Annotated in this window: 56 protein-coding genes and 2 other annotated features (1 of these 58 cut by a window edge); of the genes, 28 read left to right on the top strand and 28 right to left on the bottom strand. The window is 56.7% G+C overall.

The window, feature by feature from the left end:
* Both ON16_RS04155 and ON16_RS04150 read right to left on the bottom strand, forming a co-directional pair.
* Positions 1–1,931 carry the 5' portion of a valine--tRNA ligase gene (locus ON16_RS04155; RefSeq protein ID WP_040659627.1) on the bottom strand. 718 nt of this gene lie to the left of the window's left edge, so the window shows 1,931 of its 2,649 coding nt (coding positions 1–1,931); it begins with the start codon at positions 1,929–1,931; the stop codon falls past the left edge of the window.
* A gap of 80 nt (positions 1,932–2,011) precedes the next feature.
* Positions 2,012–2,596 (bottom strand): YcxB family protein, encoded by a 585-nt coding sequence (locus ON16_RS04150; RefSeq protein WP_040659625.1) that lies wholly within the window; start codon positions 2,594–2,596, stop codon positions 2,012–2,014.
* A gap of 37 nt (positions 2,597–2,633) precedes the next feature.
* Positions 2,634–2,859, bottom strand: a binding site (T-box leader).
* Positions 2,860–3,091: 232 nt separating this feature from the next.
* Here ON16_RS04150 and ON16_RS04140 point away from each other — a divergent pair.
* The 6 genes from ON16_RS04140 to spoVAE all read left to right on the top strand — a co-directional run bounded on the left by ON16_RS04140 (position 3,092) and on the right by spoVAE (position 9,000).
* Positions 3,092–3,955 (top strand): chemotaxis protein CheW, encoded by an 864-nt coding sequence (locus ON16_RS04140; protein ID WP_081579580.1) that lies wholly within the window; start codon positions 3,092–3,094, stop codon positions 3,953–3,955.
* 245 nt (positions 3,956–4,200) lie between these two features.
* Complete coding sequence (locus ON16_RS04135) at positions 4,201–5,775, top strand: peptidylprolyl isomerase (protein WP_040659621.1); 1,575 nt, start codon at positions 4,201–4,203, stop codon at positions 5,773–5,775.
* A 125-nt stretch (positions 5,776–5,900) separates the two neighbouring features.
* A complete protein-coding gene (locus ON16_RS04130) occupies positions 5,901–6,635 on the top strand; it encodes a tRNA threonylcarbamoyladenosine dehydratase (RefSeq protein WP_040659619.1) in 735 nt (244 codons plus the stop codon).
* Positions 6,632–7,387 (top strand): DUF554 domain-containing protein, encoded by a 756-nt coding sequence (locus ON16_RS04125; RefSeq protein WP_040659885.1) that lies wholly within the window; start codon positions 6,632–6,634, stop codon positions 7,385–7,387. Before ON16_RS04130 ends, ON16_RS04125 begins: the two co-directional genes overlap by 4 nt.
* A 153-nt stretch (positions 7,388–7,540) precedes the next feature.
* On the top strand, positions 7,541–8,557 hold the full coding sequence (gene spoVAD / locus ON16_RS04120) for a stage V sporulation protein AD (protein WP_040659617.1): 1,017 nt from the start codon (positions 7,541–7,543) through the stop codon (positions 8,555–8,557).
* Between the two features lie 86 nt (positions 8,558–8,643).
* Positions 8,644–9,000 (top strand): stage V sporulation protein AE, encoded by a 357-nt coding sequence (gene spoVAE, locus ON16_RS04115; RefSeq protein WP_040659615.1) that lies wholly within the window; start codon positions 8,644–8,646, stop codon positions 8,998–9,000.
* A gap of 154 nt (positions 9,001–9,154) precedes the next feature.
* Here the strand turns inward: spoVAE and ON16_RS04110 are convergent, their stop codons facing one another.
* The 3 genes from ON16_RS04110 to ON16_RS04100 form a co-directional block, all read right to left on the bottom strand.
* Positions 9,155–9,583, bottom strand: coding sequence for a CD1247 N-terminal domain-containing protein (locus ON16_RS04110; protein ID WP_040659613.1), 429 nt, complete (start codon positions 9,581–9,583; stop codon positions 9,155–9,157).
* A 130-nt stretch (positions 9,584–9,713) separates the two neighbouring features.
* Complete coding sequence (gene efp, locus ON16_RS04105) at positions 9,714–10,283, bottom strand: elongation factor P (protein ID WP_040659611.1); 570 nt, start codon at positions 10,281–10,283, stop codon at positions 9,714–9,716.
* Positions 10,284–10,414: 131 nt separating this feature from the next.
* Positions 10,415–10,948 (bottom strand): YqeG family HAD IIIA-type phosphatase, encoded by a 534-nt coding sequence (locus tag ON16_RS04100; protein WP_040659609.1) that lies wholly within the window; start codon positions 10,946–10,948, stop codon positions 10,415–10,417.
* Between the two features lie 82 nt (positions 10,949–11,030).
* Here ON16_RS04100 and ON16_RS04095 point away from each other — a divergent pair, with 82 nt between their 5' ends.
* Positions 11,031–11,798 carry a hypothetical protein gene (locus tag ON16_RS04095; protein WP_040659607.1) on the top strand — a complete coding sequence of 256 codons (768 nt, stop codon included), beginning with the start codon at positions 11,031–11,033 and terminating at the stop codon, positions 11,796–11,798.
* Positions 11,799–11,903: 105 nt separating this feature from the next.
* Here ON16_RS04095 and rpsU read toward each other — a convergent pair whose 3' ends face one another.
* The 14 genes from rpsU to ON16_RS04025 form a co-directional block, all read right to left on the bottom strand.
* On the bottom strand, positions 11,904–12,089 hold the full coding sequence (gene rpsU / locus ON16_RS04090) for a 30S ribosomal protein S21 (RefSeq protein ID WP_040659605.1): 186 nt from the start codon (positions 12,087–12,089) through the stop codon (positions 11,904–11,906).
* Between the two features lie 159 nt (positions 12,090–12,248).
* Positions 12,249–14,675: a leucine--tRNA ligase gene (gene leuS / locus ON16_RS04085; protein WP_040659603.1), complete on the bottom strand. Its 2,427-nt coding sequence runs from the start codon at positions 14,673–14,675 to the stop codon at positions 12,249–12,251.
* A 70-nt stretch (positions 14,676–14,745) separates the two neighbouring features.
* Positions 14,746–15,026: a binding site (T-box leader), on the bottom strand.
* A gap of 67 nt (positions 15,027–15,093) precedes the next feature.
* A complete protein-coding gene (gene rsfS, locus ON16_RS04080) occupies positions 15,094–15,453 on the bottom strand; it encodes a ribosome silencing factor (protein WP_040659600.1) in 360 nt (119 codons plus the stop codon).
* A 59-nt stretch (positions 15,454–15,512) separates the two neighbouring features.
* The gene (locus ON16_RS04075) at positions 15,513–17,090 is read right to left on the bottom strand and encodes an LCP family protein (protein WP_051131512.1); all 1,578 of its coding nucleotides are present in this window, start codon (positions 17,088–17,090) and stop codon (positions 15,513–15,515) included.
* Between the two features lie 10 nt (positions 17,091–17,100).
* On the bottom strand, positions 17,101–18,294 hold the full coding sequence (yqeK, locus tag ON16_RS04070) for a bis(5'-nucleosyl)-tetraphosphatase (symmetrical) YqeK (protein WP_040659598.1): 1,194 nt from the start codon (positions 18,292–18,294) through the stop codon (positions 17,101–17,103).
* A 25-nt stretch (positions 18,295–18,319) separates the two neighbouring features.
* Entirely contained in the window at positions 18,320–18,643 is a 324-nt protein-coding gene (gene yhbY, locus ON16_RS04065) for a ribosome assembly RNA-binding protein YhbY (protein WP_040659597.1), read from the bottom strand.
* A gap of 158 nt (positions 18,644–18,801) precedes the next feature.
* On the bottom strand, positions 18,802–19,392 hold the full coding sequence (gene rdgB / locus ON16_RS04060; protein ID WP_040659883.1) for an RdgB/HAM1 family non-canonical purine NTP pyrophosphatase: 591 nt from the start codon (positions 19,390–19,392) through the stop codon (positions 18,802–18,804).
* Between the two features lie 147 nt (positions 19,393–19,539).
* A complete protein-coding gene (gene rph / locus ON16_RS04055; RefSeq protein WP_040659595.1) occupies positions 19,540–20,256 on the bottom strand; it encodes a ribonuclease PH in 717 nt (238 codons plus the stop codon).
* Between the two features lie 12 nt (positions 20,257–20,268).
* Positions 20,269–20,526, bottom strand: a complete 258-nt coding sequence (locus ON16_RS04050) for a hypothetical protein (RefSeq protein WP_040659593.1) — start codon at positions 20,524–20,526, stop codon at positions 20,269–20,271.
* 11 nt (positions 20,527–20,537) lie between these two features.
* A complete protein-coding gene (gene ftsY / locus ON16_RS04045; protein ID WP_040659591.1) occupies positions 20,538–21,416 on the bottom strand; it encodes a signal recognition particle-docking protein FtsY in 879 nt (292 codons plus the stop codon).
* A gap of 63 nt (positions 21,417–21,479) precedes the next feature.
* Positions 21,480–21,707, bottom strand: coding sequence for a hypothetical protein (locus tag ON16_RS04040; protein ID WP_040659589.1), 228 nt, complete (start codon positions 21,705–21,707; stop codon positions 21,480–21,482).
* 16 nt (positions 21,708–21,723) lie between these two features.
* A complete protein-coding gene (smc, locus tag ON16_RS04035) occupies positions 21,724–25,299 on the bottom strand; it encodes a chromosome segregation protein SMC (protein ID WP_369384295.1) in 3,576 nt (1,191 codons plus the stop codon).
* A gap of 144 nt (positions 25,300–25,443) precedes the next feature.
* Positions 25,444–25,644 (bottom strand): helix-turn-helix transcriptional regulator, encoded by a 201-nt coding sequence (locus tag ON16_RS04030; RefSeq protein ID WP_040659585.1) that lies wholly within the window; start codon positions 25,642–25,644, stop codon positions 25,444–25,446.
* Complete coding sequence (locus tag ON16_RS04025; RefSeq protein ID WP_040659583.1) at positions 25,641–26,162, bottom strand: hypothetical protein; 522 nt, start codon at positions 26,160–26,162, stop codon at positions 25,641–25,643. Before ON16_RS04025 ends, ON16_RS04030 begins: the two co-directional genes overlap by 4 nt.
* A 207-nt stretch (positions 26,163–26,369) precedes the next feature.
* On the opposite strand from ON16_RS04025, the gene ON16_RS04020 reads away from it, so the two are divergent.
* Positions 26,370–26,954 carry a helix-turn-helix domain-containing protein gene (locus ON16_RS04020; protein WP_040659581.1) on the top strand — a complete coding sequence of 195 codons (585 nt, stop codon included), beginning with the start codon at positions 26,370–26,372 and terminating at the stop codon, positions 26,952–26,954.
* Positions 26,955–27,036: 82 nt separating this feature from the next.
* On the opposite strand, the gene ON16_RS04015 is transcribed toward ON16_RS04020, so the two are convergent.
* Complete coding sequence (locus ON16_RS04015; RefSeq protein ID WP_040659580.1) at positions 27,037–27,789, bottom strand: ClpP family protease; 753 nt, start codon at positions 27,787–27,789, stop codon at positions 27,037–27,039.
* A 219-nt stretch (positions 27,790–28,008) separates the two neighbouring features.
* Here ON16_RS04015 and proB point away from each other — a divergent pair, with 219 nt between their 5' ends.
* The 3 genes from proB (at position 28,009) to proC (ending at position 30,973) form a co-directional block, all read left to right on the top strand.
* Complete coding sequence (proB, locus tag ON16_RS04010; RefSeq protein ID WP_040659578.1) at positions 28,009–28,806, top strand: glutamate 5-kinase; 798 nt, start codon at positions 28,009–28,011, stop codon at positions 28,804–28,806.
* A gap of 13 nt (positions 28,807–28,819) precedes the next feature.
* Positions 28,820–30,070: a glutamate-5-semialdehyde dehydrogenase gene (locus tag ON16_RS04005; RefSeq protein WP_040659575.1), complete on the top strand. Its 1,251-nt coding sequence runs from the start codon at positions 28,820–28,822 to the stop codon at positions 30,068–30,070.
* 90 nt (positions 30,071–30,160) lie between these two features.
* Complete coding sequence (proC, locus tag ON16_RS04000; protein ID WP_040659573.1) at positions 30,161–30,973, top strand: pyrroline-5-carboxylate reductase; 813 nt, start codon at positions 30,161–30,163, stop codon at positions 30,971–30,973.
* 217 nt (positions 30,974–31,190) lie between these two features.
* On the opposite strand, the gene ON16_RS03995 is transcribed toward proC, so the two are convergent.
* The gene (locus ON16_RS03995; protein WP_040659570.1) at positions 31,191–31,424 is read right to left on the bottom strand and encodes a hypothetical protein; all 234 of its coding nucleotides are present in this window, start codon (positions 31,422–31,424) and stop codon (positions 31,191–31,193) included.
* Positions 31,425–31,877: 453 nt separating this feature from the next.
* On the opposite strand from ON16_RS03995, the gene ON16_RS03990 reads away from it, so the two are divergent.
* From ON16_RS03990 to bioA, 5 genes are all read left to right on the top strand, one after another.
* Entirely contained in the window at positions 31,878–32,501 is a 624-nt protein-coding gene (locus ON16_RS03990; protein ID WP_040659568.1) for a GNAT family N-acetyltransferase, read from the top strand.
* 741 nt (positions 32,502–33,242) lie between these two features.
* On the top strand, positions 33,243–33,797 hold the full coding sequence (locus ON16_RS03985; RefSeq protein WP_040659566.1) for a biotin transporter BioY: 555 nt from the start codon (positions 33,243–33,245) through the stop codon (positions 33,795–33,797).
* Positions 33,794–34,765 (top strand): biotin synthase BioB, encoded by a 972-nt coding sequence (bioB, locus tag ON16_RS03980; protein WP_040659564.1) that lies wholly within the window; start codon positions 33,794–33,796, stop codon positions 34,763–34,765. Before ON16_RS03985 ends, bioB begins: the two co-directional genes overlap by 4 nt.
* Positions 34,758–35,441: a dethiobiotin synthase gene (gene bioD / locus ON16_RS03975; protein ID WP_051131511.1), complete on the top strand. Its 684-nt coding sequence runs from the start codon at positions 34,758–34,760 to the stop codon at positions 35,439–35,441. The genes bioB and bioD overlap by 8 nt, the downstream gene beginning before the upstream one ends.
* A 13-nt stretch (positions 35,442–35,454) precedes the next feature.
* On the top strand, positions 35,455–36,657 hold the full coding sequence (gene bioA / locus ON16_RS03970) for an adenosylmethionine--8-amino-7-oxononanoate transaminase (RefSeq protein WP_040659560.1): 1,203 nt from the start codon (positions 35,455–35,457) through the stop codon (positions 36,655–36,657).
* Between the two features lie 79 nt (positions 36,658–36,736).
* Here bioA and ON16_RS03965 read toward each other — a convergent pair whose 3' ends face one another.
* From ON16_RS03965 to ON16_RS03950, 4 genes are all read right to left on the bottom strand, one after another.
* Positions 36,737–37,429, bottom strand: coding sequence for an alpha/beta hydrolase (locus tag ON16_RS03965; protein WP_040659558.1), 693 nt, complete (start codon positions 37,427–37,429; stop codon positions 36,737–36,739).
* A 301-nt stretch (positions 37,430–37,730) separates the two neighbouring features.
* Positions 37,731–38,081 (bottom strand): cupin domain-containing protein, encoded by a 351-nt coding sequence (locus ON16_RS03960; RefSeq protein ID WP_040659557.1) that lies wholly within the window; start codon positions 38,079–38,081, stop codon positions 37,731–37,733.
* 35 nt (positions 38,082–38,116) lie between these two features.
* Positions 38,117–39,679, bottom strand: coding sequence for an autoinducer-2 kinase (gene lsrK / locus ON16_RS03955; protein ID WP_040659556.1), 1,563 nt, complete (start codon positions 39,677–39,679; stop codon positions 38,117–38,119).
* A 12-nt stretch (positions 39,680–39,691) separates the two neighbouring features.
* On the bottom strand, positions 39,692–40,657 hold the full coding sequence (locus ON16_RS03950) for a sugar-binding transcriptional regulator (protein ID WP_243441758.1): 966 nt from the start codon (positions 40,655–40,657) through the stop codon (positions 39,692–39,694).
* Between the two features lie 369 nt (positions 40,658–41,026).
* Between ON16_RS03950 and ON16_RS03945 the strand changes: the two genes are divergently transcribed.
* The 11 genes from ON16_RS03945 (at position 41,027) to ON16_RS16110 (ending at position 53,282) form a co-directional block, all read left to right on the top strand.
* The gene (locus tag ON16_RS03945; RefSeq protein ID WP_040659554.1) at positions 41,027–42,562 is read left to right on the top strand and encodes a sugar ABC transporter ATP-binding protein; all 1,536 of its coding nucleotides are present in this window, start codon (positions 41,027–41,029) and stop codon (positions 42,560–42,562) included.
* Positions 42,559–43,578 (top strand): ABC transporter permease, encoded by a 1,020-nt coding sequence (locus ON16_RS03940; RefSeq protein ID WP_040659552.1) that lies wholly within the window; start codon positions 42,559–42,561, stop codon positions 43,576–43,578. Before ON16_RS03945 ends, ON16_RS03940 begins: the two co-directional genes overlap by 4 nt.
* Complete coding sequence (locus tag ON16_RS03935; RefSeq protein WP_040659550.1) at positions 43,575–44,615, top strand: ABC transporter permease; 1,041 nt, start codon at positions 43,575–43,577, stop codon at positions 44,613–44,615. The genes ON16_RS03940 and ON16_RS03935 overlap by 4 nt, the downstream gene beginning before the upstream one ends.
* A 65-nt stretch (positions 44,616–44,680) precedes the next feature.
* Positions 44,681–45,820: a substrate-binding domain-containing protein gene (locus tag ON16_RS03930; protein ID WP_040659548.1), complete on the top strand. Its 1,140-nt coding sequence runs from the start codon at positions 44,681–44,683 to the stop codon at positions 45,818–45,820.
* A gap of 37 nt (positions 45,821–45,857) precedes the next feature.
* Positions 45,858–46,739, top strand: a complete 882-nt coding sequence (lsrF, locus tag ON16_RS03925; protein WP_040659546.1) for a 3-hydroxy-5-phosphonooxypentane-2,4-dione thiolase — start codon at positions 45,858–45,860, stop codon at positions 46,737–46,739.
* Positions 46,740–46,818: 79 nt separating this feature from the next.
* Positions 46,819–47,745, top strand: a complete 927-nt coding sequence (locus ON16_RS03920) for an AEC family transporter (protein ID WP_243441757.1) — start codon at positions 46,819–46,821, stop codon at positions 47,743–47,745.
* Between the two features lie 165 nt (positions 47,746–47,910).
* On the top strand, positions 47,911–48,033 hold the full coding sequence (locus ON16_RS16235; protein WP_274531944.1) for a hypothetical protein: 123 nt from the start codon (positions 47,911–47,913) through the stop codon (positions 48,031–48,033).
* A 9-nt stretch (positions 48,034–48,042) separates the two neighbouring features.
* Positions 48,043–49,305: a putative DNA modification/repair radical SAM protein gene (locus ON16_RS03915; protein WP_040659545.1), complete on the top strand. Its 1,263-nt coding sequence runs from the start codon at positions 48,043–48,045 to the stop codon at positions 49,303–49,305.
* 6 nt (positions 49,306–49,311) lie between these two features.
* Positions 49,312–50,112, top strand: a complete 801-nt coding sequence (locus tag ON16_RS03910) for a TIGR03915 family putative DNA repair protein (RefSeq protein ID WP_040659543.1) — start codon at positions 49,312–49,314, stop codon at positions 50,110–50,112.
* A 230-nt stretch (positions 50,113–50,342) separates the two neighbouring features.
* Positions 50,343–52,514, top strand: coding sequence for a methyl-accepting chemotaxis protein (locus ON16_RS03905; protein WP_051131510.1), 2,172 nt, complete (start codon positions 50,343–50,345; stop codon positions 52,512–52,514).
* A gap of 387 nt (positions 52,515–52,901) precedes the next feature.
* Complete coding sequence (locus ON16_RS16110) at positions 52,902–53,282, top strand: glycine radical domain-containing protein (RefSeq protein ID WP_081579578.1); 381 nt, start codon at positions 52,902–52,904, stop codon at positions 53,280–53,282.
* Between the two features lie 317 nt (positions 53,283–53,599).
* Here ON16_RS16110 and ON16_RS03895 read toward each other — a convergent pair whose 3' ends face one another.
* Genes ON16_RS03895 through ON16_RS03885 form a run of 3 tightly spaced genes read right to left on the bottom strand, consistent with a single transcriptional unit; the run spans position 53,600 to position 55,070 of the window.
* Positions 53,600–54,310: a sigma-70 family RNA polymerase sigma factor gene (locus tag ON16_RS03895; RefSeq protein WP_040659539.1), complete on the bottom strand. Its 711-nt coding sequence runs from the start codon at positions 54,308–54,310 to the stop codon at positions 53,600–53,602.
* The gene (gene spoIIAB, locus ON16_RS03890) at positions 54,307–54,753 is read right to left on the bottom strand and encodes an anti-sigma F factor (protein ID WP_040659537.1); all 447 of its coding nucleotides are present in this window, start codon (positions 54,751–54,753) and stop codon (positions 54,307–54,309) included. Before spoIIAB ends, ON16_RS03895 begins: the two co-directional genes overlap by 4 nt.
* Positions 54,750–55,070: an STAS domain-containing protein gene (locus ON16_RS03885; protein WP_051131509.1), complete on the bottom strand. Its 321-nt coding sequence runs from the start codon at positions 55,068–55,070 to the stop codon at positions 54,750–54,752. Before ON16_RS03885 ends, spoIIAB begins: the two co-directional genes overlap by 4 nt.
* A 564-nt stretch (positions 55,071–55,634) precedes the next feature.
* Between ON16_RS03885 and ON16_RS03880 the strand changes: the two genes are divergently transcribed.
* Positions 55,635–56,603: a carbohydrate kinase family protein gene (locus tag ON16_RS03880; protein WP_040659535.1), complete on the top strand. Its 969-nt coding sequence runs from the start codon at positions 55,635–55,637 to the stop codon at positions 56,601–56,603.
* The last annotated feature ends 297 nt before the right edge of the window (positions 56,604–56,900 follow it).

Below are 56,900 nucleotides of genomic sequence, written 5' to 3'. Positions count from 1 at the left end.
TAGGTGTCCCAGATGAAATCGTACACCTTGGCGGAAGCCACGCCGATCTCATAGGCGTCCAGATTCTCCGTGACCTCCCGGATCAGGGTGTTCAGCTTGGTGAGCACCCATTTGTCCTCCTGCTCCAGATTTTCTGGCAGACGGCACTGGTCGATGGTCAGGTTCATCTGCACAAAGCGGCTGGCATTCCAAATCTTATTGGCAAAATTGCGCATCGCTTCGCACTTTTCCGTATAGAACCGGGTATCGTTTCCGGGGGAGTTTCCGGTAATAAGGTTGAAGCGCAGCGCGTCCGCGCCGTACTTCTCGGCAATGAACAGCGGGTCGATGCCGTTGCCCAAGGATTTGGACATCTTGCGTCCCTTGTCGTCCCGGACAAGACCGTGGATCAGCACCGTGTGGAACGGAATCTCCTTCATCTGCTCACAGCCGGAGAAAATCATCCGCGCAACCCAGAAGAAGATGATGTCGTACCCGGTGACCATAACAGACGTGGGATACCAATAGTTCAAATCGGCGGTCTTCTCCGGCCAGCCCATGGTGGAGAAGGGCCACAGCGCGCTGGAGAACCACGTATCCAGCACATCCGGGTCCCGGGTCAGGTGGGTGCCGCCGCACTTCTCGCACTTCGTCGGATCGGAGCGGCTCACATTGATGTGTCCGCACTCGTCGCAGTACCACGCAGGAATCTGATGCCCCCACCAGAGCTGGCGGGAAATGCACCAGTCATGGACGTTTTCCATCCAGTTGGTATAAGTTTTTGAGAACCGCTCGGGGACGAATTTCACCTCGCCGTCCTTGACCACGCGCAGCGCCTCTTTTGCCAGCGGCTCCATCTTCACGAACCACTGGGCAGAGATCAAGGGCTCCACGTCGTTGTGGCAGCGGTAGCAGGTGCCCACGTTGTGGCTGTAATCCTCGGTCTTCACCAGATACCCCTGCTCCTCCAAGTCCTTCACGATGGCCTTGCGGCACTCGTAGCGATCCATTCCGTTATAGGGGCCGCCGTTTTCATTGATCCTTCCATCGTCGCCGATGCAGCGGATGACCTCCAGATTGTGGCGCAGGCCCACCTCAAAGTCGTTGGGGTCGTGAGCCGGGGTCATCTTCACCGCGCCGGTACCAAAACCGATCTCGCAGTATTCGTCGCCCACGATGGGAATCTCACGATTCATAATGGGCAGGATGCAGGTCTTGCCGATCAGGTGCTTGAACCGCTCATCCTCTGGGTTCACGGCCACGCCCGTATCGCCCATCATCGTCTCAGGTCGGGTGGTGGCGATCACCAGATCGCCGGACCCATCGGTGAGCGGATAGCGGATATACCACAGGTGGCCCGGCTTATCCTGATACTCCACCTCCGCGTCGGAAAGAGCGGTGGTGCAGTGGGGACACCAGTTGATGATGCGGCTGCCCTTGTAGATCATGTCCTTTTCATAAAGGTCGCAGAAAGTCTCCCGCACGGCCTTAGCGCAGGTGTCGTCCATAGTGAAGCGGGAGCGGTCCCAGTCGCAGGAAACGCCCATCTTCTTCTGCTGCTCCACAATGCGGTCGCCGTACTTTTCCTTCCAAGCCCAGACCCGCTCCAGGAATTTTTCCCGGCCCAGATCGTACCGGGTCTTGCCCTCCTTGACCCGCAGTTCTTCCTCCACCTTGATCTGCGTGGCGATGCCCGCATGATCCACGCCGGGGAGCCACAGGGCGGAATACCCCTGCATCCGCTTAAAGCGGGTCAGGATATCCTGCAAGGTCGAGTCCAGCGCGTGGCCCATGTGAAGCTGGCCGGTAACGTTGGGAGGCGGCATCACAATGGAAAAGGGTTCCTTCTTGGGGTCAGGCTCCGCCTTGAAGCAGCCGCCCTCCATCCAGCTTTCGTAGATGCGGGACTCCACCTGTTGGGGGTCGTACACCTTTGGCAGTTCGTTTTTCATGGTTTGTTCTCCTTTTATCTGAAAATCCTTATACTACAATATTTATCAGCTTCGGCCGGTCTCCCGGCCGGAAACAGCGGTCATCCCTGCTCCAGACTCCGGCGCAGGCGGTCTGTGATCTTACAGACGCGATAACGCTTGCAGTGGCTTTTTAGCCAGCGGCGAAAGTCATCCTCCGTCCCCTCCGTCATGGCCTCTTTCGGCAGCAGGACGGACGTATCGTCAGCGGGCAGCCAGAAAAGTTTCTCGCTCTCCCGCACCTCTCCCATGCGCAGATTACTCCAGCACCGGATTTCTGATCCCCTGCCGTCCAGCATACGGCACACGTCGCCCTCAAACTCAAAACGCATAGGCTTTGCGCGGACGGTATTGGTCAGATTCGCCCGCTGCGCCCGTGCGCTTTGCACACCGGCGCGGAACCGCTTGGTTCCCAGCATTGGCAGCCAGAAAAACGCACTGAGCAGCAGGCCCAAAAGCACGGTAAACAGCGCGGTGTTCCACTCCTGCTTCCAAAGAAAATATCCGGCAAAGCCTAGCGCCAGCACGGCCAGCAACGCACAGGGCCGCACCGCGTTGGTGCGGATGCGGGCGTAGTCCATCAGGGCCGCTTCCTCCGCTGCTTCCAGCACCGCGCCCTGCGTCGTCTCAAATACAAATCGGTCCATCTTCCCTCCAAACAAAAAAATCGCCCCGAGCCTTACGGCTCAGGGCGAACAAAAAGTCCGTGGTACCACCTGCATTCGGGAAATTCCCGCGCTCACGCGGCGCGCACACGCCGCTCCTCTGTAACGGGAGGACCCGTTGACGCTTACTTTCTTTCAGGTCAATGCTCCGGAACGACTTCTCCGCAGACTTCCCTAGGACTCGCACCATCCGTCCTCTCTCTTCGCATCCGTCTGCAGGTACTGCTTTCCATCATTGCAGCTATCATATTGCTGATTAGTATACCCGCGCAGCCCTGTTTTGTCAAGTTCGGCATAAAAAAGTTCAAAAATATTTTTATGTGATTTGTTCTTTCTTGCATCGTCAAAAATTTGTGATACAATATAAAATATAAGCTGCAAATATCCGTGTTTTTTGTGTGCGCGGATTCTGTTTCCAAAAGGAAAGCATGCTGAAATTCACGGTCACCTTATTAGAAATATAGAAAGGATATTTGTATGATGAATAATCAGCCGCTGGAAAACGACATTCAAAGCCCGTCGATTCTGTTCCGTTTGAACGGAGGCCTGTACTGCGCGGACAGCCGTCACATCTCTACCATTATGGAGCTTCCGGAGTATACCACTTTGCCGGATACCCCTCCCTACATCACCGGAATCTTTCCGCTCCGGGGCAACAGCATCACCATGTTCGACCTGCGCGCCGCGCTGAAGCAGCGTTCCTTGTCTGAGGAGTTCGATGAATTCACCGCCATGCTGGATGCCCGAAAGCAGGATCACGTCAACTGGGTCTCCGCTTTGGAACACTCAATTGAAAGCGGCGAGCGCTTCCCATTGGCAACCGATCCGCATCAGTGCAAGCTGGGAAAGTGGTACGATCATTTCAAGACCGACAGCTCCGAGCTGGCCGCCCATCTGACAAAAATGGAAAATCCTCACCGCAGGCTGCATGAAGCAGCCCTCCGTGCCCAGCAATGCAACGAGCACAACAGCTGGGACGGCGTAATCAACTGCAAAAAGGCCATCTTTAATGAAGTCCACGGCGAATACATGCCCAAAGTTCTCGATGTGCTGGAGAGCGCCAAGGAGATTTTCCGCGCCCGGGAGTTTCACGAGATGGTGCTGGTCCTCAGCGGAGAAACCAGCCTCGGCATTGTGGTAGACGAGGTTTTGTCCGTGGAAATGGTGGAAGAGGAAGTTCTGGGTACTCAGCAGCAGTTGATGAGCCGATCCCCTTACATCCAGCGGATTGTAAAAAGCCCCAACTACAACGAACTGATTCTTGAGATCAATGTTCCCGCCATCATGCGCAGCGGCGAAGATGCGGCCGCGCAGAGAAACGCCGCCGCGTCCGCCGTATAAACGGGTGCGTTTTAAACGATACATCTTTACTTGAAAAGGATGCCGCCGGTTTCCCAGCGGCATCCTTTCAGATTCTTTTCAGCTGGGCCGGATAAACTGCATTTGGTTGTGTGCGGAAAAAATTTTGGAAACCTGCGTTTTTGAAATTTTGCTTGCAGTTTCGATACTTATCCGCTATAATATATGAACGTGTGTTCGCGGAATTTTCCGCACCGTCACTTAAGATTTTGAGAGGACTGAAACAAATGAGCGCAAACGATAAGAATCCCAAGACCGCGCGGGAAGCGCAGCAGCAGAAGGAGGTCCATCGCAGCAATCTGCTGTACGGCGCCATCGGCGTGCTGTTTCTCCTGCTGGCTGTGGCCGTTTTTGTGTGGAAATCCAACGTCATCCAAAAGCACGCCACCGCCGCCACCCTGTACTACTCCGCAGAAACCGCCAGCGCAGACGGTTCCTCTTCTGCAAGCAGCAGCACCGCTGAAAAGACCAAACTGGCCGACGTCAGCGTTCCTCAGGTGAACTATTACTTCACCAACGTCTATCAGAACTTCCTCCAGCAGAACTCTTCCTACATCTCCTATCTGGGGTTGAACACCAGCTCGGACCTGCGGTCCCAGACCTTCCCCGGGGATGAGACGAAGACTTGGTTCGACTATTTCATGGATCAGACCCTGACCCAGATGTCCTCTATCTACGCGCTGAACAAGGCCGCCGAAGCAGAGGGCTACGTTTGGAACGATGCGATGCAGGCCGAGTTCGACTCCAACATGGACTCTCTCGACACCAGCGCCACCGCCGCGGGTCTGAGCGCAACCAAGTACCTCCAGCGGATGTACGGCTCTACCATGAGCCGCAGCGTTTACGAAGCCGAGATGAAGCAGGTCATTCTGGCCAGCCATTTCTCTCAGAGCCACAACGACAGCTTGACCTATACCGACGATCAGCTGGATGCCGAGTATTCCGCCAGCCGCAATAATTACGATGTGGTGGACTACCAGAGCGTGAAGATCAACGGCGCCGCCGAATCCACCACAGATGCCGACGGCAACCCTGTCGATCCCACCGATGCTGATAAGGCCGCCGCTCTGAGCGCCGCCAAGGCCGACGCCAACGCCATGTACGCCAGCTTCAAGTCCGGTCAGAGTCTCTCTGATCTTGCTGAGGCCAACGACAAGGCAACCTTCACCAACGGCGAGGCTGCTTCCTATTCCAGCAGCGTCCTGATGGACTGGCTGTTTGACAGCGCCCGCACCAGCGGCGATTCCGCAGTCCTTGCTGACGAGGACAACTCCGCCTACTATGTGGTGACCTTCACCAAGCGCTATCGTCAGGACTACAAGACCGTGGACGTACGTCACATCCTGATCCAGCCCGAGGCCGGAACCATCGCCGAGGGTGAGGACGGCTATGAGGACGAGCAGGCCCAGCTAAAGGCCACCGCCAAGTCAAATGCCGAGGATCTGTTAGCCCGGTGGCAGGCCGGGGGCGCCACCGAGGACGCTTTTGCAACTCTCGCCAATGAGAATTCCTCCGACGGCGGCTCCAACACCAACGGCGGACTGTATAAGCAGATTTATCAGAACCAGATGGTTGCCGCATTTAACGACTGGTGCTTCGATTCCAGCCGTCAGCCCGGTGACACCGGCATTGTGGAAACCGATTACGGTTATCACATCATGTACTTTGTGGGCACCGACCTCCCCTACTGGCAGGTCAAGGTGACCAGCACCCTGCGCGACAAGGACTTCGGCGACTGGTACAGCGGCGTTACTGCCGGCTATACCGGTGTGGCTGCCGACGGCGCGAAATACGTGGGCTAAAAATGCTTCATGGGACACGGGTCGGCTTTTAGCTGACCCGTGTCTTTTTTCAGCGCCGCAAGAGACGGCGGTGCAATCAGCCTGTATGACGGTTTGATTCAAGATCAGGATAAGAGGGGAAAGCCATGGAAAATCAATTTCTGCGCAACGAAATGCTTTGGGGCAAAACAGGGCAGCGGCGGCTGAACAAGGCCCACGTCATTCTGTTCGGCCTTGGCGGCGTGGGGAGCTATGTTGCCGAATGTCTGGCCCGCGCCGGTGTGGGTGAACTGACCATTGTGGACAGCGACGTGGTTTCGCTGACCAATTTGAACCGCCAGCTGGAGGCGCTGCACTCCACGGTGGGCCAGCCCAAAACCGAGGCCGTGGCCGCGCGGTTGAAAGACATCAATCCCGGTTTGAAGCTCCATCCCATTCACGCATTATACGACGCTGCCCATCGGGAGCAGTTCTTTCCTGATGGCTGTCGGTATGACTATATCGTGGACGCCATTGATCTGGTGTCCTGCAAGCTGGATTTGGCGGAAACCGCTCTGCGTCTGGGCATCCCCCTCGTCGCGGCGCTGGGAACCGGAAACAAGCTGGACCCCACGCAGCTCCAGCTGGCCGACATCTCCAAGACCTATGGCTGCCCGCTGGCCCGGGTCATGCGTAAGGAGCTGCGAAACCGGGGCATTCAGCATCTTCAAGTCGTGTTCAGCCCCGAGGAGCCGGCCCCCACAACCCAGCTTGAAACTCCGCCTCCGGGACGGCGCAGCGTCCCCGCCAGCAATCCCTGGGTCCCCGCCACCGCTGGGCTGCTGCTGGGCAGCGCCGTGGTCCGGCAGCTATTGGCAGAAACGGAGGCCCCGTCATGCTGACAGGCACACTCGTCAACACACTGGCAATTCTGGCCGGTTCCACCGTGGGGCTGTTGCTGGCCCGCGCCGCAAATCATCTGCCTGTGAGCGACGGCGGCGAGTTGGGGCGGCGGCTTCAGGACATCATTATGAAAAGCGTGGCTCTGTGCGTACTGCTCATCGGCATCAGCGGATGCCTCAAGGGTGAGAATACGCTGATCGCCATTCTCTCCATGGTGTTGGGTACTTTAATCGGTGAGCTTTTGGATTTGGACAAGCGGATGCAGTCCTTGGGAAACTGGGTGCAGAAGAAGACAGAACGCCTGACTCTGGGCGGCTCTGCCTCCGTGTCGGAAGGATTTGTCACCGCCAGCCTTTTATTCTGCGTGGGGGCCATGGCCATCGTCGGCGCACTGCAAGACGGCCTCACCGGCGATCATTCCACCCTCTTTGCCAAATCCCTGCTGGACGGCATCAGTTCCATCATCTTCGCGTCCTCTCTGGGTATCGGCGTGGCGTTTTCCGCCGGAGCTGTTTTTCTCTATCAAGGGCTGATCGCCGTTCTGGCCTCCCTGATCTCTCCTCTACTGGGGAACGCGGTGATCGCGGAAATGACGTGTGTGGGTTCCCTGCTCATCATTGCCCTGTCGCTGAACATTCTGGGCGTCGCGAAAATCAAGGTTATGAATATGACCCCCGCTTGTCTGCTGCCGATTTTGCTGTGCAAATTATACGTGGTCGTCCCCGCGTTCTTTCAGCATTTGTTTGGCTGATTTTGATTATTTCACGGCTTTTGCCTGTGGGAAAAATTTTCCCACAGGCATTTTTCTGCGCAAACCAGACACATCGGTAGGCAGTCCGTCTTTCACTGATAATTTTCTCCAAACCGGACAACCTATGGAAAATCATCACAAGGCGGTGTTTTTATGGGCAACAAACGCGTTGGGCGGCGGACTGTCCAGCTGGGCAGTGCTCCCGCCATTCTCTCCTGCGCCAGCATCGGCGGAAAACAGGAAAAGCGGGGACCTCTCGCAGCCTGCTTTGACGAACTGCATGAGGATTCCTTCTTCGGGGAGAAAACTTGGGAAAAGGGGGAGTCCCGGATGCAGCAGAAGGCGGTGCAAACCGCTCTGGACAAGGCGAAGCTGCACGCCGGGGATCTGGACTGCATTTTTGGAGGCGACCTTCTCAACCAGTGTATTGGTTCCTCTTTTGGTCTGCGAGACTTCAATGTTCCCTTCTTTGGGCTGTACGGCGCCTGCTCCACCATGGGAGAGTCCTTGGCGCTGGCGGCCATGACCATTGACGGTGGGTTTGCGGAAAAGGCCGCAGCCGTCACCTCCTCTCACTACTGCACGGCGGAGCGGCAATACCGGATGCCCGTTCCGTACGGAAATCAGAGGACCCCCACCGCGCAGTGGACCGCCACTGCCTCAGGATGCTGCATTCTGGGCCGGGACGGGGACGGACCTTACGTGACCCACGTCACCTGCGGTAAGATTGTGGACAAGGGCATTACCGATGTAAACAACATGGGCGCAGCCATGGCGCCTGCGGCGTATGACACAATCTCCTCCTTCCTCCGGGACACCAAGACAAAACCCTCGGACTTCGATCTGATCCTCACCGGCGATCTGGGCGAACTGGGCCACAGCATCGTGCAGGGCTTTTTTGAGCGGGACGGCATTGATATGAGCAAAAATTATCTGGACTGCGGAATGCTTCTCTACGACCGAAAAAAACAGGATATGCACGCCGGAGCCTCCGGCTGTGGCTGCTCTGCGGCGGTGTTGTGCGGCTATCTGCTGCCGGGCCTGCGGGCGGGTAAGTGGCGGCGCATTCTATTTGCCCCTACCGGGGCTCTTCTCTCCCCCACCTCCAGCTTTCAGGGAGAATCCATTCCCGGCGTATGCCACGCGGTTTGCATCTCCTCGGAAAAATAACAGCAACGCCCGGTGCGTAAAAGTTTTGCATAATCCGGCCAAAAGAGGAAAAACTGAGGGGGAGAAACTTGGTTTTGGAGGCTCTTATGGACTATCTGAATGCATTTCTCTGCGGTGGCATCTTCTGTGCCATTGGGCAGATCCTGATCGACAAAACACAGCTCACGCCCGCCCGTATTCTCACGGGCTATGTGGTAACCGGCGTACTGCTGGGCGCGGTGGGCGTTTATCAGCCCATTGCGGACTGGGGCGGTGCCGGAGCCTCAGTACCTCTCACCGGCTTTGGCTTTGCACTGGCAAAGGGCGTTAAGAAGGCCGTGGCCGAGCAGGGCTGGCTGGGTGTTTTCACCGGCGGACTAACCGCCACAGCCGGCGGCATCGCAGCGGCTGTGATCTTCGGTGTGCTGATGGCCATTTTGTTCCGTCCCGGCGACAAGCGCTAAACCGCTTGCGGTCAATGGAATCATCTAAAAAAACGGAGGCCCTCCCCAAGAGGAGGGCCTCCGTTTCAGATTGCGGCGGTTTTGCTGCGCACCGCAGTTTTTACAAAAAAGGACGGCCCTGATGGGCCGTCCTTTTTACGCGGATTAAATCGAATTATTCCTTGTCGTCGCTGTCGTCGTCCTCTTCCACGTCGGAGATATCAAACTCCAGCTTCTCGCCGCAGTTGGGGCAGATCACTTCGCCGTCTTCCAAAATGGACTCGTCAAAGTAGATCGTCTCCTCGCAGGTGGGACAGGTGGTGGCGTAACAGTCTTCGTCCTCGTCGTCTTCGTCTTCATCGTCGTCAAGGTCGTCCTCGTCCTCTTCGTAGACGAGATCCTCCACGTCCTCCAAATCGTCGCTGACAGCATCCAGACCGTCGGAGATCTCCAGAATCTGATCCTGATGATCCTGCAGCTCCAGAGCAATGTCGTCCAGAATGTCGATCATCGTGACGATGACCTTGCCCTCTTTCGATTCCGTGTCCAGACCCAGGCCCTCGGCCAAACCCTTCAGATAAGCGACTCTCTCGGTGATTTCCATAGCTTGCGCTCCTTTCATCGTACGTCGTCGTTCGTAATTGCTATATTACTAATATACGCCAAAAAAGCAGAATTCCCTCTTTTCCGGCGGGTGATAAAAGGGGGGACATCGTGTCCCCCCTCGTCTCAGCTTACTCCTTGCAGCGAGAAAGGTACTCGCCAGTCCGGGTATCGATGGTGATCTTGTCGCCGATGTTGATGAACAGAGGAACCTTGATCTCTGCACCAGTCTCCAGCGTGGCGGGCTTCGTCACGTTGGTGGCGGTATCGCCCTTCAGGCCCGGCTCAGTCTCGGTGATTTCCAGATCCATGAAGTTGGGGACTTCCACGCCGAACACACTGCCATTAAAGCTCATCAGCTTGCAGAGGGTGTTTTCCTTCACAAACTTAAAGGCATCGCCCAAAACGTCCCGGTTCAGCGGGGTCATGTCAAATGTCTCAGGGTCCATGAAGTAATACAGATCGCCATCGTTGTAATTGTATTCAGCGTCTCTGCGTTCCACCACGGCCTGCTCAAACTTCGCGGTGGGGTTGAAGGACTCCTCGCGGATCGCCCCGGTAATCACGTTCTTGTACTTGGTACGCACAAACGCGGCGCCCTTGCCGGGTTTGACGTGCTGAAACTCGATGACAACCATCGGCTTGCCGTCCATTTCAAAAGTAACGCCATTCCGGAAATCACCGGCAGTAATTGTAGGCATAGTTTTTCCTCCTTACAAATCTACGAGAAAACGACCTGTTTGGAGGACATTTTCTCTGCTTCTCATTTCAAAAAATAGCCTAGAATATTTTACCCCAAATATAGGATGAATGCAAGGCTTTTTCCACACATTTACGAATTTCCATGCTTTTTTTCACAATTTTTCTTCATTTTATGGCGGCAGGCAGCTTTAAAGGGAGCTTGAAGTGCGTGTAGCACCTTTTGCCACGCCGTCACCGCGCCGCCCACCGGCTCCACCGTCAGCGCCAGAACACCCGCGCGTTTCGCAGCCAGACAGTCTGTCAGCAGCTTATCTCCCAGCATGGCGGTATGGTCCACCGAGCCGTCGGCGCGGCGGATCGCGGCAAAAATACCCTGAGGCGACGGCTTTCCCGCACGGCCTTGATAGGGTACGCCCAGATCCGTGCAAAATTCCGTCACCCTTGTTCCCGACCGGTTGTTGGAGACGATCATAAAGCCGATCCCTGCGCCTTGCAGCGCCGCAATATAATCCTTCAGCGCCTGATCGGGACGCCGGGTCGCCTTTGCCGCCAGCGTGAAATCAAGATCGCTCAACAGCAGCGTCACCCCCAACTCCCGCAAAAGGGCGGGCGTCACAGCGGCGTAGTCCTCAAAAAGCCGGTCTGGTACCAGGGAAAAAGGCATAATCAGTCTCCCATCTACATAGCATTTTACGAATTCACTTTAGTATACCAACTTTTTTCAAAGCACACAAGGGGGTCTTGATTTGCAGGTCTATCTCGCCGTTACTCCGGCGCAATTACAGGAGGCTTCCCGCTTTACCCATTCCTTCGTCCATATGGCCTATCGCATCGGCCCGGAGTCCACGCTGCTGCGGCAAAACCTGCTGGTCCAGACGCACGGCGGACTATTGGGACTCAATGATCGAGACGCGCCCACGGTGGAAGAGCCGGAAAAACTGGCGGCCGCCGCCCTGCGGGAATGCACCCGACGTAATTACGCCGGCGCTGTGCTGGATTGGGAAACGCCGCATCCCCGGGGTGACCTGCTGCTGCTGGCGGGAGCAATCGGCAGTCTGTTCCAGCGGAATCGGCTGGTACTCTATGTGCCGGAGGCCTATGCGTCCGCTGCGCCCACCGCAGTGGTGTTGGTGTGTACCGCCCTGTCGGGCGGAAATTTGACTCAGCGTCTGCGGGAAGCGATGTCCGCACGGGGCGCGGGGCGGCTGGCTCTGGATTTGGAGCGCCTGATGATGGACTTTCCGCTGCCCTGTCCCGCTGGACAAGGTCGTCCGCTGCGGCGCGAAGAGCTGATGGAATTGATGGCGCGCGAGCGCCCCTCCATATTTTTCTCTCCAGACCTGTGCGCCCGCTATTTTACTTACACCTGCAAAAACGAGACGCATTTTGTCCTGTTCGACGACGGAGACACTCTGCTTCAAAAGCTGCGAACCGGACAGACTTCCGGCGCGCAGGCGGCATTTTTTCAATATCCCGAGGTCAGCGATCTGCTGGGAAAGCTATTTGGAAAATAAGGATATTGAAGGCATCGCGCCATTCCGGTCACTTTTTTTCGCTTAAAAATCTTCTTGATAAAAACGACGCCGTGGAAATTCCACGGCGTCGTCATCAAAGCAGGATTAATAGAAACGCTTATTCTTGTTCTTCCGAGCAGCCTCGGACTTCTTGCGCCGCTTCACGCTGGGGCTCTCGTAGTGCTCTCTCTTACGAACCTCCGCGAGAACGCCTGCCTTGGCACAGCTGCGCTTGAAACGCTTCAGGGCGCTGTCGATGTTCTCGCCCTCTTTGATATGAATTTCAGACATTTATATTTCCCTCCCTCCAGAATGCCGGGAAAACCGCAGCACTTAAGGGCCATAATTTATGGCTTTAACAAACCTATTATATCGGCTGATTCGTTGCTTGTCAAGAGAATTTTCAAAAAAGCGACGTTTCACAGCTGGAATGAAGGGATTCCCGCACACTTACTGCGGCTTGACAATCAGATTGATAAGCCGATTCTTCACGTAAATGGTCTTGACGATTTGCATTCCCTCAACGGCCTTGCGAATTTTTTCCACCTGCAGCGCGGCGGCTTTCACCGTCTCCTCGTCGCTGTCGGCAGGCATAATCACCGTGCCCTTCAGCTTGCCGCCCACCTGAACCGCCATCTCCACGGTGGCGGCGGCGGTCTTGCTCTCGTCGAAGGAGGGCCAGTCGTTCTGGCAGGCCATTTTACCCGTCATCTTGGCAAATCCGAGATTTTCCCAAAGTTCTTCCACGATGTGCGGTGCAAAGGGACTGAGGAGCAGCAGCAGATACTTCATATCGCCCCGGCTCACGCCGTTGGCGTAGAACTCGTTGACCATGGTCATCATTGCGGAGATGGCGGTGTTCATCTTCAGCTCGTCGATATCCTCCGTCACCTTTTTAATGGTCTTGTGGATGATGGACTCGTTGGCGGGAGTCACCTCATAGCTGTCTGCCGCGGATTCCGCCAGATTCCAAACGCGGTCCAAAAACCGCTTGGAACCCTTGACGGCCTCGTTGGACCATGTGACGGCTTTTTCAAAGTCGCCAATGAACATGATGTGCAGGCGCATGGTGTCCGCGCCGTACTGCTCCACAATGTCGTTGGGGTTGACCACGTTGCCCCGGGACTTGGACATCTTCTCGCCGCCCTCGCCCAAAATCATGCCGTGGCTGGTGCGTTTTTGATACGGCTCCTTGGTGGGAACCACACCGATGTCATAGAGGAACTTGTGCCAGAACCGGGAGTAGAGCAAATGGAGCGTGGTGTGCTCCATGCCGCCGTTGTACCAGTCCACAGGGGACCAGTAGTCCAGCGCCTCCTTGGAGGCTAGCGCCTTGTCGTTGTGAGGGTCCATATACCGCAGGAAATACCAGCTGGAACCGGCCCACTGGGGCATGGTGTCCGTCTCCCGCACGGCAGGGCCGCCGCAGTGGGGACAGGTGGTGTTCACCCAGTCGGTCATGGCGGAGAGCGGACTTTCGCCGTCGTCCGTCGGCTCATACTTCTCTACATCCGGCAGAAGCAGCGGCAGCTGATCCTCCGGCAGGGGCACCCAGCCGCACTTGTCGCACTTCACCATGGGGATCGGCTCGCCCCAGTACCGCTGGCGGGAGAACACCCAGTCGCGGAGCTTATAGTTGGTCTTGGGATGGCCGATACCCTGCTCCGTGACCCACTCCTTCATGGCGGGGATGGCCTCCTTCACGGTCTTGCCGTTCAAAAAGCCGGAGTTTACCATGATGCCGGTGTCGTCCTTCAGGGCGAACGCCTCCTTGGTAATATCGCCGCCCTTGACCACCTCCACAATGGGAAGGCCGAACTTGGTGGCGAATTCCCAGTCGCGCTGGTCGTGGCCGGGCACGCCCATGACAATACCGGTGCCGTAGGTAATCAGGACGTAATCGGAGACAAACACAGGGATTTTTTCGCCGGTGACGGGGTTGATCGCCTCGATGCCCTCCAACCGGACGCCGCTCTTCTCCTTGTTCAGCTCCGTGCGCTCCAGATCGGACTTCCGGGCCGCGGCGTCGGTATATTGAGACACCTCATCCCAGTTCTTGATCTGATCCTTCCACTTTTTCAGGTACTCATGCTCCGGGGACAGGACCATATAGGTCACGCCGAACAGCGTGTCGCACCGGGTGGTGTACACCGTCAGCTTGTCGCCGTTGGTGGCGGTGAAGTCCACCTCGGTACCCTCGGACTTGCCGATCCAGTTGCGCTGCTGAATTTTGACCCGTTCGATGAAGTCCACGTCGTCCAGATCGTCGATCAGCCGCTCGGCGTATTTCGTAATGCCCAGCATCCACTGGCTCTTCTCTTTGCGGACAACGGCGCTGCCGCAGCGCTCGCACACGCCCTCCACCACTTCTTCATTCGCCAGAACGCACTTGCAGGAGGTGCACCAGTTCACGGGCATGGTGGTCTTATAGGCCAGGCCCTTTTTGTACATCTGGAGGAAAATCCACTGGGTCCACTTGTAGTAGCTGGGGTCGGTGGTGTCCACCTCGCGGTCCCAGTCGAAGGAATAGCCCAGAGACTGGATCTGCTTGCGGAAATTCTGGATGTTATCCTCCGTCACCTTCCGGGGATGGATGTGCATTTTGATGGCATAGTTCTCCGTGGGCAGGCCGAAGGCGTCAAAGCCCATGGGGAACAGGACGTTATAGCCCTGCATCCGCTTTTTCCGGCAGATGATGTCCATGGCGGTATAGGGCCGGGGATGGCCCACATGCAGTCCCTGCCCAGAGGGATAGGGGAATTCAATCAGTCCATAAAACTTGGGCCGGGTCGTGTCGCCGTTGACAGCGGTAAAAGGCTTCTCCTCCAGCCATTTTGCCTGCCATTTCTTTTCAATGTTGGTAAAATCGTACTTCATTTCACAAGACCGTTCCTTTCTTGTTTTGCCCCGGCCGGGCGAACAAAAAAATACGCCCCTGACCGCAGCGGTCAGGGGCGTTGTGACGCGATACCACCCTGATTCAGCCACCCGTCGCCGGATGACCCTCTTGGGTCTTTGAAAAGCGTATCCGAGCTTTCGGTGTCTGCCGTAAAACTCTGCGCGCCCTCGCGGACCATCAGCCTGTAACGGGGCCGTCCGTCCCCCCCTACTGCAATTCAGGCGGGAAACTCCGGGACCAGTCATTCACGAACACGCTCCACCGACTCGCACCAACCGTCGGCTCTCTGAGGCAGGCATGCCCGTCTTTTATCCCTTCAACGTCTTTAATATCGCTATTCTAAGGGGGTTTTTCCTTTTTGTCAAGGGCAAAACAGGATTCTTCCCTGAGCCAAACTCAGTCGGCTGTCAAAATGTCCGTCAGGTCAACCTGCTTGCCGTCCCGCCACAGGCGCTCCAAATCATAAAACTCCCGTGCCTCCTGTGAGAACACATGGACAGTTACGCAGCCATAGTCCAGCAGGACCCAAGTCCCGTCGCGATAGCCCTCTCGGCGCAGGGGCATCTCCCCCAAATCCTTTAAAGCCTTTTCCACAGCGTCGCACAGCGCGTTGATCTGGGTGTTGGAGGTGCCGGACGCGATGACGAAATAATCCGCCAGCGCCGTCAGGTCCGCGATTTCAATCGCGGCGATCTCCTTGCCCTTCTTTTCATCCAGCGCGCGAACGGCGGCCAGAGCAATTTCCTTTGGTGTCATTCTGTTCTTCCTTTCATTCTTTCAGCTTCAAGCCGTTTTAAACACGGCCTTTTCATGGGTTACGCCTCCGGCACCACGGTGACCTCCGGCGGGACGATCACTGCATCGTCCGGTACAGAGGGCTGTGTGCCGGGATCGGTTGTGGTGGAACCGCCCGTACTGCCGCCGGTATCTCCGGTGGAGGGCGGTGTGGTGGGCGGGGTCGTGGTGCTTCCGCCGGTCGTTCCGCCCGTATTTCCGCTTGTCGACCCACCGGTGCTTCCACTCGTCGATCCGCTGGTACTTCCGCCAGCGGGAGGTGTCGTGGGTGTTTCGGGTACAGAGGGATTCGTGGTTGTCCCGCCGCTCCCCGGCTCCACAGGCAAGCCCGTCTCCGGATCAATGGTCGTTTCGCCGCCCTGCGGCTCGTCCGGCTCGTTATCCACCGGCTCGGTGGGCGTGTTGGACGGGATCACCGGCTTGGCCGCAGCCTTGCTGTCCTCCACATGTCCGGTGGTAGAGGAAACAGACCCATCGGAATTAACGCTCATGATGTCCAGATCACTCATCACCGATTTCTCCACAAAGGGGCTGAGGGACGTGTTCACCAGCTCCAACAGTTCCTTGGCGTTGGGGACCACGTAGGACTGGTAATTTTTATAGGTCCGGCTATAACAGGATTTGGGGGTGTTGGGCATGGTGACAAAGTTCACGTTGTCCATGCTCAGTCCGCCCATAATCGCCGCCTGCCCGAACCAGAACAGGTTCTGCACGGAGAGGTCCGTCTCCACATTCTCCTCAAAAATCTTGGAGAACTGGTTGATCTTGCCCACGTTTTTCACCTGCAAAAGCTGCTTGATGACTGCCTTCAAAAACGCCTGCTGCGTCTCAATGCGGCCAAGGTCGCCGTTGGCGTAGCCATACTTCATGTTGTTGTCGTGACGGTAGCGGATAACGCCCATAGCCTGCTCGCCGTCCAACAGCTGATAGCCCTTTTTGATGTGAATGGACAGGTCCTGATAGGGGTCCTCGTAATTCATATTCCGGGGCACATCGAAATACACGCCGCCGATGGCATCCACCAGCTTGCCCACGGCCTCCCACTCGATAATCACCTGATAGTCCGGCTCAAAGCCCACCAGCTGGGAGACTTCCTGATAGACCTTTTTGATGCCCTTGTCTCCGCCGCCATAGTAATTATAGACGGAGTTGATGCGCTTGATGTCCCATGGGACGTTCACCATGGTATCCCGGGGGATATTCATCACGGTGAACTTCTGATTGGTGACATCGTAGCTTGCCAGCATCATGGTGTCGGTATTTCCACCGCCGCCGGTGTCCCGGCCCATCACCAGAATCGTGTAGTAATCCTTGCTCTTGCGCTCCCCGTCGCTGCGGGGGCGGGTGCCGTCGCCATAGTCGATCTCCTCAACGGAGGTGTCGCCCGGTTCGTTTTTCGGCCCCAGCTCCGGCTTTACGAACACTGCCCGATAGGCCAGTGTCACCATCAGAACCACCGCCAGCACGATGGCCACAATCAGCAAAATTTTCTGCTGCCATGTCAGGCGGCTTTTGCGCTTTGCTTTCCGCTCCGACGCCTGCAAGTGGACGGGCTTCTTTTTCTGCCCGCCGCCCTGAGTTTCTTTATAGTCATTCATTGTCTGTTTCTCAGTTTCCTTTCAGATACTCGTCTGCTTCCAGCGTTGCGCTGTGAACCGGGTTGCCCCGGTCGTGCATCTCCTGAATCGTCATCTCAAGGCCCATCCGCAGGCCCTTGTCCAGACTCTCGTTGCACGCCGCGCGCAATTCGTTCACTCCGGGGAAATTTCGAGTAGGCTCGATGTAATCCGCGAGGTACATGATCTTTTCCAAAAGCGTCATGTTGGCGTGGCCCGTGGTGTGCCAGTAAATCGCCGAATAAATCTCGTCGTCCACGCCGAACAGATCCCGGGCGATGGCCGCGCCGGTCTTGGCGTGCAGCAGCTTCAGCGCCCGCTGTTCCAGTTCGTCCAGCCGGATGCCGTACTGCCGGCAAAGGGCAAGCTGCTCCTCCATATCCAGCTTTTTGGTGCAGTCGTGCAGCAGCGCCGCCACCCGCGCCTTTTGAACGTCCGCGCCGTACCGCAGGGCAAGGCGGATCGCCTCCTGCTCCGTGCCCAGCACATGGGGGATGCGCTTGTGCTTAAGGAAACTCAGCGCCACCGGCCGCAGCTTTTCCAGCCGCAGGCGCTTTAGATCCGCGTCCGTTCCATACAGCTGATCGCGCAGGATAGAGCCGTATACCGCCGGGGCAAGATACCAGCTTCCCTCTCCCCGGGCCAATTTATCCCGCAGGTCTGTGGAGGAAATTTCCACCACACCGGGAACACTCAAGGTGAAGATGCGGGCAAAGGGATACATCCGGTAAAGCCGCTCCCGCTGAATGGCAAACAGCTCTTCCTCATTCGCCTCTGTCCGGCCAAAGGCCGCAATCCCCGCCAGCGTCATAATCCGCTCCGGCTGGTGCCAAGTGTGAAGGGTCAAAAACATGTCCGACCCCATCAACAGCCACACCTCGTCGTTGGGATACAGCGCCCGAACCGCCTCCAGCGTGTCAGCAGTATAACTCTTGCCGCCGCGGCGAAGCTCCATGTCCAACGTCTCGACTTTTTCATCCAGTCCCAGCTGCTCTCCCGCCAAGCGCGTCAGCTCCAGCCTCTGCTGCGCCGTGGGGCTACCCTGCGGCAGGGGCTTGTGGGGCGGCTGACCGTCCGGGATCAAAAGCAGTTTGTCCAGCTTCAGCAGTTCGAATACCGCCCGCGCCGCCGTGATATGGCCCAGATGCGGCGGATTAAAGGTTCCGCCATAAACGCCGATCCGCATGGAACTCCCTCCTTGTTCTTGAAAATCAGGCCTTGCGTTTTTTCTCTTTGACCAGCTCGATCCGCTTATCCTTCGGCTTCGAGTGCGTTTCCCGATAGAGCACAAATTTGCTTCCGATCACCTGCACCGGCTCACTGCGGGTTGGCTTGGTCAGCTGATCGCAGACCTCACGGGCGGTGAGCATGGAGTTTTCCAAAACCCGGCCCTTGATGAGTTCCCGGGCCTCCAGAGCCTCGTCCGCCTGACGGATCAGGCTGTCGGTGATGCCCTCCTTGCCGACCTGTATAATCGTATCAATGCTATTTGCCATGCCGCGCAGCTGCGCGCGCTGTTTACTTGTCAATTCCATAAATTTAACGTGATCTCCCCTTATGCTTTCTATTTTTGTTGATTTGTATATTTCTATGTCAGACGTTTTAATTTGTCAAGAAGTTTCCCGGATTTTCAAAAACTTTTTTTATAAAGTGCAAAAAAAGCGCCGCTTTTTCCAGATTTCTCCCTGTCCGGTTACTTTTTCAAATACGCCGCAAGCTTCGGCACAAAGGCCCGCAGCGCCTTGCCCCGATGAGACAGGGCATCCTTCTCCTCCTCCGTCATCTGTCCAAAAGTCTTGGCCTTTTCCGGAACCAGAAACACCGGGTCATAGCCAAAGCCGCCGTCGCCTATGGGTGCAAAGGCGATGGCCCCGTCGCACCGGCCTTCTGCCGTCAGCGTGTCCCCATTGGGGAACGCGCAGGCGATGGCGCTTTCAAAGTGGGCCGAACGGGTGGGCACGCCACGCATGGAGTTCAGCAGCAGCGTATACCGTCCCCGGTCATCCAGTTCCGGCCCGCCATACCGCGCGGAATAGACCCCCGGCCCGCCGTTCAGCGCGTCCACGCACAATCCCGAATCATCCGCAATGGCGGGCAGGCCCGCCGCCGCGCACACGGCCTTTGCTTTCAGCATGGCGTTGGCTGCAAAGGTATCTCCGGTTTCCTCCACATCCACGGTAAGACCTAAATCACTGGGCATCACAACTTCCACGCCAAGTCCGCCCAAAATGGCAGACATCTCCTTCAGCTTTCCCGGGTTGTGGGTCGCCAGCACCAATTTCATCGCTTCCATTTTTATAATCATTCCTTTCGCTTCACTTCAAGGCACAAAAGGCTACAAAAAGAAGTGGCCATGATGTGCATATTTTTCGATTGCCGCCTAGGCGGCGAGAAAAATGCAATAAAGTGAAGTTTGAACTTCTTTCAAACTTCAACCTCCCAGTACGGATTTCTGCGCCGCCTGAATTTCGCGGATTCCCTTAGCGCACAGGTCCACCAGCGTCCGCTGTTCCTCAATGGTAAAGGCCCGGCCCTCGCCGGTTCCCTGAAGCTCCACCAGCCGTCCATCGCCGGTCATTACGCAGTTGAGGTCCACCTGCGCCGCCGAATCTTCCTCATAACAGAGGTCCAGCAGCGCCCGGTCGTCCACGATTCCGGCGGATACCGCCGCCACAGAGGTCTTCAGAGGCATCTCTTGCAAAAAGCCCTCTTCCACCAGCTTGCGCAGCGCCAGAGACAGGGCGACAAAGCCGCCGGTGACAGAGGCAGTCCGCGTTCCGCCGTCGCCCTGCAAAACATCGCAGTCAATGGTGATCGTCCGCTCACCCAGCTTTTCCAGATCCACGGCGGCGCGGAGGGACCGGCCTACCAGCCGCTGGATTTCCGCGCTGCGGCCGGACAGCTTCAGCTTGGAAATGTCTCGCTTGCTCCGCTCCCGGTTGGCCCGGGGCAGCATGTTGTACTCCGCCGTCACCCAGCCACAGCCCTCCGCCACATGGGGCGGGGTGCGCTCCTCCACACTGGCGCAGCACAGAACCTTGGTATTGCCGCACTCAATGAGGCAGCTCCCTTCCGGGAATTTCACAAAATCGGTGGTGATCTTCATGGGCCGCAGCTGATCGAATGTCCGGCCGTCAAGTCTTGTCATGCTTTTTCTCCTTTATCCGTTTCGCAGCGCCATTTGCATCGCCGACGCCGCCCGCTCATAGTCGTCCCGATGGACATAAATCGTATAGGTGTACATTGTGTCCGTCTGTGCGCCCGCAATGCCGTATCGGGCGCGTTCCGCGGCCCGGGCCGCGCCCCGCACCTTCACGGCGGAAGGTATCCCTGTGGCGGCCAGCGCCTCTCGAACATGGTAATATTTTTGGGTAGAAGCGAGGGTAATCAGTTCTCGTCGATTAAAAATGGTAATCATGTGCAGCCTCCTTAGATAATGGCCTCCACATATTCCTTTGCATCGAAAGGCCGCAGGTCTTCGATGCCCTCCCCCATCCCCACGTACTTAACGGGTACGCCCAGTTCCCGGGCAATGGCGATGACGATGCCGCCCTTGGCGGTGCCGTCCAGCTTGGTGAGGACAATACCGGTGAGGCCCGCCGTCTCCTTAAAGGTTCGTGCCTGAATCAGCCCGTTTTGCCCGGTGGTAGCGTCCAGCACCAAAAGCGTCTCTCGGCTGGCATCGGGGCACTCCCGATCAATGATTTTGGAGAGCTTTGCAAGCTCCTTCATCAAATTTTCCTTGTTGTGAAGCCGCCCGGCGGTGTCGCACAAAACCACGTCCATATCTCGTGCCTTAGCGGCGGCCAGTGCGTCGAACAACACCGCGCCGGGGTCCGCGCCCTCGTTGCTTCGCACCAGTTCGCAGCCCGCGCGCTCCGCCCAGATTTGCAGCTGGTCGGCGGCGGCGGCGCGAAAGGTGTCCGCCGCGCAAAAGAGGACCTTTTCGCCTTCGGATTTCAGCTGGTGGCCCAGCTTTCCGATGGAGGTGGTCTTGCCCACGCCGTTGACGCCGATGAACAGCACCACCGCGGGCTTCTGGCTCAGGTCAAGCGCCGTGTCGCCCACGGACAGCTCCGCCGCCAAAATCTCCCGCAGGGCGGCGCGAACCGCCGTCTCTCCGGAAACGCCTTCCCGCTTCATTTTGGAGCGCAGCTTTTCCACCGCCGAACTGGCGGTTTCCACGCCCACGTCGGCCAAAATCAGCTGTTCCTCCAGATCGTCAAAAAACGCCTCGTCGTCGGCAGAGATGGCGTAGCCGGTGATGTCCTCCTGCCAGATTTTCTTTAGTTTGCTAAAAAAGCCCATGTGCAATACGCTCCTTATCTTGAATGCCCGCAGACAAATATTTTGCGAGTACGCGCCGCCCGCTCAGGGCGCATTTTTCCCATCCCCATGCCGCCATTTGTACAGGCGAACGGCGGACGAGAGCAGCAGCAGAGTCAGTGCGATCAGGGAAAGCACATTTCCCGAATGATTTTCCCACAGTCCGAGCAGACAGGCGATGTCACCCAGCAGCGCCAAAACACACAAGATGATGAAAGCACCTTCGATCCCAACCATATGCCGCAGATACCACGCCTCTATTTTTTGGTACATCGCTGTTCTCCGCTTCTCACTTGATTTTCAATTCCTTTGCCATATCGTTCAAGTTGATCGTCAAAATCTTGCTGACGCCCTGCTCCTGCATCGTGACGCCATAGAGCACGTCGGCTTCCTCCATGGTGCCCCGGCGGTGGGTGATGACGATAAACTGCGTCCGCCCCGCAAGGGTGCGCATGTACCGGGCGTAGCGGGTGACGTTGGCGTCGTCCAGCGCGGCTTCGATCTCGTCCATGACACAAAACGGCGTGGGGTGAACCTTCAAAATGGAAAAATACAGCGCGATGGCCACAAACGCCTTCTCTCCGCCGGAGAGCAGCGAGATGGTTTTCAGCGTTTTCCCCGGCGGCTGGGCCTTGATCTCGATGCCGCAGTTCAGGATATCGCTCTCGTCCTCCAATTCCAGTGTTGCCTGTCCGCCGCCGAACAAATCCACAAACGTGGCCTGAAAGCTGTCGCTGAGGAGCTTAAACTGCTCGGCAAAGATGGCGGTCATCTCTTTTGTCAGATTTTCAATCACGCCCTCGATCTCGCTCTTGGCTTTTTCCACGTCGTCCCGCTGTTCGCTGAGATAGGTGTAGCGGGTATTTACCCGGTCAAATTCCTCGATGGCGCCGATATTGGGCGTTCCCAGCGCGGCAATATCCCGCTTCAGCTCACCGATGCGGCGGTTGGCCTTGGACCGGCTCTCCAATTCAATTCGCTGGGCCTGCGCGTCGGAATGACTCAACTCATAGTGTTCCCACAAGCGGTCCAAAATCTGCTTTTCCTCCAGCGCGGAAGTGGCGATTTTCTGTTCCAGCTTGCTGGCGGTGCGTTCCAAATCCAGCAGATGCTCGTTCATCTCCTGTCCGGCGCGGCTCTTTGCCGTGCGTTCGGCCTCCAGCGCAATCTTCTCCTGATCCAAAGCGGTCAGGCGATCCCGCAGCGTCTGCTGGCGCGCATGAAGGGCCGCAATAGTCTCCTGCCGCTGTTCGATCTCTTCGTCTGCCGCGGCGATGGCCTGACGGCAATCTTCCAGCATATTCTCCCGGGTGGAACGATCTCCGGAGAGATCGGCTTTCAGTCTTTGCAAATCCTCTGCCCGCTTGGCGGTGCTCTCCCGCTCCGCCCCAAGTGCTGCCAAATGGGACTTTCGCTGGCTGACAGCCTCCGTCAGCTCGCCGGAGCGGGTCATCAGCTCCGTCTGCCCCGTGAGCTGCTCATCCGCCTTTGCCCGCAGGGCGGCGGCCTCGGCCTCCTTTGCGGCGATGTTCGCAGCAGCCATGGCGGCCCGCTTGGCGTTGTCCGTCAGGCGGCCGGAGAGGGTCTCGTACTCCCCCTCCAGATTTTCAAGGTTTGCTTTCAGACTTTGAACCAAAATATCAAAGTGGTTTTTCCGTCCTTCCAGACGCAAAACCTCGTCCTCTGCCGTCCGCTGCTGCCCCTGCGCCGTCTCCAGCTCATAGCGGGCCTTTTCCAGCTCCCGGCCCAACTCCTCTTCCTCCGCTTTCGCGTTGGAAAGTTGGCGGCGCATGGTTTCCGCCCTGCCGTGAAGTTCCTTTAACTCCGCCGCGCGGCTTAATACGCCGGTGCTGCGGCTGACGCTGCCGCCGGTCATGGAGCCGCCCCGGTTGATGACCTGCCCGTCCAGCGTGACAATGCGAAAGCGGTTGGAGTATTTTCTCGCCATGGCAATGCCGCAGTCCAAATCCTCTGCAATCACGGTGCGGCCCAGTAGATTCCGAAAAATGTTGGCATATTGCACGTCGTACTCCACCAGTCGGGAAGCAAGACCCACGTAGCCGTATTCCTTTTCCACGCCGCTCTCCCGCAGTTCGTCTCCCCGGATGGCGGTCAGTGGCAGGAAGGTGGCCCGGCCCGCGTCCCGCTGCTTTAAAAAGGCGATGGCGGCTTTCGCGTCCTCTTCCCGGTCCACCACGATGTTTTGCAAACCCGCGCCCAGCGCGATCTCAATGGCGACGGAGTATTCCCGCTCCGTGGTCATCAGTCCGGCCACAGGGCCGCGAATCCCTCTGAGACTGTTCTGCGCCTGACACACCTGGCGCACGGCCTTGGAAAAGCCCTCGTACTCCTTCTCCATCTCCGTCAGCATCCGCACGCGGCTGTCCAGCGCTCCCGCGTCAATGGTCAGGCGGTTAGCCTTGGCCGCCGCCTCGTCCGCCTTGCGCTGGCGTTCCGCCATCTTCATCGTATGTCCGGCAATGATATTGCTCACAGCGGCAGCCTCGTCCCGGGCGTCTTCCAGCGCGCGGCGGTTGGATTTTGCCTCCTGCTCGCTCTGAGCCAGCTGGGTTTTGACGTTTGCAATCTCTGCTTCCGCTGCAATCCGGCGCTCCAGAATCTGGGCGCTCTCCGCAGCGGCGGCGGACGCTTCCGCCCGTGCGTCGGCGGCGGCGGCAACCGCCAGCGTCTCCTGCGCCCGCAGGCGCTCCGCCTCGCTCATCTTGCCGCCCGCGGCCTGCGCGGCCTCCTGCGCCTGCGCCAAAAGCGCGTCCAGCTGGTCGCGTTCCTCGGCGGTCTGCCGGTCAATTTCAGCAATGCGGGCCGTCTGCTCCTCAATCTGCCGGCTCAGGTTGTCTGCCCGGCTCTCCTGATCCTGAAGCTCCCGCTCGATTCGGTCAATATTCTCCTGATTGTGGGCAACGGTGGTTTTTAAAACCGCAACGGCGGATTCCTGCTCCGCCGCGCCGGTGTCCTGCTCCGCCGCCTCCGTCCGCAGGCGCTCCGCCTCCACGTCCTTCTGACGCATTTTCTCGCCGTACTGCTCGCCTTCGGCATAGAGGGCGTTCAACTGGGCGCGGGCCTCGTCCCGGGCGGCCTCGGCAGTGCGGAAATCCAATTCCAGCTTTCTGGCTCCGGCCTTCAGCGCATCCAAATCTTCCAGCCAAGTGGAGATCTCCAAAAGGCGAAGCTCGTCCCGGAAGACCAGATACTTCTTCGCCTTTTCCGCCTGATCCCGCAGCGGCTCCACCTGAAGCTCCAACTCCGCAATCTTGTCATTGATGCGCACCAGATTCTCATCCGTGCGCTCCAGCTTTCGCTCCGCCTCTTCCTTGCGGTGGCGGTATTTGGAAATTCCGGCGGCCTCCTCAAAAATCTCGCGGCGGTCGCCGCTCTTGGTGGACAGGATCTCATCGATCTTACCCTGACCGATGATGGAGTATCCCTCCTTGCCCATGCCGGTGTCTAAAAACAGCTCCGTCACGTCCTTGAGCCGGACGGACTGGCGGTTAATGTAGTATTCGCTCTCGCCGCTGCGGTAGTACCGCCGGGTGACCGCAACCTCGGACTCCTCCATGGCGGGGAAGATATGCTCTGTGTTGTCCAGCACCAGCGTCACCTGTGCAAAGCCCTGCTGGGGCCGCTTTGCGGTGCCGCCAAAGATCACGTCCTCCATCTTCGCGCCCCGCAGGCCCTTGGCGCTCTGTTCGCCCATGACCCAGCGGATCGCGTCGGAAGTATTTGATTTTCCGGAACCGTTGGGGCCAACGATGGCTGTGATATCCTCACCGAATTTCAAAACGGTTTTGTCCGGAAAGGATTTGAAGCCTTGGATTTCCAATGCTTTTAAGTACAATGAAGCCACCTCAGTCGAAAGTTATACTGTAACTAATTTACTATATCAAAAAAGTCCTGAATTTTCAAGGTGAAATTTGAAAACGTTCCTGCACCGCAGCCAAAGCGTACAAAAAACCCCGGAAACGCATACAGCGTCTCCGGGGTTCCAGGGCTATGTTTCTTCTTCCCAAAACAACTCATCCAACGTCTTGCCCAAAACGCGGCAGATGGCCAAGCACAGCCGGATGGTGGGATTGTAGTCGCCCTTTTCAATGGCGTTGACAGTCTGACGGGAAACGCCCACCGCCTCCGCCAGCTGCTGCTGACTCAGATCCAGCGCCGCCCGGGCGGATTTCAGACGGAGATTTTTCATCCTTCCTCCATCTCGCTCCCATCCTGCAAATGCTTCACCGCATAGATCGCCAGCACCAGAAGCATCATCACGCCCACCATCGGATTGATGGCCCGGAAGGTCAGCACGCCGTTTTCCACCACCTCACCGCTGTGCAGGTTCAATGCCCCGATCCCCAGATTCACCGCCGCCAAAATGGCAAACAGCGTCATGACCTGCCAAGGCCGCTCCTTCAAACTGAGATACGCATCCTTGCGGATGCACTCCACGGCAAACACGGTCACGCTGATGCAGACGCACAGCATGCACCCGGTTATCACGTCAATCCACCGGCCCAGCACCGCATCCGAAATCCCGTAAGCCGCCGTGCAGAACATCATCGTGAAAAAGCCCAATTTAAACGCCTGCCCTCTGGCCCGCTCCTGCCGCTCGTCAAAGGTCATATCCAGCACGCGCTTTTTAAACAGCACCGCCACGATAAGCACGCCCACTGTAAGGCTGACTGCCACTCCGAATACCATGCCCAGTTTATATTCCATTTCTATTCCCTCCATGATGTTTCAGTCTGAGGACAGTATATCTTGCATCCGACAATATGTCAAGTATATATTACATATTGTCGTGATTTAGAGATAGTTATTTCTCTCCTGCTTCATAACTCTGCGGAGCGTAGGTTGCTCAAATCGCCAACCCGGCGTATGCTGAGGGTACAAACAAGACATCCGTGAAAAGGAAAGGATCGGGCGATGAATCACTATGTAACAGGCAGTACCATCCGGGAACTGCGGGAAAAGAAAAAATTGACGCAAAAGCAGCTGGCAGATCAGCTGTGTGTCAGCGACAAGACCGTCTCAAAGTGGGAGACAGGCCGGGGCCTGCCGGATGTTTCTTTGCTGGAACCGCTCTCCGCCGCGCTGGGCATTTCCGTGGCGGAGCTGCTCTCCGGCGAATGCTTCACCAACGCCAACCGTTCCGGCAACCTGCTGCGCAGCAAATTTTACGTCTGCCCCATCTGCGGCAACGTCATCTGGGCTGCGGGCGAGGGGGCTTACTCCTGCTGCGGCGTGAGCCTGCCGCCGCTGGAGGCGGAAGAACCGGACAACGCCCACGAAATTCATGCCGAGCGCGTGGAAAACGAGTGGTACGTGACGGTAGATCACCCCATGACCAAGAGCCATTATATCAGTTTTCTTGCCTTTGTCACGGACGACCGCGTGCAGATTGTGCGCCTCTACCCGGAGCAAAGTGCCGAGGCCCGCTTCTTTGTCCGGGGGCAGGGGCGGCTCTACGCCTATTGCAACCGCCACGGGCATTTTACCCGCCGGATGTAAAAGCCCGCCGCACAATTGAAAGAAAAAGGGGCGCGGCGGGAGATTCAACACTCCCGCCGCGCCCTTCCTGTTTGGTCGGTTTCTACTTCTTTTTCTGTTTTCCCCGGCCGGACTGTTCAATCTGGCCATACAGCCATTCCAGCGCGTCGCTGAGTGTTCCCACCTGATCGATCAAGCCCAGACGGACGGCCTCTTCGCCGTATACCACGCTGCCAACGTCCGCCGCCATCTCTCCGGTTTTCAGCATCAATGAGAGGAATTTCTCCCGGTCGATGGCGCAGTTGCGGGTGACAAAATCCACAATGCGGTCTTGCAGCCGCTCAAAATAGTGATAGGTCTGGGGCGCGGCGATCACCGTTCCGCTCATGCGGACGGGATGAATCGTCATAGCGGCGGACGGCACGGCAAAGCTCCGCTTTGTAGATACCGCCAGCGGGATGCCGATGGAATGGCTGCCGCCCAGCACCAGCGACGCGGTGGGCTTGCTCATGCCGGAGATCAGCTCCGCGATGCCAAGTCCCGCCTCGATGTCTCCACCCACGGTGTTTAAAAGAAACAGAACACCGTCCACCTCGTCGGATTCTTCCAGCGCCGCCAGCAGGGGCATGACGTGCTCGTATTTCGTGGTTTTTGTATTGGTGCTGGCAGTCATGTGCCCTTCGATCTGCCCGATAATGGTGAGACAGTGGAGATTTCCCCGCTTCGTCTTCGTGGTGACGGAGCCACTGTCCACAATCTGCTGCTGCCAGGTTTCCGGGCCGGTTCCGCCCTTGTCCGTTTTGGAATCGGCGTCGTCATTCTCCGCCGCTTTTTCGGTTTTTGTTTCTTCTGTCATGGAATCCCTCACTTTCTCTTTTATCTTTTGCAGAAATTGAGAAATTAGCCGGGTTTCCTTTTTGCAGGAGACGTGCTATAATATTCAAAATTATAAAATTGTGGTTTTCACATCTCCAAATTGCCATCGCCTGCGCGTCCATTTTTTATGCAAAAAGGGATGCTGTGCGGCGCGGCAAAAGATAACGGAAGGCATCTTTGATTTCCGAAAGGAGTTTTTATTTTGAATACACAGCGTATCGTGGTGAAGGTGGGTACCTCCACTCTCACCCATGACTCCGGCGCGCTGAATTTGCACCGTATGGAACAGCTGGTGCGGATTCTGGCGGATCTGAGCGGAATGGGGCACCAGGTGATTCTGGTGTCCTCAGGTGCCATCGCCATCGGCACGGCGCGGCTGGCTCTGCCGGAGCGGCCAAAGGAGCTTCGGATGAAACAAGCCGCGGCGGCGGTGGGCCAGTGCCGCATGATGCATATTTACGACAAGCTGTTCTCTGAATACAACCGCACCGTCTCCCAGATTCTGCTGACGGGGGACGACGTGGACGATCCCATTCGTGCAGAACACCTTTCCAGCACGTTTGAAGCCTTGCTGGACATGGGCGTCATTCCCGTGGTGAATGAAAACGACTCCGTCTCCTCGGCAGAGATCGAAACCGGGCAGCATAAGGTGCTGGGCGACAACGACACGCTCTCCGCCATCGTGGCGCGGCTGTGCCGGGCGAACCTTCTGGTTCTGATTTCGGACATTGACGGGCTGTACGACGCGGACCCCCACACGCACCCGGACGCAAAGCTCATTCACCGGGTGAACGCCCTGACGCCGGAAATTTTGGAAATGGCCGGCGGCGCAGGCACTTGGCGGGGAACCGGCGGCATGGCTACCAAGCTCTCCGCTGCGAAGATCGCCATGGACGCCGGGTGCGACATGGTCATCACCAACGGTCAGCGGACGGAAGACCTGTACGGCATCGTGGAAGGGCAGGACATCGGAACCCGATTTTTGTCCATGAAATAAGGAGGCGCGGAATATGACAGTTTTAGAGCGGCAGGGCCAAGCCGCAAAGTCCGCCGGGCGGACACTGGCCATCGCGGGAACCGCGAAGAAAAACGCGGCTCTGGAGGCCATCGCCAGGGCATTGATCGAAAAGCAGGATTTGTGGCTGGCCGCCAACGCAGAGGACGTGGCCGCCGCGAAGGAGGCCGGGATACGTCCGGCTATGCTGGATCGGCTGACTTTGACGCCGGAGCGCATTGCGGACATTGTGGCCGGCGTGCGTCAGGTGGCGGCGCTGCCCGACCCTATCGGTGTGGTCACAAAAATGGAAACCCGGCCCAACGGGCTGATTATCGGGCGGCGGCGGGTGCCGCTTGGCGTAATCGCCATTATTTTCGAGGCCCGACCCAATGTCACGGTGGACGCGGCGGCACTGTGTCTGAAATCCGGCAACGCCTGCATTCTGCGGGGCGGAAAAGAAGCGATCCGCTCCAACCGCGCGGTGGCGGAGTTGATGCGGGGTGCGCTGGAAAGCGTGGGTCTGAGCGCAGACTGCGTCTCCTTGGTGCAGGACACCAGCCACGAAACCGCAGACGAGCTCATGAACCTGACCGCCTATGTGGATGTGCTGATTCCCCGGGGCGGCGCAAATCTGATCCGTTCCATTGCGAAAAACGCCAGCGTGCCGGTGATTCGCACCGGCGAGGGCGTGTGCCATGTGTACATCGACAGCGAGGCCGACCTTGACATGGGCGCGAAAATTCTCTATAACGCAAAATGCTCCCGCCCCTCCGTGTGCAACGCGGCGGAATGCGTGCTGGTGGCGCAGGATGTGGCGGCGGAGTTTTTCAAAAAAGCCCTGCCCCTGCTGAAGGAAAAAAACGTGGAGCTGCGGTGCGACGAAGCCGCCCTCTCCCTCATCGGCGGAGACGCTGTGGCGGCGGCAGAGGCGGACTGGGACGCGGAGTATGATGACTATATTCTGGCCGTTCACATCGTAAAGGATGCGGCGGAAGCCATCGACTTCATCAACACCCACGGCACCGGCCACTCCGAAAGCATCATCACAAAGAACTACTTCACCGCCCAGCACTTTTTGGACGCGGTGGACGCGGCGGCGGTATACGTCAACGCCTCCACCCGGTTCACCGACGGCGGCGAATTCGGCCTTGGCGCCGAAATCGGCATCTCCACTCAAAAAATGCACGCCCGCGGACCGATGGGTCTTGAGGAAATGACCAGCTGCAAATACGTGATTTACGGCGAAGGTCAAGTTCGGGAATAAAGCAAAGCGGTTTCGCAGAAACGAACTGCGGGCAGCAGACGGTTGGGATGCGCGATACACCCATACTTTGTCAGCTGCGCATGGAAAGGAATGGATACTATGGCGACTTATGGATTTATTGGCGCAGGCAATATGGGCGGGGCCCTTGCGCGGGCAGTTTGCCGCTCCGTCTCCCCGGACGAGGTGTTTCTGGCAAACCGCACCCCGGAAAAGGCAAAGGCACTGGCGGAGGAGCTGGGCTGCCGCACGGCGGACAATGAGGCGGTGGCCCAGAGCGCGGACTTTATCTTTCTGGGTGTAAAGCCCCAGATGATGCAGGAGCTCTTGGCGGAGATCGGCCCCATTTTGACCGAGCGGGAAACCCGCTTTGTTCTGGTGACCATGGCGGCGGGACTCACCATTGCGGATATTCAGAAAATGGCCGGGGACGCATACCCCGTCATCCGCATTATGCCCAACACGCCCTGCTCCATTGGCGAGGGCATGACCCTTTACGCCTGCGGCCCCGATGTGACGGCTGAGGAAGAGAAAACTTTCCTCTCCGACATGGCGGAGGCAGGGCGCTTCGTTGCTTTGCCGGAGCATTTGATCGACGCGGGCAGTGCGGTTTCCGGCTGCGGCCCGGCGTATGTGGATCTGTTCCTTGAGGCGCTGGCAGACGGCGGCGTGGCCTGCGGCCTGCCCCGGGCTGCGGCTATGGAGCTGGCGGCGCAGATGGTGGTCGGCTCCGCCCGGCTCCAGCAGGAGAGCGGTAAGCACCCCGGTGCGCTGAAGGACGCGGTCTGTTCTCCCGGCGGCACCACCATTCAGGGTGTTCGCACACTGGAGGAACACGGGTTCCGCGCGGCGGTCATGGACGCGGTCATCGCGGCCTATGAAAAGACGGCGGCGCTGAAAAAGTAAGGCGGCGCAACGGATAAAGTTCATCAGGCGGCAATTGCCGCCGACCACTCCACTTGCAGTCCGGCAGGCAAAAGGCCACATTTGATTTGAAAGGCGCATCGCGGCATTTGATTGCCGCGATGCGCCTTTTATGGTCTTGGGCGTTTATTCTCGGAAACCGGACAGACGGTTCCGCCCACTTCATTTGGGACAATCAATGCGTGATCCCGTAACGATTTTATTTCAGCTCGTCCATGCGTTCCAAAATCTCGTCTACCGCGTCCTCCAACTCCTCATGAGCCTCGGCCCAGTCCTCGTACTCCTCGCCCTCCATGTTTTTCGGCTCTCGCTCATCCATCTCGGCAATGCGCTCTTTGAGCGCTTTCAGACAGGTGCGCAGCTGTTTGGCGTTCATGGCTTGGATATCCGGCTCATCCTCAAAATACGGATTCAGGTCAATGATCTCCGCCATTCCCATTCTCCTTTCAGCGTTTTCTATGATACCGCAAACGCCGCGCATGGCTGTAATTGCAGCGTCCGCGTGCGAGATGCACCTATCATAGTCACTTCGCTCCAATTATAGCACAGGTGCAACGCGTCATTGTGCTATATTATTTTTATTCAAGCGCCAGCCTGCCTCAGTGGGTAGCCGCGCGGCTGCGTTTATTATAGCATTGCTTCGCACCGGCTGCAATGAAAAAACGCTTTGCATTTTTCCGCAGATGTGCTATGATTAAGCCGCAGCGCGGTTAACGCCGCGTTTGTACTCCATCCGGCCATGGGCCGATTTCATTTATTTAAGGAGATTGCTGTTTGAAGAAGAACAACGCCTTGGAGATTGTGGGCTGACCGGGAGGTTTGCTGAAAACAATCTCGTCAAGCCTCCCCTAAATTGACAGCCAACAATTTAAGGAGGATTTTACGCATGAAAAACGATTATTTGATTCGTCTGGAAACCAAAGCTGACTACCGCGAGGTGGAAAACCTGACCCGGGAGGCTTTCTGGAATGTCTACCGTCCGGGCTGTACGGAGCACTATGTCCTGCACGGCTACCGCGCAAGAGCCGATTTCGTCCCCGAACTGGACCTTGTCATGGAAAAGGACGGGCAGATCATTGGACATGTCATGTATGCCCGCTCCGCAATTACGGCGGATGACGGCAGCATGATTCCCATCATGACCTTTGGCCCCATCAGTATTGCGCCCGCCTATCAGCGCACAGGCTGCGGGACGATTCTTCTGCGGTACTCCATGGAAAAAGCCAAGGAACTGGGCGCGGGTGCGCTGGCCATCACCGGCAACATTGGATTCTACGGAAAGTCGGGCTTTGTGGTCGCCAGCACAAAGGGCATCCACTACTATGCGGAGCCACGGGAAAACGAAGTCCCCTATTTCTTGATTAAAGAGCTGGACAACGGTTTTCTGGATGGAATCACCGGCGTTTACAAGGACCCGGACGGATACTTTATTGACGAAAAGGAAGCAGAGAAATTTGACGCGGACTTTCCGCCAAAGGTAAAGTTAAAACTGCCGGGGCAGCTGATATAATCCCGAATACAGTAAGGGGCGGTGAGCAAAGAATGCTCACCGCCCCTTTTTCCTTTTGATGCAGGCCCTCTGCACTGCGGGCCTGCATCTTCGCCGGAAACCGGCTTCCCTGAGATACCCATAGAAAAGTCTGCAAAAAGCCCGAACTATGCCAACCACAGCACCTGCGCCAGAAAACGCGGGTTCTGAATTCGTGAGAAAGTGGGTAAAGTGATTCTGAGTGTGCCGCTTTCCTCGTGGCAAAGCCGCGCACGCTGATTGATTGGAGGGGATTTCTTGAACGATGCAAAGCGAAAGAATCCAAATTGCCCATGCAGGTGGGTGAAGTGTCCCAGACACGGGGACTGCGCCGCCTGCCGGGCACATCATCAAACAGAGAAGCACATTCCGGTTGCATGCGACCGCCCAGCCAAACGAGCGCGGCACAAGCAGGAACCGTAACGCGGCAATTTCATCAATTAAAATCACGCCATTTTCTCAAAATGTGAATTGTCTTTGTACCTGCAGCGTCCGTGTGAAGACCGCCGCCGAAACAGCGGCTGGAAATCACGCTAAAATTGCAGAACGCGCCCGCCGCTTTCCTGCCCGTTCAGATGAAGCGGCGGGCCGTCATGTTTTCAGTTTGATCCGCCGTCACATATATTTGGCTCTAATTGTAAACCACATTATTTTTATTGGTTGACATATCGAACATGATGTGTTAGTCTCATTGTATACTTAAAATATGGAGTTGTGTTTACAATGAGCAAGACAAAAGATCTGGTACTGGTGAGCCTGTTTGCGGCGTTGATCGCCGCCGGTGCTTTCATTCGAATCCCCGTCCCCGTGGTGCCCTTTACCCTGCAATTCCTTTTTACAAGCCTCGCCGGAATCCTTCTGGGAGCAAAGCTGGGCGGACTGAGCGTGCTGTGCTACATTGCGCTTGGCCTGATGGGACTCCCCATTTTTGCCGGGGGCGGTGGCCCCGCTTATGTCCTGCAGCCCACCTTCGGCTATCTGATCGGCTTTGCCGTGGGTACCTATGTGACCGGCACCCTTGCGAGCCGGGGCTCCTGTCCCACCGTAAAGCGTCTGGCCATCGCGAACTTTATGGGTCTTTTGATCGTGTATGCCTTCGGCATGGTCTACTACTGGCTGATCTATCAATTTTACATCGGCACGGGAATCGGCTTTTGGACGCTGTTTCTGTATTGCTTCTTGCTGGCGGTTCCCGGAGATCTCGTCCTCTGCGGGGTCGCCGCGATTCTTGGAACACGCCTGCTTCCCGTTTTGAAGAAAGGAAGCGCAGTATCATGAATGTTACATCCGAACTGAAAAACCGCGTTCTGTCGAGAGAATTGCTGAACCGGGAGAGCATTCTCACGCTCTGTCAGGCTCCGCTTGACGAGCTTTGCTCGGCGGCGGACGAAATCCGGGCGCATTTTTGCGGAAACGGATTTGATCTTTGCACCATTGTCAACGGAAAGAGCGGGCGGTGTTCCGAGGACTGCAAATATTGCGCCCAGTCCGCCCACTACCAGACCCATGTGGAGGAGTATTCCCTGCTGGGTACGGACGAGATCGTGCGCCAGGCCAAGCACCATGCGGAGCAAGGCGTTCTGCGCTATTCCATCGTCACCTCCGGTCGAAAGCTGGGTGACGCGGACATATCGCAGGTATGCGAAAGCATTCGTGCCATCAAAACGTCCACAGATATTGAGGTCTGCGTCTCCTTTGGATTGCTGGATGAAGCGGCGTTTCGAAAGGTCAAAGCCGCCGGTGCCAGCCGCGTCCACTGCAATCTGGAGTCCTCCCGAAGCTACTTCCCCACCGTCTGCACCACCCATACCTATGACGAAAAAATTGAGACGCTGCAAGCCGCACGCCGCGCGGGCCTCTCCATTTGCAGCGGCGGAATCATGGGTCTTGGCGAAAGCATGGAGGATCGAATCGACATGGCGCTGACACTGCGGGAATTGGGCGTCAAATCCATCCCCATCAACTTTTTGAACCCCATTCCCGGAACGCCCTTTGCGGATAACGCTCCGCTTTCCGACGAGGAAAAGCGGCGCATCGTGGCCATTTACCGCTTCATTCTGCCCAACACCTCCATCCGTCTTGCAGGCGGACGGGGTCTGATCGTGGACAAGGGCGAGGGTTGTTTCCGCTCCGGCGCCAATGCCGCCATCTCCGGCGACATGCTCACCACTGCGGGAATCACCGTGGAAACGGACTTGCAGCTGCTTGACCGGCTGGGGTATCAGGCGAGGCTTTGGAATGAGTAAACATCTTTTTATCACCGGCACGGGAACGGACGTAGGCAAGACCTTTGTCTCCGGTCTAATCGTAAAAGCGCTGCACGACAGCGGTAAAAACGCCGCCTATTTTAAAGCCGCCATGAGCGGCAATGCCCGCGGCGAAGACGGGCGTTTGATTCCCGGCGACGCGGCCTATGTGAAAGGTGTGTCCGGAATCCCGCAGGCAACGGAATCCATGTGCCCCTACGTCTACGAAACGGCAGTCTCGCCCCATCTGGCCTCGCGGCTGGAGGGTCATCCAGTTCGGATGGACGTGGTAAAATCCGCCTTTGAGGCGGTATCCGCGGCGCACGACTATGTGGTCGTGGAGGGCAGCGGCGGAATCCTGTGTCCCCTCTGCTTTGACGGGGAAAAATTGCAGCTTGAGGACGTTGTCCGCGAACTGGCGCTCCCCTGTCTGATTGTTGCAGATGCAGGATTAGGAACCATCAACGACGTTGCGCTCACCGCGTTTTATATGCGGAAAAAGCACATTCCCATCAAAGGCATTTTCTTCAACCATTTCCATCCGGGAGACGTGATGGAAGAGGACAATCTCAAAATGTGCGAATACATGACCGGAGTCAAGGTGACCGCCTGCATCGAAGACGGCGATACGAACCTGCACATCTCCGCCGACGCCTTGACTTCCCTGTTTGAATGAAAGGGGAAACAGCATGATCTGGTATCCTTATCAACAAATGAAAACCATGCAGCCGCCTATCAAAATTCGGCGCGCCGAGGGCGTATATCTTTATCCCGAGGACGGCTCCCGGCTGATCGACGCCGTATCCTCTTGGTGGAGTACCATCCACGGATATCACAATCCGGTGCTGGACAACGCGATCCGCACACAGTTGGACAGCTTCGCCCATGTGATGCTGGGCGGCCTGACCCACGAGCCTGCCGAGCGCCTGAGCGCAAAGCTGCAGGAATGGCTTCCGGGCGATCTGAATCACTGCTTCTTCTCCGACTCCGGCAGCGTTGCGGTGGAGGTTGCCTTGAAAATGGCGCTGCAATACTTTATGAATCAGGGCGACACTCAGCGCACGATGGTTCTGGCTCTGGAACACGCCTATCACGGCGACACCTTTAAAACCATGGAGGTGGGCGACGACGAGGATTATCATTTTGTTCTCAACGCATACGGAAAAAGCAAGTATGTCGTTCACATCCCCACGGAAATCGACGTGTTGGAGCAGGCGTTTGCCGCGTACCACGATCAACTCAACTGCATGATCGTGGAGCCGCTGCTGCAAGGTGCGGGCGGGATGCGGATGTACGACGTCTCCTTCCTGAAGCGAGCGCGGCAGCTGTGCGATCAATACGGCGTTTTACTGATTTTTGACGAGGTCGCCACCGGCTTTGGGCGAACCGGGAATCGTTTTGTGGCCGATTTGGTGCTGCCGGACATTCTGGTGCTGGGCAAGGCTTTGACCGGCGGATACATCGGGCACGCGGTGACCGTCGCTAACGAAAAGGTATATCAGGGCTTTTACAGCGACGACCCCGCCCACGCGCTGATGCACGGGCCGACGTTTATGGGCAATGCGCTGGCATGCAGCGTCGCGCTGAAATCCATCGCCCTTTTTGAAGATCAAAACTATCTGGAAAAAATCAAAAAGATTGAGTCCGTCACCCGCCGGGAATTGATCGGCTTCACCGATCCCCGCATCAAAGAGGTGCGCATCATGGGCGGTTGCTCCTGCATCGAGGTACTGGACGAAAAAACGCTGGAGGGCTTCAAAGAGTTTGCCTATGAGCGGGGCGTTTTTCTCCGTCCGTTCCTGCGCTATCTGTATACCATGGTGCCCTACGTCATGGAAGAGGACGAATTGGTGCAGGTATTGCAGGTGATGAAGGATTGGTTCCGGCGCTGACACTCCGCAGCGCACCCCATCTTCACATGGTTTTATATAAGGAAAGGGCGGCTTAACGCCGCCCTTTTTGTTTCTTGGATCAGATGAGGCTTTCCTCCCAGCTTCTCAGCACAGCAAGCTGTTCCGGTGTATGGAACCAATGCTCGCCGTTTTCCATGACGGCAAGCCCGCAGTCAAAGCGGCGGACAAAAGCATCCACCGTGTTCCGGGTTGTCAAATTGTCCTGACCCGCATATAAGATTGCCGTCTCCGCACCCCATTGTAGAATGGGGTGCGTTTTTGCGTATTGAAGATAGCGCCAAGAAAGCGTTTCGCCAAAGTTGGTTGGAATCTCGCCCTCCCGTTCCAGCCGCTCTTCATCCACACCGGCCCAGAGCATCATACTGCGGATCAGCTTTTCCATGTCCAGCACCGGGGAGACGAACAGCGCCTTTTCCGGCGGCATATCGGCAAAAGCCAGCATAGAAAACCATGCGCCGATGCTGTTGGCCCGCAGACGGACACACTCCCCGCGTTGGCGCAGATTCTCCATGACTCCCCGCAGCTCCGGCACAACGTGCCATGGGTCAAATCCGGTTTCGCCCTTCCGCTCACCGTGTTCAGGCAGATCAATGGCCAACACCTGCCATCCTTTGGGGCAGGCCACTTCCGCAAACGCCGCGCCCTCTTCCTTGCAGCCGCATTTCCCATGGATGAACAGCCAAACGCGTTCTGAATCCTCACCGTATAAAACGGAAGGGATTTGATTGATTTGAAGATTTCTCTGCTTCATAGCTTATTTCCTTCTATCTGCTGCATAGTTGCAGCAACATCTTTTAAAATCAACAGCCGCATACTGTCCCGATCAGGCGGATTCGCATCCTGCAAAGCCGTCCGAATCCGCAAAATCAGCTTCGGTTTGGCCGCAGCCATTCCGGTCGCAGGACTAAAAAACTGTTGTTTAATAAATATTTATTATATAGGATAAATCTTCTTTTCACAACTTACCATGAAGCCACAAAATCCCCCGGCGTCTAAGACGCCGGAGGATTTTTCACACGCAGGGGCTTTTGGCAATCCGTGTCAGAGGTGCGTCAATAGACGGGGTTCTCCACCGTCACCTTGTCCACTTCCTGATACGGCGCCAACGTGGAAACCATCTTGACCTTGACATCATAGGGATTGTTCACAAAGTGGACCTCACCCGGCTCGATGTGGATCAAATCTCCGGCAGACAGCGTGTTCACCTTTCCGTCCACGATCACGTCTACCTTCCCCTCCAAAATGAAGAAGTCCTCTTCCATTACATTGTGGTAATGGGCGTCAAAGCTCTGACCGGGCATGAACTGCACCAGTGCAAAATTCATGCGAGGCCCCTTCATGAGATATTTCGGGCCGCTGTCTCCAAAGCGGTATTCCCGTTCACTCTCGTTGATTACAAACATGATAAACAATTCCTCCCAAATATAAGTCCCCCGGTTTAAAGGCCGGGCGCAATCCAGAGATTCCGTGTCAGCTTCCGGTCGCACAGGGCAAGCTGCGCCGCGTACACCTGCCGCCACGGGCCGTACAGTTTTTCATATGTCCGGTGATTCTCGGCGTTTGGCTGATAGTCTGCGTCCCAACGAACCGTGCGCCGCGCGCCCTCCGCGATGCTGGGGTACACCCCCACGCCAAAGCCCGCCAAAATCGCCGCGCCCAGCGCGGTGGCCTCCTTGACCACGGGTACGCGAACGGTCTTCCCTGTCACGTCCGCCAGAATCTGGCACCACAGGGGGCTCTTTGCCGCGCCGCCCGCAAAAATCAGTTCTTCCGGCTCGCTGCCGGTGGCCTCTTTCACAAGGTCGATATGCCCTTTCACCAGCATCGCCGTGTTCTCCAGAATTGCCCGATAAAATGTATACCGGCTAAACTTCTCCGGATCCAGATCAAAGTTGGTGAAGGTGGGGCTGGCCTGCTTCCAGTTGATGAAATTCATCACGTCGCTGAAGCAGCACATCATCCCGTAACTTCCGGCGGGAATTTTCTCCGCCTGCTCGTTCATCAAATCGTACGTATCCCGTCCCGTCCGCTCCGCCTCCGCCTTCTCCATCTGGCAAAAGCCGTCCCGGAACCAGCGCATCACCAGTCCCGGCTTGATCGCCAGCGCCTCATACTGCCACAGACCCGGCACCGCGTGGCAGTTCACCCGCACCCGGCACTCGGGGTCCGTCGCGCCGCTGTCGGTGTTGAATTCATACTGCCAGAAGCTGCCGCCAAACACCGCCGCCTGTCCGGAGCCGCACGCGCCTACGCCGATGGCGCCCAGCTGGCAGTCTCCGCCGCCAACGACCACAGGCGTACCCACCGCAAGGCCGGTGTCTTCCCCGCCTTTGGTGTTCACATGGCCAAGGACGGTTCCGCTCTCCGCCACCGGCGGGAAAATATCCGACCGCAGGCCGCACCGCCGGGCAATTGCCGGGTCCCAAGTCCTGCTGCGCAGATCCATCATACCTGTGGTGCTTCCGTTGCTGGGCTCCACCGCCATCGCACCGGTCATTTTATAAATCAGCCAGTCGTTGAACATGCCCACCTTCGCGGTCTTCTCGTAAATCTCCGGCAGCTTATTCTTCACCCATAAAATGCGGGGCAGTGCGCCCAGTGCATAGGTCTGGCCGCTTTTGCCATAGATTTCCCGCTCCAGCTGCGGGTCCGTTCGGATGAGCTGGGCCACCTCGTCGTTGCTGCGGGCATCCACATTGGCACAGGCCCAGATTTCCTTTCCGTCCCGGTCATAGAGCAAAATGCCCTCCCGCATACAGGTGGTGGAAACGGCGGCAATCTCCTCTGGAGCAATCCCCGTCTGCGCAAGAACTCCCCGAACGCATCCGCTGGCCAAGGCCCAGTTGTGTGTCCAGTCAAAATCCATGCTGCCGGGCCACCGGGGGTCCTCCGCGTGGGTCCACTCCTGCTGCACGCAGCCGATCTGGCCGCCGTCCAGATCAAAGATCACCGCACGGACGCTGCCTGTGCCCGCATCCACAGCCATCAGATACTTTCCCATTTCCTCCGCTCCTCACTGTTTCAATTTGGAAGTGCCGGGGTCCTGTTCTCCGCCCCGCTCCAGCAGCGCGGCGGCGGTTGTCTCGTCCGTGACCAGAGCATCCAGATACTTTCCCCGCAGCACTGCCAGAATCGCATCCACCTTCCGCTCTCCACCGGCCACACCAATCACATTTTCCATCTTTCGCAGGTCTTCCAGCGGCGTACTCATCAGCCGCTGCTCCACGTCCGACCCTACCGGGTTTCCGTCCCGATCAATAAAATGGCTCAAAATATCGCCCACCGCGCCCTGCATACTCAGCACCGTGAAATCTGTTTTGCTCAGGATCCCATTCTGGATAATGGTGGCCTCATCCGACATTCCGCCCACGCCCACCACACTCATCTGGGAAAACTTCACCATCTGCTTGATTTCCTGTACACTTGGCTCCTGTTGCAGCGCCTCCACCATCTGGGGGCTGGACAGCAGCAGCGGAGCGGGGAGCAGATAAAGCCGGGCGTTAAAGGTGCGCGAAAAACCCTTTGGCAGGTAGTAGTTCACGCCGCCGGTCAGACTGACCACATTGACAGGCTTTTCCACCATGGTCGCCAGATGGTTCAGCACCCGGCTGGGGGTGTCGCCATAGCCCATATTCAAAAAGCAGTTGTCGTCCAGCCGGCTGGCAATATACATGGCCGCCGCGCGGGCGATGCTGGCGTTCAGATTTTCCAGCGTATCTCCCTCAGCCGGCACCACAAAAGCATCCTGCAAACCAAACCGGGAGATCAGCGCCCGCTCCAGCTGCATGCGGCGATCCCCCTCCTGCCGGATGGAAAACTGAATAATGCCGGTCTGACGCGCTTTTTCCAACAGATGGATCACGCGCGCGCGGCTGATTCCCAGCAGGTGGGATATATTTTGCTGAGTGTAGTTCTCCATATAATAGTACCACGTGGTCTTTATCATTAAGTGGTGCTCGTACTCGTCCGCCTGTTCCACAAAATTCCTCCCCCTCGACTTTGCAAAAGCCGACAAATGTTTTGCTTTTAATCAAATAATTGATATGTGAAGTATATCACCGAATATTTTTACTGTCAACGCCCCATTGACAGGAGCTTCCAAAAAACCCGCAAGTTGTGTATTTTTGACAAATATAAAAATCCGCATTTAACATAACCCACAATAAATCAGTTTCTTTTATAGATTTTCCCCGGTGAAGTGTTAAATAAATGTTTTAATTTTCCCGGTTTTACCGTGGAACCTTTTTCCTGCCTGTTGACAAATTATCTAAAATGTTTTAAGATAGCGCCATAAAGCAAAAGTATGAGTGTGCAAACTTTTGTTCTTTCGTTTACAGGAGGAATCTTCATGTCCACTGAACAGGCTTCTACCTCCGCGGGACAGCTGCTCTCCGTTCAGAACATCCGAAAGTCCTTCGGCCTCAACGCCGTGCTGAAGGGCATCAGCTTGGATGTGGCTCCGGGAGAGATTTTGGCGCTGGTGGGCGGCAACGGCGCCGGAAAGTCCACACTGATGAAGATCATCATGGGGATCTATACGCAGGACGGCGGCGACATCTATATTAAAGGAGAGCACGTTGTGCTCAACAAGCCAGCCCAAGCGTTGGCAAAGGGTATTTATATGGTGCCGCAGGAACCGCTGCTGTTCCCCAACATGACCGTGGAGGAAAACATCACCATCGGCTTTTCCCAGAACAAGGCAGAACTGCACCGGGAACTGGTCGCCACCATGGACGAGATCGGGTGGCATCTGAACCTGACCCGCCGGGCCAGCAGTTTGTCCATTGCCGAGCAGCAGCTGGTGGAAATCCTGCGAGGACTTTTGCGCCACGCGCAGATTCTGATTCTGGACGAGCCGACCAGTGCTCTGACCTTTGACGAGGTGGAAAGCCTTTTCAAATGCGTCCGTGATCTTCAGAGCAAGGGCATCGGTATCATTTACATCACCCACCGTTTGACGGAGGTATTTGAACTGGCTACGCATGTTGCCATCATGCGGGACGGCATCATCGCCGTGAAAGGCGCGGTGTCGGGCTTCACCCGAGAGGATTTGGTGCGTGGGTTGCTGCCGCCGGACATGGACGCGTGCAAGGACGGCGGCTGTCCCGTCCCCACAGCGGTGGACTATACGAAAGCGCCGGTTCTGGAATTGCAGAATTTTGGAGGATATGGTTTTTCCGGGATTAATCTGAAAATCTACCCCGGCGAAATTCTGGGCATGGCGGGCGTGGTCGGCGCGGGACGCACGGAGCTTGCCACCACAATTTTCGGCATGGATAAAGTTCTGGGAGGCAAGGTGCTTTTAAACGGTCGGGATATCACAGGTCTGAAGACCCGGGCGGTGATTCAGGCGGGGCTGAACTATGTGCCGGAGGACCGGCACCTCAACGGTCTTTTTAAGATCAGCGACGTGGCCTGCAACACCTCCAGCGCCCTGCTGGGCGATGGGTCGCTTGGGAAGTTCCTGTTGAACCGCAAAAAAGAGCAGACACTCACCCAGCGGTATGTGGACGATTTCCGCACCAAGATCACCGGTCAGGAACAGGCAGTGGGCAGTCTTTCCGGCGGCAACCAGCAAAAGGTGGTCATCGCCCGGAGCCTCTCCACCTCTCCCCGGGTGATCATTCTCGACGAGCCTACCCGCGGCATCGACGCGGCGGCCCGCGGCGACGTGTACCGCATCATCCATCAGCTGCGGGATCAGGGCGTGTCCATTTTGCTGATTTCCAGCGATATGGAGGAAATCGTGGAACTGGCCGACCGCGCGGTTACCGTGTTTCAAGGGCGCGTCAACGGCGAGTTCAAGGGCGCGGACATCAATCAGGACCGTTTGATGGCGGCGGCGTTCGGAGTTTCTGAAGAAAAGGTGGCGAGTGGGTCTTGAGTTTTCTAAAAAAAATAGCTAAGGCGCGAGAACTGAGCAGCTTCTTATTTCTGGTCGCGCTGTTTTTAATTGTTGGTCTGATTAATCCCGCCTTTCTCTCCGGAACCAGCATCAGCGCCTGCTTCAACACCTCCGTGGTGTATACCCTGATCGCCGTGGGCATGGCGTTCGCCATCTTCATCGGGGAGATCGACGTGTCCGTGGGTTCCAATCTGGGATTTGTGGCAACCGTGGTAGGCAGTCTCCTGCGAGATGGAGCCAACTGGGCATTTGCCTTCACAGTGGGCATCCTCATCGGCGCGATCATCGGCCTGATCAACGGCTGGGGCGTGGCCATTATGAAAATCCCCTCGCTGATTTTTACCTTGGGCACCAACGGTGTGCTCCGGGGCATGATGTACATATACGCGGGAGGCGCGTGGGTGGAAAACCTGCCCAAGAGCTTCAAGGATTTCTCTTCCGTTACCTTGATCGGCGGCTTCACCGTGTACTACTGCTGCGCGGTGCTGCTGGTGGTGGGCGTACACTGCCTGCTGACCCGCACCCGGCGGGGCCGCTATTTTATTGCCGTGGGCGACAACGCGGGCGGAGCCACTCTGGTCGGCATCCCCGCCACCCAGACCAAAGTCTGGGCCTACGTGATCTGCGGTGTACTCAGCGCTGTGGCAGGCATCATCTTTTGCAGCCGCATCGGCTTTGTCACCTCCACCAGCGGCAGCGGCTACGAAATGAAAGCCGTGGCGGCGTGCGTGCTGGGCGGCATCAGCCTCACCGGGGGCGTAGGCAGCGTGATCGGCGCGGCCATCGGCGCGGTGATTATGGCCTCTATCAGCTATCTGCTGGTGTTCATGGGCTTTTCCTCCAACTATGATAACGCCATCACCGGCATTATCCTCATCACCATCGTGGTGGCCGACGCGCTGATGCAGCGCCGCAACGCGGTCCGCAATTGCCATGACCGCCTTGCCGCCCGTACAGCGGAATCCGCTGCCGTGAAAGGAGGCGCCCCGCAATGAGCCGTTTGAAACTGCCCGGCAAGAAGGTTTCCTTCACTTGGAATATGTTCCTCGTTCTGCTGCTGGTTCTGGAATTTGTAATCTTCAGCTCCGTGAATCCGAAATTCCTGCGTCCGGCACTCCTCTTCAACAGCATTAACGACTTTATCTCCATCTGTATCATGTCCCTGTTCGTCACCCTTGTAATGATTACCGGCGGCATTGACATTCAGGTGGCCTCCATCGTGGGCCTCACCTCCATCACCATCGGCGTGGCATGGCAGGACTTCGGCCTGAACATCTGGGCCGCTGTGGCGGTGGCGGTTCTTCTGGCGGCGCTGTGCGGCGCGCTGTCCGGCTTCTTCATCGCCTATTGCGGCGTGCAGGCCATGGTGGTCACACTGGGCGGAAGTTTTTTATACGCGGGTCTGGCGCTTCTAATCTCCACCCTTTCCAGTACGGAGAGCTATCAGGGCATCAGCGGCTTCCCCGATTCCTTTAAATGGATTGCCCAGTACAAGGTCTTCGGCGTAATTCCCTTTCAAATCGTTCTCTATCTCATTTTGGCGGTGCTGGCATGGGTGTTGCTGCACAAGAGCAAATACGGTCGGCGCATTTTCTTAGTGGGCGTGAATCAGCAGGCGGCGGAATACTCCGGCGTCAACAGCCGCTGGGTCATTATGTCCACGTACATTCTCAGCGCAGTCAGCGCCTCCATTGCCGGAACCATTCTCACCGCCTATCTGGGGACAGCCAAATCCGACCTTGGCAACGGCATGACCATGAACATCATCACGGCGGTGGTGCTGGGCGGAACCCTTTCCACCGGCGGCAAGGGCAGCATTCTGGGTACCACGCTGGCCGCCGTGATTATCGGCATTTTGCGCTTCGGGATGCCTTTGTGCTTTAAGATCAATACCCAGTATCTGGACATCCCCATCGGTGTGCTTCTGATTGTGGTAGTGGTGGGCCGGTCGCTGGCATCCAATCCCGCCATGGTTGCCCGGCTGGCGCGGCTGAAGCAGAATCGCAACGTGCCGAAAGCCGTTGTAAAGTAACGCGGTTCCCTAACTTGGCATATTCGGGGCTTTCTCCCTGAGTATAAATTTGAGGAGGTAGTAACATGAAAAAAGCTCTCACTCTCTTGTTAGCGCTTACCCTGTCCCTGTCTCTGGCCGCCTGTGGCGGCAACGGCGGAAGCTCCGCCGCGTCCACTCCCGCCGCTTCCGGCTCTGCCAGCGCGGCAGCCTCCGGCGAGGCCGGTGTCGTCTCCATCGAGGGGAAGACCGTGGCCTTTATCCCCAAGCTCACCGGCAACGCATTCTTCGAGGCCGCCAACAACGGCGCGCAGGAATACGCCAAGGACTGGGGCATTACCATTGATTACATGGGCGACGCCACCGCTTCCGTCTCCGCGCAGGTGGCTGTCATCAATCAGGCCATCGCCAACGCCGTGGATGCCATCTGCATCTCCACCGTGGACGCCGCCGGCGTGTCCGACGCGCTCAAGCGCGCCACCGAGGCAGGCATCACCGTCTGCACCTGGGACTCCGACGCCAACGGTGAAGACCGCGCTCTGATGGTTTCTCAGGGCACTCCCGAGGTGCTGGGCCAGATGCTGGTGGACATGTCTGTCGCCGGTCTGAAGGAGCGGGGCGTCGATCCCGAAAAGGATGAAGTCACCTACTGCTGGCACTATTCTCAGGCTACCGTCACCGACCAGAACTCCTGGCAGGTCGCCGGTGAGAAGATCATCGCCGAGAAGTATCCCAATTGGAAAAATGTGAATCCCGACAACTACTATTCTGAGCAGGATGCTGAAAAGGCCATCACCGTTGGCGAAGCCGTTCTGGAAGCCTATCCCGACATCGATCTGATTATCTGCAACGACTCCACCGCTCTGCCCGGCCAGCTGCAGGCTGCCGAGAACAAGGGCTACAACAAGGACAGCGTCACCATCACCGGTTTCGCCTCTCCCAACGCCATCAAGGAATACTGCAACAACGGCACCCTGTATAACTGGGGTCTGTGGGACTGCGGCGTGCAGGGCGGCATGGGCTGCTATGTGGCGGCATATCTGGCTGCCGGCAACACTGTGAAGGTTGGCGACGTAATCTCCATCCCCGGCATCGGCGACTGCGAGGTTCTGCCCAACGACAGCATTTCCGCCGGCGCGACCACCGCGGACACCAACAACGGCGTGGTCCTGCTGCCCGAGGACACCATCTACACCGCCGAGAACATGAACGACTACAATTTCTAAAAAAGGACTATTTCTACACTGAGGAGGAATTTTATTTATGGCAGATCTGGAAGGTTTGAAGGTTGCGAAGGATTATCATCAGGAAATCCCCTTTGCTAATCAGAACGGCTTCTACGTCAAGGGCGCCAATAGTCTGGACTGGGGCATGAAACGCCATCTTTCCAACATCTTCAATCCCAAAAGCGGGAAGACCGTGATGTTCGCCTTTGATCACGGCTATTTCATGGGGTCCACAGCCGGTTTGGAGCGTTTGGATCTGCTGCTGCCGAAGCTGGCCCCCTATGTGGACTGTTTCATGGGAACCCGGGGAGCCATCCGTTCTTCGGTGGCGCCGGAGCTGTGCCGCGCCGTGGCGCTGCGGGTCACTTCCGGCTCCTCCATGCTGCAAGACGATTTGAGCCACGAGGTCGTGGCGGTGGATATTGAGGACGCCATCCGCATGAACGCGGACTGCATGGCCTCCCAGACCTTCATCGGCGCGGACGGTCAGCTCTCCAGCATTGACAATCTCAGCCGCATCATCAACGCGGGCATGCGGTACAGCATTCCCACGCTGGGCGTGTGCGCCGTGGGCAAGGATATGGAGCGGACGGACCGGTTCTTCAAGCTGGCCACCCGCATCATTGCGGAGATGGGCTGCCAGATCGTCAAGTCCTACGACTGCGAGAACTTTGAAGAAGTGGCGGCCGCCTGCCCGGTGCCTATCGTGGTGGCGGGCGGCAAGAAGCTGCCGGAGCGTGAGGCGCTGCATCTGGCCTATGACGTGATCCAAAAGGGAGCGGCTGGCGTGGACATGGGACGCAACATCTTCCAGAGCACCCATCCCGTGGAGATGGCAATGGCAGTGAGCAAAATCGTCCACGAAGGGCTCACCGATGCGCAGGGCTGGGAGTTCTTCCAAGGCCTGACGCACGCTTGATTCCATATGCGGCTAGGGAGAGGCAGACCGTCAGGCCTGCCTCTCCCTTTCAACTCCGTACAGAATAGGAGACTTTTCTATGGCGCTTCAAGTGCTTGAAATGGTTTTACCGGTGGCGGTGATGCTGCTGCTGGGGAAATATTGCAGCTATCGAAAACTGTTGGACAGAGCGGGTCTTGCGGGCATCAAAGCAGTCATCAGCGACCTGTGCCTCCCTGTGGTGCTGTTCAACGCCTTTTCCTCCGCCCATTACAGCGCCGCGGTGGCGGTGACCTTCTGCGTGATCTATGCGGGCTTCGGTCTTGCGCTGGCGGTGGGCTTTCTCCTGCGCCCTCTGGCAGGAACGCGCCGCCGATTTTTTCCGCTGCTGGTGACCTCCGCCGAAGGCGGAATGCTGGGCTATGCGCTTTACGGCGTGCTCACCGGCAGCTCTGTGGGTTTTGCCTCAGTCGATCTGGGACAGACCGTGTTTGCTTACACGGCATTTCTTGCCGCGCTGAAATCCGTAGACGGTAAAAAAGTCCACGCCGGGGAACTGCTCAGAAACATGCTGCGAAACAAGTGCTTTCTGGGGATGGCGCTTGGCATCGTTGTGGGGGCCAGCAGCCTTGGCCGCGTACTTCTGGGTACGTCTGTCGGCGGTGTTTTCACCGGCGTGATCTCCATGCTCACCGCGCCCACCAGCGCGCTGGTGCTTTTGGTGGCGGGCTATGAGTTGAATCTCCGGGCAGAGCTTCTGGCTCCGGTTTTAAAAACCGTTTTCTGCCGTCTGCTGATTATGGGGATGCTGCTACTGGGTGTGAGGGCTCTTCTGATGCGTCTCATCCCTTTCGACCGGTCGCTGGATTTGGCACTGATGATCCTCTACGCTCTGCCCGCGCCATTTATTATTCCACTATTCGCAGACGTGGGAGACGACGGGGAGTACATCTCCACCTCCCTCTCCGTCCACACACTTTGCACCATGCTGCTGTTCGCTCTCATCGCGGCTTATGCGCTGTCCTGAAAAACGCGGAGATTCATAGAAAATATGGATCTCCGCATTTTTTATTTCAAACGGAATCCCTGCAAAATTTTTCGTACTTTTGTTCTATTATTTGCTTGACAAAAACATACGTTCGATTTATAATAATCTCAAATTAGAACATAAGTTCCATAGGAGGTTTGTAAAATGACTGGTTGGACGCTGTTTTTTATTATGGTGGGTGTGGGATTCCTGACAGCCCAGTTATTTCGCATCATCGACGCTATCGAGCGCCCCTCTCGCCGTCCTCGGCGGGCCGGGGCCCGTTGAGCGCTTGTTATGGAGCTGCTGGAAAAACTGACAATCCTTTCCGACGCCGCGAAATACGATGCCGCCTGCACCTCATCCGGCGTCCGCCGGGGATACCAGGAGGGGTATATCGGCAACACCTCTTCCTCTCTGGCCGGCTGCTGCCATACGTTTTCCGCCGATGGCCGGTGCGTCACGCTGTTAAAGGTTCTTTTGACCAATCGGTGCGTGTATGACTGCAAATACTGCGTCAATCGACGCAGCAACGACACAAAGCGGGCCGCATTCACGCCGGAGGAGCTGGCGGAGCTTACCATCGGGTTCTATCGGCGGAATTATATTGAGGGACTCTTTTTGTCCTCCGGCGTTCTCCGCAGTCCCGATTACACCACGGAGCTGATGATTCAGGCTCTGCGCATTCTGCGGGAAACCTACCGATTCAACGGTTATATCCACGCCAAGGCCATCCCCGGTACAGCGCCGGAGTTAGTGGAACGCTTGGGCTTTCTGGCCGACCGGTTGTCGGTGAACATCGAACTCCCCTCGGAAACCGGACTGAAAACGCTGGCTCCGGACAAAACAAAAGACGCAATCCTCGCACCTATGCGGCAGATTCAAACCCGCACAGCCCAAGGCAAAGAAGAACTGGTAAAGTACCGCCACGCGCCGAAGTTTGCCCCCGCTGGGCAGAGCACCCAGATGATCGTGGGCGCAACACAGGATTCCGATCTCCACATTCTACGGCTGACGCAGGGGCTGTATGATCGCTACCGGCTCAAGCGAGTATTCTATTCCGCTTACGTCCCCGTGGTCGAAAACACGCTGCTCCCCTCCAAGGATACCAAGCCGCCCCTTCTGCGGGAACACCGGCTCTATCAGGCAGACTGGCTTTTGCGGTTTTACGGATTCCGGGCAGAAGAACTTCTGGACGATCAAACGCCGGATTTCAACCCACTGGTGGACCCTAAATGCAGTTGGGCATTGGCCCATCTGGATTTTTTCCCGGTGGAAGTCAACACAGCGGATTACGAGACACTTCTTCGCATCCCCGGCGTGGGCGTTGTCTCTGCCAAGCGCATTCTTGTTTCTCGACGGGCGGGACGTTTACAGGTGGATGACCTGCGCAAGCTGGGTGTGGTGATGAAGCGGGCGCAGTATTTTCTGACTTGCCGGGGCCGCATGGCAGAGGGTCTGCGGTTCACGCCGGAGAGTCTCCTGCACAATTTGATTGCGGCAGAGCGGCCCGCTCTGCCCGGTTCCGGGATGGAGCAGCTCTCTCTGTTTGGAACGTGAAAGGCCGTGAAGAAATTGGAGACGATTTACCTTTATGACGGCAGCTTTAAAGGCTTCCTCTGCTGCATCTTTGAAAGCTATGTTCACAAAGAGGTTCCATCCGACATCGTACCGGAGGAAAGCGCCTGTCCCACGCTGTTTGAAACCCGTTCTATTGCGACGGACGAGAGCCGTGCGCTCCGCGTCTTCCGCAAGGTCGCCGTTCTTTCCGGCGAGGCGGCGCTGCTTTTGCGCCGTGGATTCCTCACTTGTCTGGAACGCCGGGAGATGCGCCTCTATCAGCTGGTTGCAAAGCTGCTGCGGGAGGGGCCGGGCTTTCTCAAAAATTTGGCGGATGAAACGCTGCTGCCGGTTTTGAAAGCTGTCCGCCACTTAGAGGGCGAGGCCCAGTTGCTGCGGGGCTTTGTCCGTTTTTCGGAGTATTCCGGTGTTTTGGGCGGGGAGATTGAGCCGAAAAATCGTGTTCTTCCTCTGCTCCGCTCCCATTTTTGCAGCCGTTTTCCCAACGAACAATTTTTTATCTACGACCGCACCCATCAAGAGGCGCTGTTTTATACCGCCGGGAAGGCGGTCATCGTGCCGCTGGAACGGTTTGAGATCGCCCCGCCGGACGAAACGGAGGCTTCCTATCGGCGGCTGTGGAAACGATTTTACGACACCATCGCCATCAAGGAGCGGGAAAATCCCCGCTGTCGAATGACGCAGATGCCCAAGCGCTACTGGAACACTATGACAGAGTTTCAGGACGAAACATTTTTCATTGCTCAAAAAAGTATAAACGGAACCGCGATATCGGCTCCGCCTTAGAATGATGAAGACAGCAGGGCTTTATTTCAGCCCTGCTGTCCGCTCTTTTTTCACCAGATGCGTTTTCGGCTTTGGCCGTTACTTTTGAGCAGTCAGGTCCAACTATTTTTATTTTGTACCATGCTGCCATAATTATTTTAGGGAAAATGGTCGAAATAAGAGATAGGTATTCTAAGCATCGGGTGTTGCCCACCGATGAATCGGTGAGCGATAGAAAGGGGTATTATGCCATGGCAGTAAAAGAACATGTCAAAAATGATTCCCAGGAAGTCAAAGTGAAGCGTCGCCGCCTGACGTCGCAAATTCCAGCCGTGATCGCAGCGGCAGTCTTGGCCATTGTGGCAATTATGTGTCTTTGCTTCAACATTCTATCGAGAAATACCGTTACGGATCTCATGGACAAGGAAATTGAGTACATTGCGGACCAAAACGCGCAGACCGCCCGCTCCTATCTGGAGAGTATGAACGTATATGCCGAGGCTCTGGGCAGCGACGTGCAGCGGTATCAGACGTTTGGCCGGGACGTTTCAGAGCCGATGATTATCGACGCGTTGAAATCCGTGGTCAAATCCGGGCGCGTCTTTTCCGCGTATTTTGCCTTTGAGCCAAACGTGTTCTTTCCAGATACCCCGAAGGGATTATCCTATTACGCCTATCAGGACGGTAGCAGTATTACGATGGATATCAACAACGATTATTCCATCTATCAGGACGGCGACTATTACGCCCCCACCAAAGAGAGCAGGCAGACCCACATCACCGCGCCTTACATCTATGAGCTTTCCTCCGGCGAAAGCGTTTGGCTGATTACACTCAGCACCCCTGTGCTGGACGACAGCGGGCGCTTTCTCGGCGTTGCCAACTGCGATATTCAAACAGAGAGCATTGGCTCGCTGGACTATACCACGGGAGGCTATTCTACGGCATACAGCTGCATTCTGGATAACGCCGCCACTTATATCGCCCACACCTGCGACGATTCCATTATTGGAACGCAGGAAACAGCCGCTTCGCTGGCAGATGCGCTGCCCGCAGTTCTGGGCGGTGAGAGCGTCATCAAAGAAATTTCCAATCCCTATTTCCAAAACGGCCGTGCGCTGGCCATCTATCAGCCCATCGCGCTGGACGGAACCGATCTGCACTGGGTAAGCTCATTTGTCATCAATCAATCCGAGGCGTACTCCGCCGTGACGCAGATCACCATTGCGCTGATAGTTCTCGGTCTGATTGGCATCGGGGTGCTGACACTCCTGTGCTTTGCTATCATCCGCAGATCCCTGAAGCCCATTGCACCACTGATGCGTCTGGCGGAAAAAATCGGGCGCTATGATTTGTCCGAGGATGCAGAGCCTTATCAGTTCCCGAATAATGAAATGGGCGACTTGGCCTCCGTATTCCTCAGCATGTCTGACAAGCTGAAAGCGGTGATTTCCGACGAGAGCTATTTGCTGGGTGCAATGTCCGCCGGAGACTTCACCGTGCAGTCCCGCTGCGCGGAGCAATACGCAGGAGAACTGCAAAAGATTTTGAATTCCATCAACCAGATTACCACTACGCTGGGCAGTACACTTTCAAAGATCGACACCGCCTCAGACAATGTCTCCATCAACGCGGAGCAGGTGTCCGCCGGTGCGCAGACGCTGGCGCAGGGCGCGGCAGAGCAAGCATCCTCCGTTGAGGAACTGGCCGCCACCATCACGGAAATCTCCGAACAGATCAGCGGAACCTCCAAAAATGCGGAGGAGGCAAGCTGCAAGGTCGATGAGTCGGGCGCGATGATGGATCAATGCGAGGGCCAGATGAAGGAAATGGTTGCCGCGATGAGCGAGATCAGCGAGAATTCGCAGCAGATCGGCCGCATCATCAAAACCATCGAGGACATCGCGTTCCAGACGAATATTCTGGCGCTGAACGCCGCCGTGGAGGCCGCGCGGGCCGGAGAAGCCGGCAAGGGCTTTGCCGTCGTGGCGGACGAGGTGCGCAATCTTGCCGGAAAGTCCGCCGCTGCATCTCAGGATACCGCCGCTTTGATCGAAGCCGCAGTGCAGTCCGTGGCAAAGGGCGCAGGTATCGCCGACGCCACCGCCGTGACGATGAATTCCGTGGCGGAGAACGCCAAAATTACCGCCGAAATGGTGGGAAAAATTGCGGAGGCCGCACAGCAGCAAGCTGTCTCCATTGCGCAGGTAACGCAGGGCGTGGATCAAATTTCCAGCGTGGTACAGACCACCTCGGCCACCTCGGAGCAAAGCGCCGCCGCCAGCGAGGAGATGTCCGCGCAGGCACAGGTGCTGAAAGAGCTGGTGAGCCAGTTCAAGCTGACAAAACACGAACATGTTCCCGCTGTCGAAAGCGCCGCGTCGGATCACTCCGCTCCGGCCTGCTCTGTCGGAAAATACTGAAGTAAAAGAGGCAGGCGTACAACCCAGTACGCCTGCCTTTTTTAGCTGCTCGTTCATCAGGCAGAACTCAGCCATTTCAATTTCCCGGGTTCTTTTCCGCTTCTCGCTCATCGCACCATGGATACGCTGGCAAAAGCGCCTCAGTCCAGTTGGGAGGGCTATGACGAGTTGCGGGCAAAGGCACAGGAATGCCCCCTGACCACAATGCCGTGGACGGCATTGCCATTGAAAACGCAAACCATTTTATCAGGAAATCCATTCGTATAAGGACATCTTCGACTCTCCGTTCCTCTCTGCGTTCATGGGGATTTCAACTATATTCCCATGGGTCGGGTACTGGGGGCCACACCGGACGGTTGAAAACACGGCGAGCCATCCAGCGAGGGCGTGTCCCCTTACACGGGGACCGACAAATTCACGCTCTTGGAGGCCATACGCTCCACCGCCAAGGTGAATCAGGAGATTCACTTCGGTGGCACGCTGCTGAACCTGCGGCTGAATCCCGAGCTTGTGGCTACCAAGCAGGGGCAGGCAACCTTGGGGGCCACGATCCAAGCCCTGTTCTCTCTAGGGGCGTTTCATGTACAGTTCAGCTGCATCTTCTCCGATACGCTGCGAAAAGCGCAGGCGCCACCGTCAACTGACCGGCGCGGACAACGACCTGATTTGGAAAAACATTCGAAAAACAGCGGCACCGGGCATCCCCGTAGTATCCCATCGGCAGCAGAGCGGGCAGCTGATCGTGACGCGTTCCTTCGCTTTATCTGAAGAGCAGGGAGAACGAACGGAATGACAGCTGCTTTACCGGAGGCTTTGAACCTGATGATTGCCGCCGACCTGCGGGAACTTCTCCACACAGGACCTCGCATCGCCGCTGCTTACCCCGCATGAATTGTGCAACATTATCTTCCTGTGGCAATATGCCGGGCTTGTGCCGACGGATGCCTCCATTTTAAGGATATCTGTGCATTTTCTCCGCGCATATAAACCCCCTCTGATGTAGTTCTTTTTTCCTACATCAGAGGGGGGGTTGATTACCCGTTTCGGCTGGTTCGGTTCATTTTTCCGAACCTTATTTCCCAATGCTAGGCTTCAAACACCCGTCGCAGCCGCTCCAGTCCCCGCCGTTCCAGACGGGAAATCTGCACCTGCGACACATGCAAAACTCTGGCGGTCTGCTCCTGCGTAAATCCTCGGAAGTAGCGGAGCAAAATCGTCATCCGCTCTTTTTCCGGCAGCCTATCCACCGCTTCGCGCACCGCAATGCGCTCCACGATTCCGTCCTCCGGCGCCTCAGTCCCCAGCATTCCCTCCAGCGCAAGGCCGTCCTCTGTCTCCCTCTGAAGAGAATCCGGCAGATCAGTCGCCAACTCCGTATTGGCAATTTCCTCCGCAGTCAGGCCTGTGGCCTCCGACAATTCGGACAACACCGGTTCCCTTCCCAGTTCGCTGCGCAGCCGTTCGCGCATGCTGTACAGCAAATTTGCCCGTTCCCGGATCGTTCGCCCCACCTTAATCGTGCCGTCGTCTCGAAGAAACCGGCGGATTTCTCCTGCGATTTTAGGCACGGCATATGTAGAAAAGCAAGTCCCGTAGGTGAAGTCAAACCCCTGCACGGCTTTTAGAAAACCCAGACAACCCAGCTGATATAGGTCGTCCGCTTCCACGCCCCGTCCGTAGTACCGCCGCACGATGCTCCAGATCAGGCCGCTGTTTTCCTCCACCATCCGCTCGCAGGCCTGCCGGTCACCCTCCTGCGCCGCCCGAAGCAGATCCAGCGTTGCCTGACCACTCATCGCTGACCCGTTGCTCGACTGGCGATCTTCTTTTGCATCGTCACCGTCGTTCCCCTCCCCGGGTTGGAGCGTACAGTCAGGCCATCCATAAAGCTCTCCATAATTGTGAAGCCCATGCCGCTGCGCTCTTCGCCACCGGTGGTATACATGGGCTGCCGCGCTTTTTCCACGTCGGATATGCCTTTTCCGGCATCCTTGATTGTCACCTCCAGCACGTTGCCCTCACAAATTCTGGCTTTCAGCGTCACCCGCCCGATGGAATCCGGATAGGCATGGACAATAGCATTGGTCACCGCCTCGCTGACCGCCGTCTTGATGTCCTCCAATTCATTCAGGGTGGGGTCCATCTGCGAGGCAAAGCACGCCGTGGCCATCCGCGCGAATCCCTCATTGCTGCTGCGGCTGGGAAATTCCAACCGGATGTAATTCATGCTCTTCCTCATACTGTTCCCTCCTGTTTGATGTGAACCAGCCGGTCAATTCCGGCCGCGTCCATAACACGTTTTGCCTGCGGCTGTACACGGCAGACCAAAAGGCTGCCCTCCAGCGCATCCATGCACCGCTTTGCCCGCAGCAACAGTGCAATTCCCGAGCTGTCCATAAAGGTCACTCCATTGAAATCCAGCACCAGCCGACGCGGCAGCGCGGTGTCCACCGCTAACTCCAGCTCCCGAATGGCATTTTTAGCGGCATGATGGTCCAATTCTCCACTAAACTCCAGCAGCAGATTTCGATCAACGCTTTGTGTTCTGATGTCCATATTGCAAATCCCCTTTGTGAAAGCCTGATAATTCTTTTTGCAGCCCCCGCTGCATTTTGATTGTGTTAATTCTTTGGATACAAGAGACTCTGTTCATAAATCGCGATCTTCGTGATTTTTTCATGTGGACGCTCATTCGGTCAATTTATTATTTTCTAAAACCCCGCGAACACTCCACGGCAATTGCGCCGCAGCAGGATCAGCCCCAACAGAAAAAATCAATTTCGCTTGTCTTTGCGGCGATCATACCATAATTCAGTTTTTCTTTTCTGTCGAAAGTCTTTTGGTTTCCATAAAAATTTTATTATGGAAACCATTTTCGCATTTTTTCCTTTAGAATGGGTCCCCTCAAAGAACTGTCTCAGGTCAATTCGGCTGACCGTCACCACCGAAAATTATCAAAAAGAACGTTTCAACACATAATTTATGGATTCTTTTTCTAAAAAAAGTGCTCACTCTCTTGATTTTTTCATGTCAAACTGGTAAGATAATGCATATCACGTAAACGATTTACTTCTGATGGGCACGGCTTTCCCACTTCATCAGAAAATCAGGGAGTAACGGATGAAAAACATACAGATCACTGCGCTTGGTGAAATTTTGATTGACTACACGCCCTTGCCGGACTCTGACGCCGGCATGGCGGTATTTGAGCAGAATCCCGGCGGCGCACCGGCAAATGTATTGGCGTGTGCCGCAAAGCTGGGCCGCAAGACCGCTTTTATCGGAAAAGTGGGCGACGACATTCAAGGGCGTTTTCTGGCGGACACCCTGAACCAGACCGGCATTGACACCCGCGCCCTTCGCATAGACGGCCGCTATTTTACCACGCTTGCTTTTGTGGAGTTGGCGGAAAACGGAGAGCGCAGCTTCTCCTTCGCTCGAAAACCCGGAGCCGACACGCAGCTCTCTTCAGACGAGCTGGACCGGGATCTGATTTCCCACAGCGATATTTTGCACTTCGGTTCTCTCTCTTTGACGGATGAACCGGCCCGCAGCGCAACGATGGAGGCCGTGCATCTGGCGCGGGAATCCGGCGCAATGATCGCCTATGACCCCAATTACCGCCCGTTGCTGTGGGCAAGCAAGGCAGAAGCTATGAGGCAGATGCGCTCCCCCCTTCCGCTCGTGGACTTTTTGAAAGTTTCAGATGATGAAGTGGGCCTGTTGATTGACTGCGACGATCCCAGAACCGGGGCAGAGAAGCTGGTTGAGCAGGGGCTTTGCTGCGTGGTTGTGACAATCGGCAGCCAAGGCGCTCTGGTCGCCACCAAGGACGGAAGCGCCATGGTGGCCGGTTTTCCCGCCAAAGCCGTGGATACTACCGGTGCAGGCGATTCCTTCTGGGGTGGCTTTTTGACCCGCATCTCCGAAAGCGGCAAGCCTTTGGATCAGCTGACATTTCAGGACTTTCAGTCCTTTGCACGCTTCGGCAACGCCGCCGCATCTCTGTGTGTGGAAAAGCGGGGAGCTATGCCTGCCATGCCCTGCCGGGAAGATGTTCTCCGCCGTATGCAGAGCGCGGAGCACTGAGAGGCTTCGCCGCCCGCCTTTCTAAAGCGTTCAGAGCTGCTTTCGTCGCTTCGGGCGCTTGCAGGGGTACTTACCTTCCGCGGAAGCCTCGGAAACCTCCGCGAGGTTTTAACGGAATTCACGCAGGCGCTTTCCGCTCCCCCATCAAGCAGCAAGAGCCGGGACATATTGTCCCGGCTCTTGTCATAGCTTTTCAGTTTGTACGTTCTACACCACTCGCGTCTTTTTCTTTTGTAAGGAGGGTCTCCCTGCTCAAGTTTTATAGGGAATTTTTCTTGGTCTGATTACCTTTTACTA

Origin of the sequence: Oscillibacter ruminantium GH1 (assembly GCF_000307265.1) — a bacterium.
In the GTDB taxonomy this organism is placed as follows: Bacteria; Bacillota; Clostridia; order Oscillospirales; family Oscillospiraceae; genus Oscillibacter; species Oscillibacter ruminantium.
This window is presented reverse-complemented; position numbering and strand designations above follow the sequence as displayed.

Coding starts and splice junctions, on each gene's coding strand:
- ON16_RS03915 (WP_040659545.1), top strand. CDS start 48,043: ATGGAGCTGCTGGAAAAACTGACAATCCTTTCCGACGCCGCGAAATAC.
- ON16_RS03895 (WP_040659539.1), bottom strand. CDS start 54,310: ATGAGTGGTCAGGCAACGCTGGATCTGCTTCGGGCGGCGCAGGAGGGT.
- ON16_RS03990 (WP_040659568.1), top strand. CDS start 31,878: ATGAAAAACGATTATTTGATTCGTCTGGAAACCAAAGCTGACTACCGC.
- ON16_RS03880 (WP_040659535.1), top strand. CDS start 55,635: ATGAAAAACATACAGATCACTGCGCTTGGTGAAATTTTGATTGACTAC.
- ON16_RS04075 (WP_051131512.1), bottom strand. CDS start 17,090: ATGAATGACTATAAAGAAACTCAGGGCGGCGGGCAGAAAAAGAAGCCC.
- ON16_RS04150 (WP_040659625.1), bottom strand. CDS start 2,596: ATGGACCGATTTGTATTTGAGACGACGCAGGGCGCGGTGCTGGAAGCA.
- ON16_RS04020 (WP_040659581.1), top strand. CDS start 26,370: ATGAATCACTATGTAACAGGCAGTACCATCCGGGAACTGCGGGAAAAG.
- leuS (WP_040659603.1), bottom strand. CDS start 14,675: ATGAAGTACGATTTTACCAACATTGAAAAGAAATGGCAGGCAAAATGG.
- bioA (WP_040659560.1), top strand. CDS start 35,455: ATGATCTGGTATCCTTATCAACAAATGAAAACCATGCAGCCGCCTATC.
- ON16_RS04130 (WP_040659619.1), top strand. CDS start 5,901: ATGGAAAATCAATTTCTGCGCAACGAAATGCTTTGGGGCAAAACAGGG.
- lsrF (WP_040659546.1), top strand. CDS start 45,858: ATGGCAGATCTGGAAGGTTTGAAGGTTGCGAAGGATTATCATCAGGAA.
- ON16_RS04100 (WP_040659609.1), bottom strand. CDS start 10,948: ATGCCTTTTTCCCTGGTACCAGACCGGCTTTTTGAGGACTACGCCGCT.
- ON16_RS04025 (WP_040659583.1), bottom strand. CDS start 26,162: ATGGAATATAAACTGGGCATGGTATTCGGAGTGGCAGTCAGCCTTACA.
- bioB (WP_040659564.1), top strand. CDS start 33,794: ATGAATGTTACATCCGAACTGAAAAACCGCGTTCTGTCGAGAGAATTG.
- ON16_RS04110 (WP_040659613.1), bottom strand. CDS start 9,583: ATGGAAATCACCGAGAGAGTCGCTTATCTGAAGGGTTTGGCCGAGGGC.
- ON16_RS03935 (WP_040659550.1), top strand. CDS start 43,575: ATGAGCCGTTTGAAACTGCCCGGCAAGAAGGTTTCCTTCACTTGGAAT.
- yqeK (WP_040659598.1), bottom strand. CDS start 18,294: ATGCGGATCGGCGTTTATGGCGGAACCTTTAATCCGCCGCATCTGGGC.
- spoVAE (WP_040659615.1), top strand. CDS start 8,644: ATGGACTATCTGAATGCATTTCTCTGCGGTGGCATCTTCTGTGCCATT.
- ON16_RS03885 (WP_051131509.1), bottom strand. CDS start 55,070: ATGGACATCAGAACACAAAGCGTTGATCGAAATCTGCTGCTGGAGTTT.
- ON16_RS04040 (WP_040659589.1), bottom strand. CDS start 21,707: ATGTACCAAAAAATAGAGGCGTGGTATCTGCGGCATATGGTTGGGATC.
- ON16_RS03945 (WP_040659554.1), top strand. CDS start 41,027: ATGTCCACTGAACAGGCTTCTACCTCCGCGGGACAGCTGCTCTCCGTT.
- lsrK (WP_040659556.1), bottom strand. CDS start 39,679: ATGGGAAAGTATCTGATGGCTGTGGATGCGGGCACAGGCAGCGTCCGT.
- bioD (WP_051131511.1), top strand. CDS start 34,758: ATGAGTAAACATCTTTTTATCACCGGCACGGGAACGGACGTAGGCAAG.
- ON16_RS04135 (WP_040659621.1), top strand. CDS start 4,201: ATGAGCGCAAACGATAAGAATCCCAAGACCGCGCGGGAAGCGCAGCAG.
- ON16_RS04050 (WP_040659593.1), bottom strand. CDS start 20,526: ATGATTACCATTTTTAATCGACGAGAACTGATTACCCTCGCTTCTACC.
- spoVAD (WP_040659617.1), top strand. CDS start 7,541: ATGGGCAACAAACGCGTTGGGCGGCGGACTGTCCAGCTGGGCAGTGCT.
- ON16_RS03905 (WP_051131510.1), top strand. CDS start 50,343: ATGGCAGTAAAAGAACATGTCAAAAATGATTCCCAGGAAGTCAAAGTG.
- efp (WP_040659611.1), bottom strand. CDS start 10,283: ATGCCTACAATTACTGCCGGTGATTTCCGGAATGGCGTTACTTTTGAA.
- ON16_RS03920 (WP_243441757.1), top strand. CDS start 46,819: ATGGCGCTTCAAGTGCTTGAAATGGTTTTACCGGTGGCGGTGATGCTG.
- rph (WP_040659595.1), bottom strand. CDS start 20,256: ATGACAAGACTTGACGGCCGGACATTCGATCAGCTGCGGCCCATGAAG.
- ON16_RS04005 (WP_040659575.1), top strand. CDS start 28,820: ATGACAGTTTTAGAGCGGCAGGGCCAAGCCGCAAAGTCCGCCGGGCGG.
- proC (WP_040659573.1), top strand. CDS start 30,161: ATGGATACTATGGCGACTTATGGATTTATTGGCGCAGGCAATATGGGC.
- ON16_RS03985 (WP_040659566.1), top strand. CDS start 33,243: ATGAGCAAGACAAAAGATCTGGTACTGGTGAGCCTGTTTGCGGCGTTG.
- rsfS (WP_040659600.1), bottom strand. CDS start 15,453: ATGACACCAAAGGAAATTGCTCTGGCCGCCGTTCGCGCGCTGGATGAA.
- ON16_RS03965 (WP_040659558.1), bottom strand. CDS start 37,429: ATGAAGCAGAGAAATCTTCAAATCAATCAAATCCCTTCCGTTTTATAC.
- ON16_RS03995 (WP_040659570.1), bottom strand. CDS start 31,424: ATGGCGGAGATCATTGACCTGAATCCGTATTTTGAGGATGAGCCGGAT.
- ftsY (WP_040659591.1), bottom strand. CDS start 21,416: ATGGGCTTTTTTAGCAAACTAAAGAAAATCTGGCAGGAGGACATCACC.
- ON16_RS04030 (WP_040659585.1), bottom strand. CDS start 25,644: ATGAAAAATCTCCGTCTGAAATCCGCCCGGGCGGCGCTGGATCTGAGT.
- ON16_RS03960 (WP_040659557.1), bottom strand. CDS start 38,081: ATGTTTGTAATCAACGAGAGTGAACGGGAATACCGCTTTGGAGACAGC.
- spoIIAB (WP_040659537.1), bottom strand. CDS start 54,753: ATGAGGAAGAGCATGAATTACATCCGGTTGGAATTTCCCAGCCGCAGC.
- ON16_RS04140 (WP_081579580.1), top strand. CDS start 3,092: ATGATGAATAATCAGCCGCTGGAAAACGACATTCAAAGCCCGTCGATT.
- rdgB (WP_040659883.1), bottom strand. CDS start 19,392: ATGAAATTGGTGCTGGCGACCCACAACCCGGGAAAGCTGAAGGAGATG.
- ON16_RS03930 (WP_040659548.1), top strand. CDS start 44,681: ATGAAAAAAGCTCTCACTCTCTTGTTAGCGCTTACCCTGTCCCTGTCT.
- ON16_RS04015 (WP_040659580.1), bottom strand. CDS start 27,789: ATGACAGAAGAAACAAAAACCGAAAAAGCGGCGGAGAATGACGACGCC.
- rpsU (WP_040659605.1), bottom strand. CDS start 12,089: ATGTCTGAAATTCATATCAAAGAGGGCGAGAACATCGACAGCGCCCTG.
- yhbY (WP_040659597.1), bottom strand. CDS start 18,643: ATGGAATTGACAAGTAAACAGCGCGCGCAGCTGCGCGGCATGGCAAAT.
- ON16_RS16235 (WP_274531944.1), top strand. CDS start 47,911: ATGACTGGTTGGACGCTGTTTTTTATTATGGTGGGTGTGGGATTCCTG.